This is a genomic window from Helcococcus kunzii ATCC 51366, assembly GCF_000245755.1.
Classification (GTDB): domain Bacteria; phylum Bacillota; class Clostridia; order Tissierellales; family Peptoniphilaceae; genus Helcococcus; species Helcococcus kunzii.
Genome location: NZ_JH601088.1, coordinates 709,713 through 767,383 on the forward strand (window position 1 = coordinate 709,713; position 57,671 = coordinate 767,383).

Annotated in this window: 41 protein-coding genes, 1 tRNA gene, 3 rRNA genes and 1 other RNA gene; 35 read left to right on the top strand and 11 right to left on the bottom strand. The window is 28.8% G+C overall.

The features are described from left to right. Window positions 1-716: 716 nt before the first annotated feature. Both HMPREF9709_RS03130 and HMPREF9709_RS03135 read right to left on the bottom strand, forming a co-directional pair. Window positions 717-1,700, bottom strand: a complete 984-nt coding sequence (locus HMPREF9709_RS03130) for a permease prefix domain 1-containing protein (protein ID WP_005397862.1) — start codon at window positions 1,698-1,700, stop codon at window positions 717-719. A gap of 9 nt (window positions 1,701-1,709) precedes the next feature. Next, window positions 1,710-2,036 (bottom strand): PadR family transcriptional regulator, encoded by a 327-nt coding sequence (locus HMPREF9709_RS03135; protein WP_005397863.1) that lies wholly within the window; start codon window positions 2,034-2,036, stop codon window positions 1,710-1,712. 196 nt (window positions 2,037-2,232) lie between these two features. Here HMPREF9709_RS03135 and pheS point away from each other — a divergent pair, with 196 nt between their 5' ends. The 15 genes from pheS (at window position 2,233) to HMPREF9709_RS03210 (ending at window position 23,444) form a co-directional block, all read left to right on the top strand. Further along, the gene (gene pheS / locus HMPREF9709_RS03140) at window positions 2,233-3,255 is read left to right on the top strand and encodes a phenylalanine--tRNA ligase subunit alpha (RefSeq protein WP_005397864.1); all 1,023 of its coding nucleotides are present in this window, start codon (window positions 2,233-2,235) and stop codon (window positions 3,253-3,255) included. 11 nt (window positions 3,256-3,266) lie between these two features. After that, window positions 3,267-5,648, top strand: a complete 2,382-nt coding sequence (pheT, locus tag HMPREF9709_RS03145) for a phenylalanine--tRNA ligase subunit beta (RefSeq protein WP_005397865.1) — start codon at window positions 3,267-3,269, stop codon at window positions 5,646-5,648. A gap of 2 nt (window positions 5,649-5,650) precedes the next feature. Next, window positions 5,651-6,187: a cell division protein ZapA gene (locus HMPREF9709_RS03150; RefSeq protein WP_005397866.1), complete on the top strand. Its 537-nt coding sequence runs from the start codon at window positions 5,651-5,653 to the stop codon at window positions 6,185-6,187. A 6-nt stretch (window positions 6,188-6,193) separates the two neighbouring features. Beyond that, a complete protein-coding gene (locus HMPREF9709_RS03155; RefSeq protein ID WP_005397868.1) occupies window positions 6,194-8,551 on the top strand; it encodes an endonuclease MutS2 in 2,358 nt (785 codons plus the stop codon). A 1-nt stretch (window position 8,552) separates the two neighbouring features. Next, on the top strand, window positions 8,553-10,244 hold the full coding sequence (gene argS, locus HMPREF9709_RS03160; RefSeq protein WP_005397870.1) for an arginine--tRNA ligase: 1,692 nt from the start codon (window positions 8,553-8,555) through the stop codon (window positions 10,242-10,244). Window positions 10,245-10,262: 18 nt separating this feature from the next. Then, the gene (locus HMPREF9709_RS03165) at window positions 10,263-10,973 is read left to right on the top strand and encodes a hypothetical protein (protein ID WP_005397872.1); all 711 of its coding nucleotides are present in this window, start codon (window positions 10,263-10,265) and stop codon (window positions 10,971-10,973) included. 6 nt (window positions 10,974-10,979) lie between these two features. Continuing rightward, the gene (locus HMPREF9709_RS03170; RefSeq protein WP_005397874.1) at window positions 10,980-12,089 is read left to right on the top strand and encodes a tetratricopeptide repeat protein; all 1,110 of its coding nucleotides are present in this window, start codon (window positions 10,980-10,982) and stop codon (window positions 12,087-12,089) included. Between the two features lie 8 nt (window positions 12,090-12,097). Beyond that, on the top strand, window positions 12,098-12,346 hold the full coding sequence (locus HMPREF9709_RS03175; RefSeq protein ID WP_005397876.1) for a hypothetical protein: 249 nt from the start codon (window positions 12,098-12,100) through the stop codon (window positions 12,344-12,346). A gap of 33 nt (window positions 12,347-12,379) precedes the next feature. Then, window positions 12,380-15,349 (top strand): TIR domain-containing protein, encoded by a 2,970-nt coding sequence (locus HMPREF9709_RS03180; protein ID WP_005397878.1) that lies wholly within the window; start codon window positions 12,380-12,382, stop codon window positions 15,347-15,349. Next, window positions 15,342-17,150 carry a hypothetical protein gene (locus HMPREF9709_RS03185; protein ID WP_005397880.1) on the top strand — a complete coding sequence of 603 codons (1,809 nt, stop codon included), beginning with the start codon at window positions 15,342-15,344 and terminating at the stop codon, window positions 17,148-17,150. The genes HMPREF9709_RS03180 and HMPREF9709_RS03185 overlap by 8 nt, the downstream gene beginning before the upstream one ends. Window positions 17,151-17,352: 202 nt before the next feature. Next, window positions 17,353-17,793: a MarR family winged helix-turn-helix transcriptional regulator gene (locus tag HMPREF9709_RS03190; protein WP_005397883.1), complete on the top strand. Its 441-nt coding sequence runs from the start codon at window positions 17,353-17,355 to the stop codon at window positions 17,791-17,793. Beyond that, the gene (locus HMPREF9709_RS03195) at window positions 17,783-19,504 is read left to right on the top strand and encodes an ABC transporter ATP-binding protein (RefSeq protein WP_005397885.1); all 1,722 of its coding nucleotides are present in this window, start codon (window positions 17,783-17,785) and stop codon (window positions 19,502-19,504) included. The genes HMPREF9709_RS03190 and HMPREF9709_RS03195 overlap by 11 nt, the downstream gene beginning before the upstream one ends. A gap of 8 nt (window positions 19,505-19,512) precedes the next feature. Continuing rightward, on the top strand, window positions 19,513-21,282 hold the full coding sequence (locus tag HMPREF9709_RS03200; protein ID WP_005397887.1) for an ABC transporter ATP-binding protein: 1,770 nt from the start codon (window positions 19,513-19,515) through the stop codon (window positions 21,280-21,282). Window positions 21,283-21,344: 62 nt separating this feature from the next. Continuing rightward, window positions 21,345-22,940 carry a cardiolipin synthase gene (gene cls, locus HMPREF9709_RS03205; protein ID WP_005397889.1) on the top strand — a complete coding sequence of 532 codons (1,596 nt, stop codon included), beginning with the start codon at window positions 21,345-21,347 and terminating at the stop codon, window positions 22,938-22,940. A gap of 36 nt (window positions 22,941-22,976) precedes the next feature. Then, window positions 22,977-23,444: an 8-oxo-dGTP diphosphatase gene (locus tag HMPREF9709_RS03210; RefSeq protein ID WP_005397891.1), complete on the top strand. Its 468-nt coding sequence runs from the start codon at window positions 22,977-22,979 to the stop codon at window positions 23,442-23,444. A gap of 54 nt (window positions 23,445-23,498) precedes the next feature. Here HMPREF9709_RS03210 and HMPREF9709_RS03215 read toward each other — a convergent pair whose 3' ends face one another. Genes HMPREF9709_RS03215 through HMPREF9709_RS03225 form a run of 3 tightly spaced genes read right to left on the bottom strand, consistent with a single transcriptional unit; the run spans window position 23,499 to window position 25,168 of the window. Further along, entirely contained in the window at window positions 23,499-23,762 is a 264-nt protein-coding gene (locus HMPREF9709_RS03215; protein WP_005397892.1) for a PTS sugar transporter subunit IIB, read from the bottom strand. 49 nt (window positions 23,763-23,811) lie between these two features. Further along, window positions 23,812-24,675, bottom strand: a complete 864-nt coding sequence (locus HMPREF9709_RS09780) for a barstar family protein (RefSeq protein ID WP_005397893.1) — start codon at window positions 24,673-24,675, stop codon at window positions 23,812-23,814. Then, window positions 24,668-25,168, bottom strand: coding sequence for a ribonuclease domain-containing protein (locus HMPREF9709_RS03225; RefSeq protein ID WP_005397894.1), 501 nt, complete (start codon window positions 25,166-25,168; stop codon window positions 24,668-24,670). The genes HMPREF9709_RS09780 and HMPREF9709_RS03225 overlap by 8 nt, the downstream gene beginning before the upstream one ends. Before the next feature lie 124 nt (window positions 25,169-25,292). Between HMPREF9709_RS03225 and ssrA the strand changes: the two genes are divergently transcribed. The 5 genes from ssrA (at window position 25,293) to HMPREF9709_RS03245 (ending at window position 30,063) form a co-directional block, all read left to right on the top strand. Further along, window positions 25,293-25,640, top strand: a transfer-messenger RNA (tmRNA) gene (gene ssrA / locus HMPREF9709_RS09785). A gap of 820 nt (window positions 25,641-26,460) precedes the next feature. After that, the gene (locus tag HMPREF9709_RS03230) at window positions 26,461-27,525 is read left to right on the top strand and encodes a DUF4317 family protein (protein ID WP_005397895.1); all 1,065 of its coding nucleotides are present in this window, start codon (window positions 26,461-26,463) and stop codon (window positions 27,523-27,525) included. A gap of 20 nt (window positions 27,526-27,545) precedes the next feature. Next, window positions 27,546-28,151, top strand: a complete 606-nt coding sequence (locus HMPREF9709_RS03235; protein ID WP_005397896.1) for a hypothetical protein — start codon at window positions 27,546-27,548, stop codon at window positions 28,149-28,151. 89 nt (window positions 28,152-28,240) lie between these two features. Continuing rightward, on the top strand, window positions 28,241-29,455 hold the full coding sequence (locus tag HMPREF9709_RS03240) for a glycosyltransferase family 2 protein (protein WP_005397897.1): 1,215 nt from the start codon (window positions 28,241-28,243) through the stop codon (window positions 29,453-29,455). A gap of 32 nt (window positions 29,456-29,487) precedes the next feature. Then, window positions 29,488-30,063 (top strand): 5-formyltetrahydrofolate cyclo-ligase, encoded by a 576-nt coding sequence (locus HMPREF9709_RS03245; protein ID WP_005397898.1) that lies wholly within the window; start codon window positions 29,488-29,490, stop codon window positions 30,061-30,063. A 72-nt stretch (window positions 30,064-30,135) separates the two neighbouring features. On the opposite strand, the gene HMPREF9709_RS03250 is transcribed toward HMPREF9709_RS03245, so the two are convergent. Further along, window positions 30,136-30,639 (bottom strand): QueT transporter family protein, encoded by a 504-nt coding sequence (locus HMPREF9709_RS03250; protein ID WP_005397899.1) that lies wholly within the window; start codon window positions 30,637-30,639, stop codon window positions 30,136-30,138. A gap of 224 nt (window positions 30,640-30,863) precedes the next feature. Between HMPREF9709_RS03250 and HMPREF9709_RS03255 the strand changes: the two genes are divergently transcribed. The 8 genes from HMPREF9709_RS03255 (at window position 30,864) to HMPREF9709_RS03290 (ending at window position 44,525) form a co-directional block, all read left to right on the top strand. After that, window positions 30,864-31,991 (top strand): DUF2207 family protein, encoded by a 1,128-nt coding sequence (locus HMPREF9709_RS03255; RefSeq protein WP_005397902.1) that lies wholly within the window; start codon window positions 30,864-30,866, stop codon window positions 31,989-31,991. Window positions 31,992-32,000: 9 nt separating this feature from the next. Next, on the top strand, window positions 32,001-32,945 hold the full coding sequence (locus HMPREF9709_RS03260; protein ID WP_005397903.1) for an ROK family glucokinase: 945 nt from the start codon (window positions 32,001-32,003) through the stop codon (window positions 32,943-32,945). An 8-nt stretch (window positions 32,946-32,953) separates the two neighbouring features. Beyond that, window positions 32,954-36,313, top strand: coding sequence for a PD-(D/E)XK nuclease family protein (locus HMPREF9709_RS03265; protein WP_005397905.1), 3,360 nt, complete (start codon window positions 32,954-32,956; stop codon window positions 36,311-36,313). Beyond that, the gene (locus HMPREF9709_RS03270) at window positions 36,306-39,827 is read left to right on the top strand and encodes a UvrD-helicase domain-containing protein (RefSeq protein ID WP_005397906.1); all 3,522 of its coding nucleotides are present in this window, start codon (window positions 36,306-36,308) and stop codon (window positions 39,825-39,827) included. The genes HMPREF9709_RS03265 and HMPREF9709_RS03270 overlap by 8 nt, the downstream gene beginning before the upstream one ends. A gap of 289 nt (window positions 39,828-40,116) precedes the next feature. Next, complete coding sequence (locus HMPREF9709_RS03275) at window positions 40,117-40,977, top strand: MurR/RpiR family transcriptional regulator (protein ID WP_005397908.1); 861 nt, start codon at window positions 40,117-40,119, stop codon at window positions 40,975-40,977. A 24-nt stretch (window positions 40,978-41,001) separates the two neighbouring features. Continuing rightward, on the top strand, window positions 41,002-41,769 hold the full coding sequence (gene chbG, locus HMPREF9709_RS03280) for a chitin disaccharide deacetylase (RefSeq protein WP_005397910.1): 768 nt from the start codon (window positions 41,002-41,004) through the stop codon (window positions 41,767-41,769). Between the two features lie 18 nt (window positions 41,770-41,787). Beyond that, on the top strand, window positions 41,788-43,194 hold the full coding sequence (locus HMPREF9709_RS03285) for a PTS transporter subunit EIIC (protein WP_005397912.1): 1,407 nt from the start codon (window positions 41,788-41,790) through the stop codon (window positions 43,192-43,194). A gap of 14 nt (window positions 43,195-43,208) precedes the next feature. Beyond that, window positions 43,209-44,525, top strand: a complete 1,317-nt coding sequence (locus HMPREF9709_RS03290; RefSeq protein WP_005397914.1) for a family 4 glycosyl hydrolase — start codon at window positions 43,209-43,211, stop codon at window positions 44,523-44,525. A gap of 617 nt (window positions 44,526-45,142) precedes the next feature. On the opposite strand, the gene HMPREF9709_RS03295 is transcribed toward HMPREF9709_RS03290, so the two are convergent. The 5 genes from HMPREF9709_RS03295 to HMPREF9709_RS10310 are packed head-to-tail and all read right to left on the bottom strand — an operon-like array spanning window position 45,143 to window position 48,893. Further along, window positions 45,143-45,895: an iron ABC transporter ATP-binding protein gene (locus HMPREF9709_RS03295; RefSeq protein WP_005397915.1), complete on the bottom strand. Its 753-nt coding sequence runs from the start codon at window positions 45,893-45,895 to the stop codon at window positions 45,143-45,145. After that, window positions 45,892-46,896 carry an iron chelate uptake ABC transporter family permease subunit gene (locus HMPREF9709_RS03300; protein ID WP_005397916.1) on the bottom strand — a complete coding sequence of 335 codons (1,005 nt, stop codon included), beginning with the start codon at window positions 46,894-46,896 and terminating at the stop codon, window positions 45,892-45,894. Before HMPREF9709_RS03300 ends, HMPREF9709_RS03295 begins: the two co-directional genes overlap by 4 nt. Then, window positions 46,886-47,872 (bottom strand): iron chelate uptake ABC transporter family permease subunit, encoded by a 987-nt coding sequence (locus tag HMPREF9709_RS03305; protein ID WP_157573228.1) that lies wholly within the window; start codon window positions 47,870-47,872, stop codon window positions 46,886-46,888. Before HMPREF9709_RS03305 ends, HMPREF9709_RS03300 begins: the two co-directional genes overlap by 11 nt. Before the next feature lie 15 nt (window positions 47,873-47,887). Continuing rightward, window positions 47,888-48,475, bottom strand: a complete 588-nt coding sequence (locus HMPREF9709_RS10305) for an ABC transporter substrate-binding protein (protein WP_005397918.1) — start codon at window positions 48,473-48,475, stop codon at window positions 47,888-47,890. Further along, window positions 48,456-48,893, bottom strand: coding sequence for an ABC transporter substrate-binding protein (locus tag HMPREF9709_RS10310; protein WP_005397919.1), 438 nt, complete (start codon window positions 48,891-48,893; stop codon window positions 48,456-48,458). The genes HMPREF9709_RS10305 and HMPREF9709_RS10310 overlap by 20 nt, the downstream gene beginning before the upstream one ends. 343 nt (window positions 48,894-49,236) lie before the next feature. Here HMPREF9709_RS10310 and HMPREF9709_RS03315 point away from each other — a divergent pair, with 343 nt between their 5' ends. From HMPREF9709_RS03315 to rrf, 7 genes are all read left to right on the top strand, one after another. Further along, window positions 49,237-50,034 carry a DnaJ domain-containing protein gene (locus HMPREF9709_RS03315; protein ID WP_005397061.1) on the top strand — a complete coding sequence of 266 codons (798 nt, stop codon included), beginning with the start codon at window positions 49,237-49,239 and terminating at the stop codon, window positions 50,032-50,034. Window positions 50,035-50,045: 11 nt separating this feature from the next. Continuing rightward, complete coding sequence (gene msrA / locus HMPREF9709_RS03320) at window positions 50,046-51,002, top strand: peptide-methionine (S)-S-oxide reductase MsrA (RefSeq protein WP_005397062.1); 957 nt, start codon at window positions 50,046-50,048, stop codon at window positions 51,000-51,002. 3 nt (window positions 51,003-51,005) lie between these two features. Then, complete coding sequence (locus HMPREF9709_RS03325) at window positions 51,006-52,151, top strand: hypothetical protein (RefSeq protein ID WP_005397063.1); 1,146 nt, start codon at window positions 51,006-51,008, stop codon at window positions 52,149-52,151. A 449-nt stretch (window positions 52,152-52,600) separates the two neighbouring features. After that, window positions 52,601-54,130, top strand: a 16S ribosomal RNA gene (locus tag HMPREF9709_RS03330). A gap of 133 nt (window positions 54,131-54,263) precedes the next feature. Next, a tRNA-Ala gene (locus tag HMPREF9709_RS03335) sits at window positions 54,264-54,339 on the top strand. 38 nt (window positions 54,340-54,377) lie between these two features. Next, a 23S ribosomal RNA gene (locus HMPREF9709_RS03340) occupies window positions 54,378-57,427 on the top strand. Between the two features lie 69 nt (window positions 57,428-57,496). After that, window positions 57,497-57,613 (top strand): 5S ribosomal RNA (gene rrf / locus HMPREF9709_RS03345). The 16S, 23S and 5S rRNA genes sit together here with 1 tRNA gene alongside, the layout of an rRNA operon. Window positions 57,614-57,671 lie beyond the last annotated feature (58 nt).

Below are 57,671 nucleotides of genomic sequence, written 5' to 3' on the forward strand. Positions count from 1 at the left end.
TTTAATCAGGAAAGATTTTTGCTTGTTTTTCCTGATTATTTAAGGATTCTCGATTTAATCAGGAAAGATTTTTGCTTGTTTTTCCTGATTATTTAGGGAATCTCGATTTAGTCAGGAAAGGTTTTTACTTGTTTTTCCTTGTTTTTCCTGATTATTCAGGGAATCTCAATTTAATCAGGAAAAGCGTTCAATATTTTTTCCTGTCTATTTCTAGTTTTTTTAGTTTAATCAGGAAAATCGCATTCGAGTTGTACCTGTTTATTTTGAGATTCCCATTTTAATCAGGAAAATCACCTGCTAGCTGTACCTGTTTATTTTAAGATTTTGAATTTAATCAGGAAATTTCCCTATAATTCCATTTTTACATGTGTATTTTGAAATATTTTATTTACACATGTAATGATAAAAATTTTCTACATGTGTATTCCCGTTTTTCCCATTTAGACATGTAATTAACGCCATTTTTCTACATGTGTATTTCTGATTTTCCATTTTACACATGTAAATCATAAATTTATTATTTTAACTCGATAAATTTTCTTGAACTATACTATTCCACTCAAATTTGAAAAAAAAGCAATCAAAACAACCAACTTGGCTGGTCGTTTTGATTTCTACTAACTCTAAGCGCCCAAAATGTACCCCCGAATTGCCACAAAATCTAGCTTTCCGCATATTATGACCAATAAACAACACCTACTTTAACTCCCAAAGTGCTATTTATCTTTTTTTACAAATACATTTATGGCTGTAGCTATGAATCCAAAGGCGATGCCTGCGATTGGCCACATTATCCAAGATCTTCCCCAATCATTGGTTAAGAAGCTGTATATTAGGTAGATGCTGGTTATTAGTGTCCAATACATGGCAGCTATTTTCCCGATTATATTGTTTGCTTTTTTATTTTCTGGAGAATAGTCTTCTAATTGTAATAGTTTTGAAGTTGCTGAATATCTCATTGTGTGTTTGACGATGAAATATACGCAAATTGAAATTGTAAGCCATAGTATTGTAACTGCTAGGGGGATATATTTTTCATCTTTGGTATTATCAACTAAGTTGCTTAATACAATTACAGGGATAATTGATAATATCATTGCAAATACTGATATACCAACTATTTTGTAAATGTTTATGCTGGAACGAAATTCTTTTGTGTAATGTTCTGCATCATAGGTAAGTTTGAAATTTGATTCTTTTTCTAAAAATTCATATTTGTTTAATTTTGAGCCTTTCATTATGAAAAGAAGAATGGCAATAGCTAGTAAAATAAAAAGTGTTGGTAATCCAATAATACTTGCGGTTTGTTCGGTGATCCCAAACATTTCTTCGTCAGCAAAACTATAAAGGATAAATACTGGGATTGCACATATGATAGAAAGAAATATTCCTAATGCAATATATGATGAAGAGTCTATAGTTGTTTGTAAATATTCTTTTACATAATCAGTATCAAACAGTTTTATTTCTTCCTTTTGTGATAGTTCTTTTTCTATTCCTAAAACTTCTGCAACTTCATTGATGTTTCCAAATTCTGAAATGACAATACCAACTGCTTCATTATCTGTTTTGCCTTCGGCTAGTAATTGTGTATATTTGTCATTCATCATCTCTAATAGTTCTTCTTTTGCAGAGTTTATTTTCTGTGATTTAGGTAAACCTAAAAACATATTGTCTAAATAAGATTTTATTGCATCCATATTTTTCTCCTAAATAATAAATTTTTCTATAATTTGCTTAGTTAAATCCCATTCTTTCGTTTTTTCTAAATAGTATTTTTTTCCATTATCTGTAATTCGATAATAAGTACGTCTACTTCTATCTTCTTTTTCACTTTTAAATGACTCTATATAATTGGATTTTTCAAGTCTTTTAAATGCAGAGTATAAAGTGGTTTCTTTCATTATTAATTTTTCTTGACTTATTTCGGTTATTGTTTTTGATATTTCATAACCATATGATGGAGTTTCGTATAGGATATACAAAATTATTAAGTCGGTATATCCACGTAGAATATCAGAACTTATTTCAGTCATATTTTCTCCTTTTCTACTACGACTGGTTTACTATATCTGTCGTAGTAACTTTATGATTAAATTATATATAAACTACTACGACAGGTCAAGTAGTTTAGATTAAAGATGAGTCAATTATTAAAAAACTGTAATAATCATAATTTTTACGTAAAATTAGCTATTTATGTTATAATAATAGGGACTATGGAGGATAATAATGAAAGAAAGATTAGAAGAAATAAAATTAAAATCATTAGAAGCAATTCAAAATGCAAAAGACGAAAACAAGCTTGAAGAACTTAGAGTGGAATTTTTGGGTAAAAAAGGAGAATTAACCCTTTTACTTAGAGAAATGGGGAAACTTTCTTCAGAAGAAAGACCTGTTATAGGAAAGCTTGCAAATGCAATTAGAAACAAGATACAAGAAGCCTTGGACAATAGGAGAGAAAGCTTTAAATGGTTAAAATTAAAAAAGAGATTATTAGAAGAAAGAATTGATGTAACTGCTACAAAAGATGAAATATCTATGGGACATAGACATCCATTAAATAAAACAATGGAAGAATTAGAAAATTTATTTAGATATATGGGATTTTCTGTAATTGATGGTCCAGAAATAGAAACTGTTACAAATAACTTCGATAAATTAAATTCACCAAAAGATCATCCTTCAAGAGATTTAAGTGATACATTTTATATTGATAAAGACACTTTATTAAGAACTCATACTTCTCCAGTACAAGTTAGAACAATGATGTCACAAAAACCACCAATTAGGATGGTTTCAGCGGGACGTACATTTAGGTTTGATGAGGTAGATGCTACACATTCACCAATGTTTCATCAAATAGAAGGTCTAGTTGTTGGGGAAAATGTTTCAATGGCAAATTTAATTGATACAATTAATATTTTTATTAAAGAATTATTTGGTGAGGAGTTTAAGACAAGATTTAGACCTCACTACTTCCCGTTCACAGAACCTTCAATGGAAGTAGACGTTTCATGCTTTAACTGTAAAGGTAAAGGATGTGAAGTTTGCAATCATACAGGTTGGTCTATGGAATTGCTAGGTTGTGGTATGGTTCATCCAAATGTATTAGAAAACTGTGGAATCGACAGTGAAAAATACACAGGATTTGCATTTGGAATGGGAGTTGACCGTATAACAATGGTTAAATATGGACTAAAAGATATTAGATTATTATATGACAATGACAAGAGATTTTTAGATCAATTTTAGGAGTTTGAACGATGTTAGTACCAATTAAATGGCTTAGAGAATATGTTGAAATAAAAGATAGTACAAGAGAAATTGCAAATAGAGTTACGGATTCAGGGTCACATGTTGAATCAATCGAAAAATATGAAGAAATGTCTGGATTAGTAATTGCAAAGATTTTAGATATTAGAAAACATGAAAATGCAGATAAGCTTTCATTAGTTGATTTGGACTATGGCGATGGAAAAGAAACCATTGTAACTGGTGCAAAAAATATGAGAGTAGGAGATAATGTTGTACTTGCTAAAGTAGGTGCAAAATTACCTGGTGGCATTGAAATTAAAAAAGCAACTTTACAAGGTGTAGTTTCACCAGGAATGCTTTGTGGTTATTCTGAATTAGGAGTATCAGAAAATTATGTAGATAAAAGATCTGCAGATGGATTGATAATTCTAGATGATGATGTAAAAGTTGGAGAAGATGCAGTAAAAGCATTAAATTTAGATTCAGAAATTATTGAATTTGAAATTACTCCAAATAGACCAGATTGTTTATCTATAATTGGAATGGCTAGAGAAGTTGCTGCAGTATTTGATGAAAAAATTAAAGAACCATCACTTGAAGTAAAAAATGCAGTATCAAATTATAAAGAATTCTTTAATGGAGTTGAGTTAAATACAGATAAATCTACAAGATTTATGACTGCAGTTGTCAAAGATGTAGAAATTAAGGAATCACCACTATATATCAAAAATTATCTTAGAGATGCAGGTATGAGACCAATTAATAATATTGTAGATATTGCTAATTTTATTATGCTTGAATATGGTCAACCATTACATACATATGATTTAGATACAATCTCTGGGAAAAAATTAATTGTAAGAGAAGGAAAAACAGGAGAAACTGTTAAAACTTTAGATAAAAATGAAAGAAAAATTGAAGCTGGAGATATATTAATTTGCGATGATGATAATAATCCTATTGGTATTGCAGGAGTTATGGGTGGATTTGATACTGAAGTTACTGAAAATACAAAAAACATTTTAATAGAATCTGCAACATTTAATAACGAATCAATCAGAAAAACATCTAAGAGATTGGGCTTGAGATCAGAAGCATCAGCAAGATTTGAAAAAGGTATACCTGCAAAATTAAACGAAATTGCATTAAAAAGATTTCTACATTTGATTGAAGAGACAAATTCTGGAATAGTTGTTGAAGGATTAAGTGATGATGGAGATTTCGAAGTTGAAGAAAAAAGTCTGAAATTGAGAAACTCAAAACTAAACTCTTTATTGGGGATTGATTTAGATATTGAGCAATCAAAGAAATATTTAGATTCCTTAGAATTATATACAGAAATAGAAGGAGATACATTAAATGTTAAAATCCCATTCTTCAGAAGTGATTTAAATATCGAAGAAGATTTAATTGAAGAGATTGGTAGATTATATGGTTTCCAAAATATAGCACCCAAATCTTTAGTAGGGGGATTAACACAGGGTATTAAATCAGAGATGAGACAATGCCAAGATGAAGCAAGAATTAATTTATTTGCTTTAGGATTTTCTGAAATTTTAACTTATTCATTTATTTCTAATAAAGTATTTGACAAGTTGAATTTAAATGAAAATGATAAATTAAGAGATACAGTTAAGATATTAAATCCATTAGGTGAAGATTTCTCTGTAATGAGAACTACACTTATCGGAAATATGTTAGAAATTATCAGAAGAAACTTAAATAATAAACAAAATGATTTAAGATTTTTTGAAGTTGGTAATTCATTTATAAAACGTGATGAAACTATAAAAGAAGAAAAGTTAATGACATTTTCTTTAGTGGGTGATTATGATTTTTACTATATTAAAAATATATTAATCAATATATTTACTAAATTTGGTATTGAAGATTACGAGTTTATAAGAGAAACAGAAAACCCTATTTTCCATGAAGGAAGATGTGCAAATGTCATGGTGGATGGCGAAAAAGTAGCTGTAATAGGTGAAATAAGTCCAATCGTTATGGACAATTTTGATATTGAAAAGAGAGTAAATCTTGTTGAAGCAAATCTTGATGTATTATTTAAATTTAAGAAAGATCAAATAAGATATAAAGAAATATCAAAATATCCAATTGTTGAAAGAGATATAGCTATTGTTGTAGATAAAGATATTCAATCTCAAGATATTATCAATGTTATTAAACAATATGGTGGAGAGTATTTAAAATATGTTAAATTATTCGATATCTATAAAGGTGAACAAATACCAGAAGACAAGGTATCTTTAGCATATAAAATTGGTTTCCAATCCAATGAAATGACATTAAAAGATCAAGTTGTGAAAGAAGCATTTGAAAATATAGTAGAAGGATTAAACAAAACATTCGATGTAAACTTAAGGAGCTGATTATGAATAGAAATAGATATGAATTTCAAATAAATGGCAATAATTATGTTCTTAAAACAGAAAGAAGTAAGGAAGAGACTGATAAAATTGTAAGATATGTCGATAGTGAAATAAAAAAAGCAAAAGATATTATTAATTATAGAAATCCAGCTATGCATGCAACACTTGCTTGCTTAAACATTGCGGATGATTTGTATGATTTAGAAATTAAACATAAATCACTATTAGAAGAATCAAAAATTCCATTACAAAATTATCAGCCATTAAAAGATGAATTTGATCAATATAAAGATAAACATAAAAATGTTGATCAAGATATGGAAAGATTAGAATCAAAGGTTAAGACACTTGAATCTCAGTTATCTAATATTACAAATGAAAGAGATAAATTTAAACTTGAATTAGATAGACAAATTTCTCTTTATGAAAAAGATAAGGTAGATAAGAAAAATTTAAGAGATAAATTGCTCGAACAAGAAAAACAATGTTTGAGATATCAAAAGCAGATTCAGGAGTTGATTAACCAAAATAGAAGGTAGCAATTTATGGAAAAAAACACATTCACAACATTGGAATGGGATAAAATTAAAGAAATATTGATGACTTATTGTGCATCTAGTTTAGGTGCGCAAAAAGTATCAAAAATAATTCCTTTAACTAATATTAATAAGATTGAAGCGTTGCAAATAAAAACTGCTGATGCAATTGAATTAATTAGAAAATATTCTTTTCCACCTTTATATGGTATTTTTGACTTAAAATCAATTATCACTAGATTGAAGAAACATGCTGTTTTGGAAAATATTGATTTTCTAAATATCGCTGATTCATTAAGAGTTTCGCAATCATTAAAAGATTATACGGCAGAGTATGAAGGTGAAGATAATAAGGTTGTTGAGCAAATTGATAAATTATATACCAATATAAGGATACAAAAAGAAATTGAACGCATCATTCTCGATGAAGAGACTATAGCCGATGATGCATCCAAAACCTTATTTAATATTAGAAAAAGTATAAGAGAAAAAACTGAAGAAGCGAGAAAAAAATTAAATTCTTTAGTAAAAGACGATACAACAAATCTACAAGATGGATTTATCACAATGAGAGATGGGAGATATGTAGTGCCAGTGAAGACTGGAGCGAAATCAAAGGTTCCAGGAATCACTCATGATGTATCTTCTTCTGGTCAAACTTTATATATTGAACCAATGGTAATTGTTGAAATTAACAATAAAATAAGAGATCTTGAAATTGAAGAATATGAAGAAATTCGAAAAATACTAAAAGATCTTTCTGAAATGATATTTAACTACCATGAAGAGATAGAAAACAATCAGTATTTACTTGTTGATCTTGATTTTACTTTTGCTAAGGCGAAATATGCACTTGAAAAAGGACACACTAAGCCAATTTTAAATGATGAAAAAATCATTGATATTAAAAATGCAAAGCATCCTCTATTAAAAGGTAAAATAGTACCGATTGATGTTAAAATTGGTGAAAATTACAACGCCTTAGTTATAACAGGACCTAATACTGGTGGTAAAACTGTCAGCTTAAAAACTGTAGGATTGGTTGTGTTTATGGCACAAGCTGGGCTATTTGTACCATGTGATGAGTTTTCTAAGGTGGCAGTGTTTAACGATGTGTTTGCTGATATTGGAGATAATCAAAGTATAGAGCAATCTCTATCAACTTTTTCAGCATCTATGACAAATATCGTAAATATATTAAATAAAGCAAATGATAAATCCTTAGTACTTTTTGACGAATTAGGGAATGGTACAGACCCTACAGAAGGTGCAGCATTAGCTATGGCAATTATTGATACATTAGTAAAAAGAGAGTCAATTTTACTATCAACAACGCATTATAGTGAATTAAAACTATATGCTATGTCAACAGAAGGTGTACAAAATGCCAATGTAGAGTTTGATATCGAGACTTTATCGCCAACATATAAATTAACAATTGGTAGACCGGGTAAATCAAATGCTTTCGAAATTTCAAGAAGATTAGGATTATTCGAGGATATTCTTTTTGATGCTAAACAATATATTTCAAAAGAAAATCGAGATTTTGAAGATATTATTGCTGAAATAGAGGACGATAAATCAAGATTAGATAATCAATTGAGTGAAGTTAATAAAGAAAAATTAAGATATCAAAAATTGATTGATGATTTTAACAATGATGTGGGTAAAAGAAGAGAAAAAGCTGAAAAAGATATCGAAAAGGCTAAAGAAGAAGCTAAGAAAATTCTTTATGATGCCAAAAATAAATCTAAGGAATTGTTAAGAATAGCTAAAAGTCAAAAGGGTAGGTCAGAAAGTAGAGATATTGATAGAGCGTATTCGGAAATTAATGAGAAATATAAAGAAGAAAATAAACGATACGAAACAAAACCAAAACAAACGAGAAAAAATAATAAAATTATTGATGTGAAACTTGGAGAAACCGTGAAGGTATTATCCATGGGTGGAGAATTAGGTGTTGTACAGACTTTACCAGATAATAAAGGAGAAGTTACTGTACAAATGGGTATACTTAAATTTACAGTAAATATCAGAGATTTAGAGAAGACTCAATCGGAAATTGAAAAAGAAAAATCAAAATCTTCATATAAACAAGTTATGAGAAATACTGCTATGAAACAGGCTAAACAAGAGTTAGATGTTAGAGGACTTAATGTAGAAGAAGCTATCATAGAAATAGAAAAATTCTTTGATGATTCAATTTTATTTGGACTTAAAAGAGTTGAGATAATACATGGAAAAGGTACGGGAGCACTACGTGCAGGCCTTACAGACTTTTTCAGAAAGTCAAAATATGTAGATGAGTTTAGACTTGGAAATGCAGATGAGGGAGGAGCAGGGGTTACTGTTGTAACTCTTAGATAATATGGATTATAAAAAAGAAATATCACAAATATTAAATAATTTAGATATAGGTATGTCAGTGGATGATATATATATGAGTATTGAAACACCACCAAACAAGGAAATGGGAGATTTCGCATTTCCATGTTTTAGATTAGCAAAACAATTTAGAAAATCACCAGCTCAAATTTCTGTTGAATTGGCGGAAGAAATCAATTCTGATTTATTTAGTGAGATAAAACCGGTTGGACCATATATTAATTTCTTTTTAGATAAAAATAAGTTTAATGAAATCTTATTAAAAAAAATTTTTGATAAAAAAGAAAAATTTGGTTCTTCTGATATTGGAAATGGGAAAAACACAATTATAGAATACAGTTCTACAAATATTGCAAAGCCATTTCATATTGGACATATAAGATCAACAGTTATTGGAGATTCATTAAAAAGAATATATAAGTTTTTAGGATACAATGTTATAGCGATAAACTATCTTGGAGATTATGGTACTCAATTTGGTGTGCTATTGGCAGCATATTCAAAATGGGGAGATAAAGAACAAATTGATAGAGACCCTATTAAAGAATTATTAAAACTTTATGTTAGATATAATACTGAAGCAAGAGAAAATCCTGAAATGATGGATGAAGCAAGAGCTTGGTTTAAAAAACTTGAAGATAAAGATGAATTTGCTATTGAAACATGGAAATGGTTTAAAGAAGTAAGCTTAAAAGAATTTGAAAGAGTATATAATCTTTTAGATATTGAGTTTGACTCATATAATGGTGAATATTATCATTCACAATTTGTAAATGATGTATTAAAAGAATTAGAGGATAAAAATCTTTTAGTAGATTCTGAAGGCGCTAGAGTAGTTGAAATCGAAGGAGATAATCCACCAGCAATAATCACAAAAAGCGATGGAACATCAACATATATTGTGAGGGATATTGCAACAGCAATTTACAGAAAGAAAAAATATGATTTCGATGAAAATATCTATGTTGTAGCAACTCAACAAAATTTACATTTTAAAAATTTAAAAGAAATCTTATCAAAAATGGGTTACGATTGGGCAGAGGATTGTCATCATGTTCAATTTGGTATGGTTAGCCTAAAAGATGGAGCTTTAGCGACACGTAAAGGAAATGTTGTTTTCTTAGAAGATGTGTTAAATAACGCGATTAAAAAAACAAGAGAAATTATAGAAAAAAGAAATCCAAATTTAGAGGATAAGGATAAAGTTGCTCGTGAAATAGGTATTGGAGCAGTTAAATTCCAAGAATTATTTAATACAAGAATAAAAGATTATGTATTTGACATGGATCAAACTTTAAACTTTGAAGGCGAGACTGGCCCTTATGTACAATATGCTCATGCTAGAGCTAACCAGATATTAGAAAAATTAGATCTTGAAATAACTGATGATATTGATTATTCATTATTGTCAACAGAACAAGAAGCTGAGCTTATCATGTCACTTTATAAAGTAAAAGATGTAATTTTATCTGCAAAAGAAAAATTAGAACCTTCAATTATCACAAGACATGTCACTGAAATAGCACAAAACTTTAATTCATTTTACAATAGTGTTCATATAATGAATTCAAAAGAAGAAGAAAAGAGAGCAAGAGCTTTATTAGTGTATGCGACTAAAGTTTGTATATCTAATCTTTTAGCATTATTAGGCATAGAAGCTCCAAATAAAATGTAATTAAGGAGAAATCGATTTATGAATATTTTAGACGACATTTTAAAAGTAAATAAAGAAGCGTTTACGGAAACTTTAAAAAAATTAAAATTTGTCCCTATATTAGCGATGATTTTATTTGTATTTAAGATAGCAGAATTTTATATTCTATTTGCATTAAGTGGATATAATCAAGCCTCATCTTTTATTTTAGGTTTTGTAAGAGCGGCGGTATCAATTGCATTTCTTTCTGCACTTATTAGCATTTTAGCTGATATTGTAATTTACAATAGATTGGATTTTAATAATTTTCTTAATAGATTTAGTGAATATTTTTCACCACTAATGAACACATATTTTATTATATTTCTAATTGAAATGGTAGTGAATATGTTATTTGGAGCACTTCCAAGAGTTATTTCATTGATTATTTCAATTGCTCTTTTAGTACTTCAAAGTCCACTATACGAAGAAGTATATTTAGGAAACACATATGGAATGGATGCAGTTTATTCTGCATTTGATTTCATAAAAGAAAATTTCCTACAATGGTTGCCAGTCTTAATAGCATATGTATTGATAGAATATGTATTTTCATTTTGGTCAATTATTATGGTATTTGATTTAAGATTAATAATACAATCTATACTGTATGGATTATTACTGGCGTTTGTCTACATTTATAAGGGACAATTATTTAAAATATTAAATGGATCTTCAATGAGAAAAAGAAGATTTCAAGGAAAGTTTTAGGTGAATATGAATATTATTGAAAAGTATTTTAGAGGAAAAACAGATAAGGTATCATTTATTGAACTAAAGGATAATGTTGATGCTTACCAAAAATATGGTATAAAAGAAGATGTTCCTCTACCAATAATTTTGGATGAAATGGTTAGTGGAATTTCTGAAAATGAATTTACAAACGAAATTAGAATTGAATACATTATTGATGGTATGTTATTTATGATTGCCATTGATCCAGAATTCACATATACAAATGACTATAAAGAAATTTTGAACAGATTAATAGACAATCCCTCCAATTACGCATTATCTAAAGGTATAAGATTTTTAGATATTGAATTGGAATGGGCAATTTTATTTACAAGAGCAGCATTCTTACTAAATGAAAAAAATGAATTGGCAGCATATAACTATGCTAGAATCCTTTGGAATATTGAAGTTCCAGAAGATGAAAAACATGTATATGTTGAAGAATCTGTACGAATTCTTGAAAGAATTTTAAATTATAATGATAAAAATCCATTAGCGAATTTTGAGTTAGGAAATATTTCTGTTGCAACAGGAAATTATATTAAGGCAAATTCTTATTATAATAGAGCGTTGTTAAATGCAGATATGGAAGAATTAAAAGAAGAGATTAGAAATGCAATTGTTAAGATATCTCCAGATGTTGCTGTTGAAAATGCAATTTATTCAATAAATAGAATGGATTACAATACTGCAATTACTAATCTTATGGATGCTAGAAAAAATTCTTCAAGATATGATATACCATACTATATTGCTATTTCATATATGAATATTGGTCAAATAGAATTAGCTGAACAATTTTTTGAAGAAGCTATTGAAAAAGGAGCAGATTTTGCAACATTGTATACAGATTATGTATACGTAAAATATTTGCTAAAGAAGGATTTTGAAGCGGTACAAATAGCCAATGAAGCTATAGAAAAGTACCCTTCTGAAATAAAATTAAGATATAATAGAGCGGTTATTTTAATTTCAATGAATCAAAATAAAAAAGCTATTGAAGATTTAGATTTCATATTGGAATATCAAGATTTATCTGATGAAATGTTTAATCAAATAATGAAAATAAAAGAATCGATTTATAATAAATAGGAGCAAATATGACAATTGCTGAATTGATTTTATTAAATAAAGAAAGATATACTAAAGTTTTTTTAATCGAAAATGATAAAAAAACTAATCAAGCCATTTTCAGGCAAATTAAAGAAAATAATATAACTGAAAATGAATTAGAACAGAAAGCTAAAGACTATTTTATGCTGGATAAGGAAGGCATAGATGAAATATTTGGAAATTCAGAAGAATTACAAATAACAGATGAAGATATGGTGTTATTAATTGGTATTTAACTTTATTATATAAACTTTTCTTGGAGATATGAAATGGCTGATATTGATGCTAAAGCTGAAAAAAATTATAAATATTTGGCTTTTATAAGTTATCGACACCTAAGTCCTGATGCTGAGATTGCTGAGGCTGTTCACGAGGAGTTAGAAAATTTTAAAGTGCCTCGAGAATTAGATCCCGATGGCAAATATAAAGAAATCAGAGTTTTCAGAGATAAATATGAGTTAGCAACTAATGATTTGTCGGAGAGTTTGGATAGTGCGCTATTAAATTCAAAATATTTAATTGTGATTTCTTCAAAAAGGACAAAATTATCTGAATGGTGTGTGAGAGAAGTTGAACTTTTCAAAAAACATCATAGTAGTAGAAATATTATACCTATTTTAGTTGAAGGTGAACCATACGAATCCTTCAGCGAACCATTAAAAAATTTATCTTCAATTGAAGTTGATGATAAAGGCAATGAAACAATCAAATCACTTGATTTATTAGCTGCTGATTTGAGGCCTGATGAAGTCAAAAAGACTAGTTTTATAGGGTATGAAGAATTAGAAAAAACTAATAAATCTGAATTTAATGCTCATATAAAAGCAGCTAAAAAAATACTTAAAAATAGTGAAATATATAGAATTATGGCAACTATTTTAGGTGTAAATTATGGAGATTTGAAACAAAGACATAAAGAACGTCAAATGAAGCTAAAGATCAGACTTGGTATATTAGCAGCTACCATACTTACTGTATTTGGTATTGCAATGACAAGTATGTTTATTAGAGCAGTAAATTCTGAGAGAAATGCTACATCTCAAATATCTATGATGACATTAAAATCCGCCGATCAATCAAATAAAGATGGTGATAGAGCATATGCGCTTTTGCTTTCGAAAGAAGCGATGAGTTATGTCAATCCTAAAATGAAAAATTATGAAGAGTTAAATGCTAATTATGAGAGGGTGTTAAATGATGCACTTTTGACAGATAAGTATAGTTCAATTTTATCGTTAAAAACTGGCACGACATCGCCATTTTTTGATATATCAACGGATGGTAAATTTATTGTTAGTACCAATCAAAAAAACAATGCGGTTATTTCTTTAACTTCAAATGGAAATCAGATTAAAGAGATAAGTTTTGAGAAACCTATAACAGCTATAAAAGTTAGAAATAACGATAATTCAATATTTATAGCAACTTCTGATTTGAAACTATTTAAAATTGATTCTAAAACATTTGATGTAAAAGATTTGGGTATAAAGACGCCATTTGGTATATATCAGATGGATTTTACAGACGATGGTGACTTTTTAATTGCTATCGATAAAGCGTTAAATATCGCTACTTATTCGACTAAAGATTTTAAGATGTTAAATCATAAAATTTTAGATAAGAATATTTTTAGAATATTTACATTAAAAAATAATAAAGAATATATTTTAAATACATCAGATGGACAAATTGATATATTTGATATAAAGACAGGGAAACTCTCTAAAACATTAAGAAAATCAAAGGATAAGATTTCATATATAGCAAATTCTATGTCTAAAGATGGTAAGAAATTTGCGTATGCAGATGATAGAAATATTTTCTTATATGATATTGAAAGTAATTTTGAAAAGGTTAAAAAAGTTGATATTGGATCCTATACTGGAAATATTCTCTTAAGTAATGACGGAAGAAATCTATATTACACTACCATGAATTTTATTGATGTTTTCGATTTAGATAATAATGAACACATTAATTTCATTCCTGTAGGTAATAGCGGAATTTCAAATTTAAGACTAAATAATGAAGGAGATACTCTAGCATTTAGTATAGATGATAAAAATAGCATTGGATTTATCGAAAAAGTTAATGAAAAATCAACAAATAAAAAGCCAATTGTATCCAATGGATCAAATTTTAATGATCATTTAATTTCCTTTGTGTTTTCAGCTGATGATAAATATCTAGTTGCAAACTCGCAAGATTCTACTTTGAAAGTGATAAGTACGGAAAATAATATTGCGAATGTTGAATTAGATGGGACAATAAAAGCTATTTCAGAAGATAGAAACACGGTAATGTTAATTGATAAAAATAATAATTTATCGTTATATGATTTTTCGAAAGAAAAATTAATTAAAGTTGGAACAATTTCAAAAGATTTAAATACTATATATAATGTGCATTCTATATCAAATGATCATGAATATTTTGCTTTTTCTGATATTAGATATAAAAATATTAAAGTTTTTGATAAAAACGGAAAGACAGTCTACACTACACAATCAGATCAAGATAAAGATACATTTAAGTTAACTGTAGATATCGAGATCTTTCAAGATAAAGATATGCTTGTTTCACTTAATGAATTGGGTGATTTGAAGATATTTAATCTAAAAACAGGAGAATTAATTAAACAATTAAAAGATAAAAATGAACAAGCTGAAAAGATAGTTTATTCTAAAGATAAAAGTTTAATAGGTATCAATTATTATAGCAAAAATGCAACAATATTTAACACAGAAACAGGAAAAGTTGTTGAAAATATTGATGGTGAAATATTTTCAATAATAGGAGAGGATGGAAAATTAACAACTGTCTATGGTCAAAAAAATACATTATTATTTGAATATAAAAATGGTGAAAAACAACTTTATGCTACAAATTATGACACGAAAGGCATAAGTACAAGACAATTTAATGATGATTTTGTTTCACTTGATGACAGATATTTACTGACAAGTGTAACAAATATGGCATTGGTAGTTACGGATATAAAAACAGGTAATAGAGTAAGAACTTTAGAAACAGAAGGAAACTTCAATCCTAAAGGAGTAATGAGTGGAGATTCTTCAAAAATTGCATATGAGCCATTTGAAGATAAAACATATATAGCTGATTTTTACAATATAAAAGAGTTAGAGAAAAAAGCAGATAAAATGTTAAATGGAAGAGAATTGACTGAAACTGAAAGGATTGAATTAGGCTTAAAATCTAGGGTGAATGAAAATGAGTAATAAGTTTCTCTATTATGTTAAAAAATTAAAGTTTCCATTTGCATTGGTTTCTTTTATTTTAAGTGTTGTGGGAAGTATACAAGTATATCATGGACAATTTGATAATTTATTAAAAGAATTTGTTGTTATCATCTATTCTGTTATTAAATTATTTACATTTTTCCCGACAGAAAGTGTCTTAAAAAACTCTCCATTGGCATATGAGCTTGCAACATGGATGGCACCAATAACAACGGTTTTAGGTTTGTTTACTGTTTTTAGGAATTTATATAGTGATTCCATAATGGCTATAAGACATCTAAATAAAGATAGACTGATTGTATTAGGTGCAAATAAGGAAAGTTTAATTTTTATAAAAAATACATTAAGTCAATATCCTAAAAAACGAATTGTATGTTTAGTGGATTTTGAAGAAGAAGTTGATAGCGATATATTGAAGCTATTGCAAGTTCAATTGGTAAGGATAGACTATTCAAATCCAGAGGCTGAAGTTAATAGACTGGTAGTTAAAGATGAAAAATTATATAAGGGTAAAAAGATAGTTTCATTTGAAAAGGAACCTAAAGTATATTATCATGTCCAAGTACTTTCAAAACTTCTTGAAGAGTATAAAGATATAGATGTTTATATCAGGACTGAGACTTATAGAGTCAAAGAAATAGTAGAAGAAAGTATGGATAAAATTAAAAATTTCAACATCAACTATTTCAATATTAATGATTTAATGACTAATAACTTTTTACAAGAGTTTAATATTAACAATACCAATGGGTTAAAAGCATCATGGAAGGGAAAGAAATTTGATACTTTAGAAGATATTGCAAACCAAGTATCAAGATCTAATATATTATTTATAGGATATTCAAATATTGTAAATCATGTATTAAGTAGTCTATCAAATATATCAGTAACAAATCCGTTAAAAAGCACAAAAGTGACAATAATTGATGAAGATGTCTATAAGAAATTTGATGAATTTATGGATTATAAAACAAGATTAAAAAGTGTATTAGACTATGAATTAATAGAGATTAGAAAAAAATCTAGGAAAATTGAAGATATTTTTCTAGAAAAATCAAAAGAAGAAGCTTTTAATGCTATATTTTTCTGTGATGAAGATGATTACACTAATTTAATCAATATGGATCGTATTGAGAAATATATTAGAAATTTATCAGTTGCTGTATATAGTGCTGAAAATTCTGATATTGATACCATATATGAAACAATGAAGTCAAAAATTGCAGGACTTAAAATTTTTGGTAATATCGAGAATATCATTAATCACGATGTAATCATTAATGAAACACAATTAGAAAAAGCAAAGAAATTTAATGCCTATTATAATCTAATCACTGCTGAAATGATGGGTTATGAAAAAAGTGATAAAAGTTTACAACAACAATGGAAAAGTTTATCAAATATAAAAAAAGAATCCAGTTGGAATCAATCCCTTCATCAAAATACAAAACGCTTATTGCTAAGTAAGTTTAGTGAACTCGATGAATTTAAGGATGAGAATATCCTTTCTTTATGGAAATCAAAACTTGAAAATCTTACAGTAGATGAACAAGTTGATGTTATAGAAAATGATATCTACATGAATTATATGACTTCACTTGAACATAAAAGATGGAACAATTTCTATTATATGCGTGATTTTGTATACGATGAAATAAAAGATGAATCAAATAAAAAACACGATTGTTTAATCGACAATTGGGATGATTTTATGTCTAGTAAACAAAGACCAAAGGCGATTTATGATTTTATATCAACATTGGCATTAGAAGAAGAATAATATAATTATATACAATATAAGATTAGACCCCATAAATTGGACTAAATATTAAATATATTAGTCTAATATTATGGGGTCATAATCATTTTAAATTATCATTCTTAAAGAAATAAAAGTTTAAATAAATAATTTGATATTATTTTGGGTATATTATAAAATAGTTGCACATACAACTGTTGCTCATGCAACTAAAGGAGATATTATGTTTAGAATTACAAAATATATTAATGCAATACATTGGTCTTCAATTGCAGGGAGATGCCAAACTTTTGAAGAATATGATATTTTAGGACATCAAGTTTCCTATTTAATTGCTATCTATAAATATCCTGGTTTAAGTCAGGAAAATTTAAGAGATGCGATGTTTGTAAATAAATCAACAGTAGCAAGAAATGTTAAAACATTAATAGATAAAGGTTATGCGAAATCAGAAGTAGATAGTGAAGATAAAAGAGTTAATAGAATTTATCCAACTCAAAAATTGATTGATTTTTTTCCGAAAATCGAAAAGCATTTGGATGAATGGAATAATGAAATTTTATCAGATTTAAGCTATGAGGAAAAAGTAACTTTTGAAAATCTATTAAAAAAAGTAGCTTTGAAAGCTGTAAATATAACAAAGGAGAAAAGAGATGCTCAATAAATATGTTTATCCCAAGAAGAAAAATATTATATTGACTTTGATTATTAAAATGCTTTCTACTTTATTTGGAGTTTTAATACCAACGATTTTAGCATATATAATTGATGATATTGTACCCAAAGGTGATAGAAATGGTGTAATAATTTTTGGATCTTTAATGATTATAGTTGCTCTTTTAGAATGGTTTTTAGGGATAAAATCCAATAGAATGGCAGCAAAAATTTCTTCTGATTCAATACAAGAAATAAGAAAAGATTTATTTGATAGATCAATAAGACTTTCTGCAAGACAAATTGATAAATTGGGGGTATCATCAATAGAATCAAGATTGACCTCTGATACATATACTGTACATAATTTTTTAGGTACAGCATTAAGAATGGGTTCAAGATCGATAATGCTATTTCTTGGAGGAGTCATATTTTGTGTAATATTAAGCCCTAGATTATCACTAATACTTTTATTTATTATTTTACCAATATTTACTATCATTAGAGTAATTTTCAATAAAACTCAACCATTATGGAGAAAATTACAAAAAAGATATGATGCAATGGTACAAGTTATTCGTGAAAGTATTAGAGGTATAAAAGTATCAAAAGCCTTAAATAGAATTGACGATGAAAAAGAAAAGTTTTTTAACTCATCTGATGCAGCCAGACAAACTTCTATAAAAGCAACAGATACTATGGCAATGACTTCACCTTTAGTTAATACAGTATTATACTGTGGACTTGCACTAGTAATACTATATGGTGGGAAATTAGTCGAAGTTAATCAGCTTAAAGTTGGTACAATCATTGCTTTTATGTCATATTTCATGCAAATAACACATTCACTATTTATGTTAAACTGGATGTTTAATATTTACAGTAGAGCAATGACTTCAATAAAGAGAATTGAAGAAATTATTTTTATGCCAATTGATGACAGTCAAATCGTAGAAAATCCTATAGAATTACCAGAATGTAATAATGGTGTACCTGAAATAGAATTTAAAAATGTCTCATTTGCATATGAGGATAATAACTACGCTTTACAAAATATAAGTTTTAAGATTTATCGAGGACAATCCCTTGGTATAATGGGAGCTACAGGTTCTGGAAAGAGTACCATTATTAGATTATTATTAAGACAATATGACGTAAATAGCGGAGAAATACTTGTAAGAGGTGTCAATATAAAAAATATTAAACATTCTCAATTAAATAATCTATTTGGGTCAGTATTTCAAAAAGACTTTTTATTTAAGGGAAGTATTAAAGCGAATATAGATTTTGGTAGAAATCTCAATAATATGCAACTAGAAGAAGCAATATTAAATGCTCAGGCTAGAGAGTTTATTGATGCTAAAGATGATAGATTAGATCATGCATTGGCTTCTAAGGGGGTAAATCTATCTGGAGGACAACAACAAAGAGTTTTACTTTCTAGAGCATTTGCTTCAAATCCAGAGATATTAATATTAGATGACTCTTCATCAGCTCTCGATTTTAAGACTGATTCAAAACTAAGACAAGCAATTGATGAAAACTTTTCAAAATCAACATCAATTATCGTGGCTCAGAGAATTTCGTCAGTTATCTCATGTGATGAAATTATGTTTTTAGAGAATGGGAAAATATTAGCAAAAGGAAATCATGAATACATGTTAGAAAACTGTGTTCCATATAAAGAAATCGCTGATATGCAAATTGGTGAATTAGAATAGGAGCGAATATGGAAAAGAAAAAGGAAAAAGTAAATAAAAAAGATTATCTAAAAATCACCAAAAAGTTATTGAAATATGTACTTAGAGAATGGAAACTATTTCTATTAACATTAGTTTTAGTTATATCCTCAAATATTCTTATCTTATGGGGACCAAGATTATCTGGTGCAGCGATTGATTCTATAGCTAATACACCAATTGATTTTGATAAAACTAAATTAAATATTTTCTTAATGTTATTAGCCTATTTAGGATCATCTTTACTTACTTATATTTCTACAAGAGTTATGATTCGTGTATCTGAAAATGTAATAGTAAAAATGAGACAGGATACTTTTGATAAAATTGTCGATTTACCAATTAAATATATTGATGAACATCAGACTGGTGATTTGGTTTCAAGAATTTCATATGACTTAGATGTTGTAAATCAAGTAATTAGTAATAATGTTGTCAGCATTATCGCATCAATAATAACAGTTGTCGGTTCTTTTTATATGATGTTGACAATATCACCTAATATGACAATAATATTTTTATTAATCATACCAATTACAACATTATTTACGGTTTATCGAGTAAAAAAAACAAGACCGCTTTTTGCAAAAAGATCAAAAAAATTAGGTGAGATGAATGGATATGTTGAAGAGATGTTAAATGGGCAAAAAACCATTCAAGCATATGAAAAAGAAAATTTCTTCTCATCAGAGTTTAGAAATATAAATGATGAAAGTATTGATGCTTATTATAAAGCAGATTATCAAGCATCCATTAACTTTCCTACAATGATGCTGATTACCAATTTATCTATAGGTATAGTTTCCATATTTGGATCATTAATGTATCTATCTGGAAATCTAACTTTAGGATTTTTATCTTCATTTGTTATGTACTCTAGACAATTTTCATTCCCAATTAATCAAATTGCAGGAGTGGTAGCAGAAGTTCAATCAGCGTATTCAGCGGCAAATAGAGTATTTACATTATTAGAGCAAGACAATGAAAAGCCTGATGCGGCTGATGCAATCGAACTTAAGGATATAAAAGGTAAAGTCGAATTTAAGAATGTTTCTTTTGGATATAATGATGATAAAATGGTCATAAAAGATTTTAATTATGTTGCTAAACCGGGTACACTTACAGCGATTGTAGGACATACAGGTGCAGGAAAGACTACATTAATAAATCTATTAATGAGATTTTATGATCCACAAGAAGGGGATATACTTATTGACGATATTTCATATAAAAAAATAAAGAGAAAAAGTCAAAGAGCTGGTTTCTCCATGGTTTTACAAGATACTTGGTTATTTAACGGTACGATAAAAGATAATATAACTTATGGACGACCAGATGCAAGTATGGAAGAAGTCAAACGCGCGGCTAGAGCGGCGCATATAGACCATTTCATTGAGCTTCAAGAAGATGGGTATAACACAATACTAGATGAAGAAGCGGCAAATCTTTCTCAAGGACAGAAACAATTATTAACTATTGCTAGAGCAATGTTATTAAATTCTTCAATGTTAATCTTGGATGAAGCGACATCAAATGTTGATAGTAGAACAGAAATACAAATTCAAGATGCTATGAATAAATTAATGGAAAACAAAACTTCTTTTGTTATTGCGCATAGATTATCGACAATAAAAAATGCCGATATGATATTGTTAATGAAAAACGGTGAAATAATTGAAAGAGGAACTCATGAAGAATTGTTAAATAATAAGGGGGAATATTATAATTTATACAATTCTCAATTTATAAAATCAGAATAAATACCTTAAATCTCCATAATTATATGTTAATATATACATATATATGTTATGGAGATTATTTTATGTCAAATAGAAGAAAGTTTAAAAAATATAAAGAAAAAAAAGCTAAAGTACCAATTTCAGAGAAATTTTCAAGGTTTAAGACAAAGAAACATTTGATTAAACCAATTATGTTAGTTACAATACTAATTCTTTTACAGATTGCATTTTTCATTTATCTCTCTACAAGATATTCTAGAAGTAGAGAATGGATGGATGTTTTTTGGTGGGCAGTTACCTTAGTAATGATAATATATTTTGTAAATTTAGATAAACCTATCGATTATCGTGTTTCATGGATTATCATGGTATCACTTGTGCCAATTTTTAGTATTCCTTTGTATATAATTTTAGAAATAATACCGGGTGCCAAGCAATTGCAACGAAGATTAAGTAGTATTAGACAATCTTCAAATCATTTATTAAATCAAGATATGCAATTGATTGATAAAATTGACTATGATGAAAGATTTAGCAAGGGTTTATGTAGATATTTATTTACTCATGCAAATTATCCAATATATGAAAATACAAATTATAAGTATTTTGGTATTGGAGAAGATTATTTTGAATCATTAAAAGAAGATTTGCGAAATGCTAAAAAATTCATCTTTATCGAATACTTCATAGTTCGACAAGGTAAAATGTTAGAAGAGATACTTGAAATTTTAGATGATAAAATAAATGAGGGAGTTGAAGTAAAATTCATGTATGATGGCATGAATGATTACTATTTACCTGATGGATTTAAGGATTTCTTAAAATCCTTAGGCATAGAAGTCAGAATATTTTCAACTATTTTACCAATTTTATCCTCATATCACAATAATCGTGACCATAGAAAAATTGTTGTAATTGACAATAAGGTTGCGTACACTGGTGGATTAAATCTTTCTGATGAATATATCAATCACATCAAAAGGTTTGGGCATTGGAAAGACAATGGAATAAGATTAGAAGGTGAGGCTGTAAGAAGCTTCACAGTTATGTTCTTAAATCTTTGGAGTTTAACATCAAGGGAATTAGCGCATTATGATAAATATGTGGAAAATGAGCATAAAGCCATTTCAGATGTTTATATTTTACCTTATGATGATGCACCAAATGATAAGGAAAATATTGGAGAAAATGTTTATATTGATATACTAAATCAAGCTAAAGATTATGTATATATCATGACGCCATATTTAATATTAAGTGAAAATCTAAGGAACGCTCTGCTATTTGCTGCAAAAAGAGGGGTAAATGTGCAAATCATGATGCCAGGGATACCGGATAAGAAAATTCCATTCCTAATTGGAAGATCATACTATGATAATTTAACGCAAAGTGGTGTTAAAATATATGAATATGTTCCTGGATTCTTACACTCAAAATGCATAGTTTCTGATGATAATAAATCAGTGGTCGGTACTGTAAACTTTGATTTTAGAAGTTTACACCTAAACTATGAAAATGGGGTATTGGTGTATGGTCAATCATTAGCAAATGATGTAAAAACAGACTTTGAACAAACAAGAAAAGCCTGCCGAGAAATGTCAAATAAAAAATATAGAGAATTCTCCTGGATTTATCGACTATTTTGTAGAGTGCTAAGATTGATAGCGCCATTAATGTAGTTAGGAAAAGATTAGATAGTATTGAGGTATTAAATAATGAAATATATTATGATGAATATGGTAAGGATACTTAATGGAAGCCAGGTTGTTGTTTTAGATAAAAAGAAAAAATGGGGATGGGAGGGTTTAACATTTCCTGGAGGAAAAGTTGAACCAAATGAGAGTTTTGTCGATGCTGCGATTAGAGAAGTGAAGGAAGAAACTAACTTAGATATTAATAAGTTAGTCTTAAATGGTGTAATACAATGGGTTGACTTAACTCGTGATGAAACTCAAGTTGGACTATTATACACTACAAAAAATGTAAATGGTAAACTTGTAGAAGAAAATAGAGAAGGAAAACTGTTTTGGTGTGATTATAACGAATTTATTGATATGGACGGAAAATCAGACTCAATGGCAGATATTTTAACTATTTTCAATGGTGAAAATACTGAAATTGTAAAATATTATGAAAATGATAAAGAAGTAAAAAAGACTATCTTAAGTAGAAATGAAGGTTAGATTAATATAGTTTTATAAAAAATGGGGACTGTTGCAAAACAGCCCCTTTAAATATTATTTATTTGCATTTTTGATTTTTAATTTTTCGAAAAATACATCTGCAATTTCATGTGTTCTATCACCTAATATGATTTGTACTTGTGAACCAAAAGGTACAACGCCTACAACTCCATATAGTTTTTTCATTGATTCTATATCAACTTTTTTATTATCTATAACATCAACTCTAACACGTGTTTTACAGTTAGACATTGATTCAATGTTTTCCATTCCACCTAAATTGTTTAATATCTCTAAAGATAAATCTGATGTAGACATAAATCCTCCTTTAATTTAAGTTTTGAATCATTATATCATAAGATGAGGTTTATATAGCATTCTTCTTGTGTTTTTTAGCTAAATTAACATAAATTTGTGCATTTTCTGTAATAGATGAAACTTCGTCATCTGTTAGTTTTCTCACAATTTTTGCTGGAATTCCGACAACAAGAACACCCTCAGGTATTTCCTTTCCTTTTGTAACTAAAGAATTTGCTCCAACAATAGAATTTTTTCCAATCACTGCATTGTCCAAAACTGTTGCACCCATGCCAATAATGACATTATCTTCAACCTTTGCGCCATGAACAATCGCAGTATGGCCAATTGTCACATTATCACCAATTTCTACCTTAGAATCTTCTGATTGATGTATAACAGCATTATCCTGTACATTTGAATTTTTACCAATAATTACTTCATTTTCATCTGCTCTAATCACAGCATTATACCAAACTGATGAATTTTCTCCTATAGTAATCTTACCTGATAGTCTTGATCCTTCTGCTAAATACACAGAATCATCAAAATTAGGGGTATCTTCATCTAAAGATTTCACTGTAAATGCATTTGAATCTTCTCTTTTCACTTCCTTTTTCTTAGTATTTTTTGACTCATAATTTAAATCATTCATATAGCATGTGCTAAAAATATAATCAACCTTAAATCCTTCTAAACTATTCAAATCATCAAATAATTTTAATACGGATTTGCCATAATCTCCAAGATTTTGCTCAATCCCTTGAGCGTTCATTATTAATATTGTCAAGTCATTTTTTTCGGATAATAGATCCCATAAAGCATCTAAATTTCTTCCATAATAACTTGGAAGACCGAATTCCTTTACCATAATATCATGAAATACTTCTTTATTTGTAAATTGCTTACCATCTAAAACAATGTTTTTATTCATATAACACCTCAAAATTTTTATAATGATCATTAGAATAATAAATTACTTTACCATTAGTTGTATAAACTAATCGCTCAGCCCCTCTATGACCACCATTATAGTTAACATCTGCTTCAAAATATTTTTCATTGGATGGCAAATTCCCTTCTCTATTGCCGAATCTATCACCACCAATTACGCCTTTATCTGTTACTTTCCACAAATTACCTTTTTGTGCATCCCAACCTAATTTCTTAGCTTCATTTTTTGTTAGATAATTTGAAGGTAATTTTCCAAATGTATGTAAATATAAAGCGACCTCATCTTTTGAATAATAGTGTCCATTCTCATCTATTTTCGTACTTGTTATTTCATCACTTTTCGAATCGTTTTTGTTTTTACTTGATTCGACTATAGTATCATAACTTTCTAATTTATTAGAACTCTTTGTACATGAAACAATTGAAAAAATAGATATTATCATTATCAATAATATTTTAATACTTTTTTTCATTTTCCTCTCCATCCATTTATTACTCTAATCTTATCATATATATCCATTTGTACAAATGTTAAACTTTCTCAAACAACCACGCTAATTGACAACTATAAAAGAATTTCATATAATAATAGTCCAAGGGGATACTCTGGTTTCGACGGGATAGTAGAACAAGGGTAAGCATGTGGAAGGGCATACTTCCTAAAAATAGCAAATTAAATATAAACGCAGAAGATAATAACTTCGCTTTAGCTGCCTAATCGCAGTCTAATGCTACTTAGTAGATCCCACATCTACTAACTAGTATCATAATTTCGTGGGAAACCTGCAATACAAAGCTTTGAGTATTGTACGGCTATATGAAGCTACCATATAATTTATATTGTTAGTTTTATTATTATATGGGAATAAAACAAACTAACTAAACATGTAGAAAGTCTTTCGGAAGCTATTTCGGACGTGGGTTCGACTCCCACTATCTCCACCATGAATGATGAAGAGTGTGTATTTTCCACACTCTTTTTTATATGGAATTATTTAATGCTACAAAAATGCTACAAGATTTTGTTTAATTGACTTTAGGCCTGGTAGATTCGATATATGTAAAAATGTTAGGGAAAATGTGATTTCTGATGCTGACAAATTTGATAAGAGTAAAAACTCTGAAGATAATAGACACGTATTGTGTAAATGTCAATAGAGATATGCTCCTAATATATCCCCGGGGGGTATAATTTAGACCACGTTTTTTAAAAATATGGTCCGTATATACCCGAGGGGGGTATAAGATGGACCATGATTTTTATGTATGCATTAAGAATTCATATTTAAAATGGTCTGGGAAATACCCGGGTAGGGTATATAAGGACCATAAACTAATGAGATTACTTTTAACCAGCAGTAAAATATGGTCCTAAATATACGGGGGTGGGGTATATACGTACCATAAAAAATAGGGCATGGTCCTAAATATACGGTAGGGGGGTATATAAGGACCATAAAATTATTAATAAAATATAATATAATTAATAATTTATACACAAAAGAAGAAATTGTCCTTTTTTTCCGCAAAGCTATTCAATTCCACCCCTAAATTCCACCTCACGCTATAACATACACATTTCTACATAAACCGACGAAATACAGTAAAAAACATAAATATCATAACTCCAAAAATTCCTCTTCAGAACGCTTAATTTTGAGAATGTCATTATATTCAATTTTAAATTCATTTCCATATATACTCAGAAATCTATTTTTTTGTTATAATGGTTATAGAAAAATTTATAAAATGGAGTTTAATTAAATTGAATAAAAAAGAATTACAAGAAATAAAAAGAACACTTAAGTACGACGATTCCTCAATACATACTATATATTCATGTTATGCGACGCTTGATGGAGAGAAAATTTTTACTTCACAAAAGTCATATCTTTCTCTAACCGAAGAGGAAAGAATTGAGTATACTAATATTTTTAAGAAGGTTTTATCTACAAAGATAGAGCGAAATTTTATTAATATTGATTTTGATGTGAATAATAAAGCTCGGGAGAAGTTATTTGCATTCACAAGAAATAATGAAAAAGAAGATATTGATAGGATGTTTACTGATATCATTTCAAATTATAAATCTGAGGAAAATTTTGCGGTGATTATTGGAAAAATGACTTATGATTTATTAAAGAAATCTTCAGATGGTGCGGAATTAGAGGATAGTGATGAGGTCTATAATTTTTATATTATTGCCATTTGTCCAGTTAAAAAGGAGAAGGGAAGTCTTTACTTTGATAATAATGCGCAAGATTTTGCTAGTAATTTAAGAGATTTTATTATTTTTCCTCCAGAAGTTGGATTGTTGTATCCTGGATTTAGTCAAAGGTCTGCAAGTATTTATGAATGTGGTTATTATATAAAAAATACAAAAATGGATCATGATGAGTTTCAAAAGGGATTTTTAAATCATGAAATTGAGTTGATTTATGATGACCAAAAAGAAGTATTTAATCAATTAATTGAAGAAGCTTTTAGTTCAGAACTTGGGATTAAAGAATTGGCAGAAATAAATGAGAAAACAAATTTCTTTAAATTGCAACAAGAAGAAAATGAGGAGGATACTACATTAAGAGGATCAGATATAAAATCTATTTTAGAATCATCTGGTGCGAAAACAACTGATTTAAATATTGATGAAGATATTCAATTAAAAGCAGAAAATTTGGCTGAGGATAAATATATTATTGAAACAGATGGTATAAAAATAATTGTTAAAAAAGACTTTATCTCAAGTATAAAAGAAAAAGAAGTAGATGGTATAAAAAGTTTAGTATTGCCAATGATTGATATGACAATGAATGACATACCAATTAAATAATCTTTTTTAAGGAGACGAGTATGAGATCAATAATAAAATATTTCCTTTTAATTTTATTAATTGTGACAGCAATTTTTATAGGAAAAGAATTACAGCCAATTATTATACAAAATTCTTCTAACTCTGAAAGTATGGTGAGATTTCTTAACTCAAAATATTTCCCAATACTTTTGAGTTTAGTAATTTTATATTTAATTTATGATTTACTATTGGAGATTAATTTTTCTTATGGTAGATTTGGTAATATTTTCAAAGCTTTAGTAATTATTTCTATAAATGTTTTGAGCGTATACATTCTAATAATTAATGAAGAAAGTCACATGATTTATGCTGGGGAATATACTCATGGTTTGCCAATGGTTGTTTGTCTTCCATTAATATTTTTATTTAGGGATTTAAGCAAATATGAGATTTCAAAGTTAAATATTGCTTTAACATTTGTATTTTCAATTCTTTTGTATACTCTTTACGCTTATTTATATGATGGTTTTGACTATATTGTATTATTTTACTTTTTAGGTATAGCATTTGCCTCAATTGTTGTATTTTATATTTACATGTTAGGTAAAACAATAATGTTCGGTAAAAAATTAATTAAATCAAGTAAGGATATTTTATCTAAATAGATAGTTATAAAAAACTGTATTCTTAACTATTTTGTAATATCTTTTAACAAACATTATGGTATAATCAAATCAATACAAAGGAGTATGAGATGATAATAAAAATTTTAACATGGATTGTTATATTATTGAGTATAATCATAATACCATTTTCTTTATATCAATTTTTTATCGGACTTCATTATTTTAAGAAAACTGAAAATTTACCTGAAACTGATAAAAGAAATAAATTTGCAATACTTGTTGCTGCTAGAAATGAAGCGACTGTAATTTCTCAGTTAATTGAGTCTTTGCAAAAATTAGAATATCCAAAAGACAAATATGAAATTATTGTTGCTCCCAACAATTGTACAGATAATACGGAAGAAGTTGCAAGAGAAGCTGGGGCGAGGATTTTTCATGTACAAAACCCTATTAGAAATAAAGGGGATGTTTTGCATCAATTATTTGAACATTTAATAGAAAATGAAGATCATGATGCTTATGTAATTTTTGATGCTGATAATATTGTAGATTCTAAATTTTTACTTGAAATGAATAAATTAATTGAGTCTGGATATAGTGCAGCACAAAGTTTTAGAGATTCTATTAATCCATATGAATCTGCTACATCTGGAGCATATACACTTTATCATTATATGATAAATAATTTTTACAATAAACCAAGAACTTATCTAAAGCTAAACAATATGATTATAGGTTGTGGATTTATGGCGACAAGATCTATTATTAAAAGTTTAGGCGGATGGAATACTAAAACTATTACAGAAGATTTAGAATTTACTGTAATGACAACATTAAGTGGTGAGAGGATAGGTTATTCTGAAAAAGCAATTTTTTATGATGAACAACCAAACTCTTTTGTAACTTCTTGGCACCAAAGAATTAGATGGCAAACTGGTGTAAAGCAAGGTTTTGAAGCAAGCTCTAAAGAAATATTAAATAATTTAGTAAAAGAAAAGAAATTAAAGTATTTTGACATATTTTCAATGTTAAGTGCTAATTTAGTTTCCAATATAAGCTTATTATCAATGATTGCAGGTAGTTTATTAATAGCGATGAAGACAACAACTGGATTAGGGTTGACGTTTTTAGGATTAAACATCGCTGGAGCTATAATTGGTCCAATATTATTTGCAATATTAATATTATGGTTAAGTAAAAGGAAAATATTGCCAATGTGGAAAGGTATATTATTTTTCGGTATATTTTTAGCATCATGGATACCAATTAATCTATATGTATTGTTTAATGAAAATCTTGAATGGAAAGAAATTAAACGTTCATCTAAAGTAAGAAATTTTTAATGTAAATTCTAAATATTAAGGAAAATTACATAATGAATCAATGTATTAAAGATTTTAAGAAAAGATTAAGAAAAAAATTTCTAAATGAAAGAAATGCTTTAGATATTAAAATAAGGGAAGATATCGATAAAAAGATAATAAAAAACATTTTAGAATATTATGAATATATTTCAGCAAAAAACATTTTTACATTTGTTGGTATAGGATCTGAGATAAACACTATTCCATTAATCGAAAAAGCTATAGAAGATAAAAAGGATGTATTTGTTCCTTTATGTATTGATAAATCATCAATGGAATCTCGAAAAATAAATTCTATTTCGGAGTTAGAAGAAAAACATTTTGGTTTATTGGAGCCTTCGATAAACAGTGAAAAAATAGAAATAAATAAAATTGATCTTTCAATAATACCTTGTTTAGCCGTTGATAAAGAAGGATATCGACTAGGTTATGGTGGTGGATATTATGATAGATATTTTGCTAATACAAATATTAACAATGCATTTATTGTTTGTAGAGGAGATTTTATTATTGATAGTGTACCTCATGAAAATTTTGATATTAAATTTAATAAGCTTGTGAGTGAGAATGGAATAGTTACCATTTAACATTCATATAAAAATAAAAGAGGCAATTGTAAAGTGAATATGTTCACTTTGCAATTGCCTCTATTTATTTAATTAATAATATAACTCTCTTGAAAAATCATAACCAATAACTTTTAAGAAAGATTCATTTTTAGATAAAATCTTAAATACTGGTACAGCGATTAATGTCATGATAACAAATTCGGATATCATTACACCGTATGTCATTTCTAAAAATGATCCAAAACCAGCTAAAAATGATAATTCATAACCAATAATAAATGCGAAAACTGTTGGCCAGATTGATGCGATTATAATATGTCTACTTTTTATAATAAACATCATTGCGATGAATGTATGTAAAGTACCAAACACTAAATCAAATACACCTAATGTTGACCAAAAGTTTGAAATGAATACACCTAATGTAATCCCGATTGCATTATATGGATTAAAAAATGCTAATAAATTTAAGATTTCTGAATATCTAAATTGTACTGGTCCGTAAGCAAATGCTGGTATGCTTAATGTCAATACCACATATACCGCAGCAATAATTGCTTGTTTACTCATTTCTTGTAATGTTAATTTTTTCATTTTTCCTCCTTGATTTTTATAGTGGGTGCCAAGTAAAACACTTTAACCCTAAAAAGAAATAATATTATATTGCTTTTTAAGATACTAGAATAGTATATTCTAAATAGCTTATAAAAACAAGTATTTATATAAATATATTTAAGATTTTTGATGAAAACATTTTTATTAACTGATATAATAATCTTGTTAGTAGGTGTTTTCTTTTGAGCAAAAATGAGGTTGAAATGAAAAAATATATTCTTACTGAACAAATAAAAAAATACAATTTATATCAGAAACTATGTAATTACTCGCCGATAATATTTACCATATTGTCAATACCATCTGTTATCTATGGATTATATACTCTTAAAAAATACAATAATCCTCAACTTAACACAGTATTTTTGGCTTTAGTTATCGTATCCATCATTACAATGTCAATAATTGCTATATTTATTGGTACAACATATCTTAAGTATAAGCGTTTAGACATTACTAAAAATGCCACTTTTGAATCAATTTCTGGATTAGAATATCACAGAGATAAATTAGATGGACTTAGTCCTGTTGAGATTTCTTATCTTACAGATTTGGAATTAGAAGAAGATAAGGATATTGCAGCTCAGATCCTTCAATATGAACTATGGGGAGTGATAGAGTTTGTAAATGGTAAGATAAATATCAAAAATATCAATGATTCGCGATTAAAAGAAAGAGACAAAATTCTGATAAAACTATTAGCAAATGATGCAACTGATTTATCACAATGGAAAAAACAATCCTATAATGACATGACTAATTCAAAATTTTTTTATGAATCAAAAGATGGAAAATCAAAGTTGCTTAAAATAACATACAGATTAGCATATATATCTTTAATATTTTTTATTATATTTTTTATACTATTTTTGATAACATCATTGAGAAACCTAGAAAACCTAGACAACTTTACATATATCTTTGATTATTTTATTAATATGGAAAATAATGATTTAAGTAATTTTATCATAACAAATAATGAAATGTATATTGTAATAGCGTTTATGTTATTAGCAGGTATAATCTTTGGTTCATTTATTGCTGGTATTGGTGTTGCAAGATTTGATTATGTAAATAATGTTAATAAAAGCAAATTAATTAGGACAAATGAAGGTAATAGAACAACTGAATACATATTTGGATTAAAAAACTTTATTAATGATTTTACTTTGTTGTCAGAAAGAGAGAAAAAAGAATTAGTTCTATGGGATGATTTCCTCATTTATGCAGTAGTGCTTGAAGAAAATAAAAAAATTATAGATGAAATTTTCTCATATAGAAATGAGAAAAAATATGAAAGTACATTGAATAAAATAAAAAAATATTTTTAAGGAGAAGCTATGAAGAAATATGTAATGGGAATAGACATTGGTGGAAGAAGTATGAAATTTGGTTTATTTACAACTGATGGTGAGCTTATAAATAAATCAAATATTACCACTTTTCCTGAAAACAATGGAGAAAAAATTATTCCTGATTTAATTGAACATATTAAAAAGATAATTGAAAAGTTTGAATTAACTGAAGAAAACTTTGAGGGTATTGGTATAGGTATACCTGGGCCGATATTAAATAAACAAATAGTTAAAACAGCTGTAAATTTAGGTTGGAGTGAACCTATAAATATTGCTGAAAAAGTGAAAGAAGCTGTTAATTTCAAAGTATTAGTAGAAAATGATGCAAATGTTGCTGCTCTTGGAGAAGTTTGGAAAGGAGCAGGTGAAGGGTATAAAAATTTAGTCATGGTGACACTTGGTACAGGTGTTGGTGGCGGAATTGTAATTGATGGTAAAATCGTTTCTGGATCAACTGGTTCAGCTGGCGAAATAGGTCATATGCCATTCTTACAAACCCCATTACATAGAACCTGTGGATGTGGTGGTCATAGATGTTTCGAACAAAAAGCGTCAGCTCCTGGTATTGAAAATATTGCAAATGATTATTTATTTGAACATGAAGGTGAATCTGAACTTAGAGACATTGATTCAATAAGTGCAAAAGATATTTTTGATGCAGCAAAAAATGATGATAAATATGCTTTAGAAATTGTTGATGAATATACAAATGATTTAGGAAGAGGTTTAGCAATTATATCAGCAATTGTAGATCCTGAAATTTATGTATTGGGTGGCGGTGTTTCAAACGCAGGTCAATTTTTACTTGAAAAAACACAAGAAGCATATAAAGAAGTTGCATTTTCAGTAACTAAAGATGTAAAATTCACCCTTGCAAAATTAGGTAATGATGCAGGTATATACGGAGCGGCTAAATTAATTTTAAGCTAGGAGAGAAAATGAAAGTTTTATTATCTAGATATATTCGAAAAAGTAAAAAATGTTTTTATAAAAAAATAAAAGAAATGCTAGATAATGATCAAATAGTATATATTGTTGTACCTGAGCAATTTACGCTTGGTACAGAAATAGAAGCATATAGTGAATTAGGCATAAAATCAACTCTTAATCTAAGGATTAAGAGTTTTAAAACAATTGTAAATGAAATATTACACTCAAATGGAGGCAGAGCTCTTAATTTTATTTCAGACTCTGCCAAATTTGTTATGCTTCAATCAATATTATTTGATATTAAAGAAGAATTAAGAGTATTTCAAAAAAATATTTACGATAAAGATTTTATTGAATTATTGATAAAATTTATTGATGAAATGGCTGATAATATGATTGGACTTGAACAGCTAAAGCTAATGATAGATCATGAAGACACTTCTAAGGAATTATCATCAAAATTAATTGATATCATAAAAATAATTGAAAAATATAATGAAATGAAGAAATTATCTGATTATTATATGATGGATAGAGCAGATCTTGCTGTTGAAAAAATCAAAAATATGGCTAATTATAAAGATGTTTCTTTTTTCTATTATAGATTTCATGATATGTCAAAAAGAGAATTGGAAATACTATCTAGAATAGACAAAATTTCTAATTTTTCATTGATTAATATAATAATGGATTCTGATTTATTTAAAAATAAAAATCTTAATATTGAAGATGAAGAGGTTTTTGATATTTCTTCAAAATTTATTAATTCCTTATATAATCCAGAGTTCAATAATGATATTGAAATACTTAATATTGATAATGACGAAAAACAGACATCTAATGAACTTTTCTTAAATGATTTATTTACTTACAATCTAAAAAAAGTAAAAAACAAGTTTGCTACGAAAAAAATTGATAATGTATTTATTACTAGAGCTAATAATACTGTTCAAGAAGTTGAAAATTTGGCAATTTCAATAAAAAAAGATATTATCAATAAAGACTATAAATACTGTGATATTGCAATACTTACAACAAATAGTTCAGAGTATTTTGAAAAGATTAATAAAATATTTCAGATTAATGATATCCCAATATTTTTAGATGAGAATAGAGATTTACTAGACAATGCAATGATTAAATTTTTAAAATCATCATTGTATTTGATTGATTCAAATTTCACAACAGCCTCTGTTGTACAATTTTTAAAATCTTCATTTTTTGTCGACTTAGAATATAAAATTAATTTATTTATTTCCTTTATTACAAGAAGAAAAATATTTGGAAGAATGTTTTTTGAGGATAAATATTTTACTATTCCTCAACTACAAAAAAATTATATTGAAGAAGATGAAGAAAATCTAACTTATATAAGAGAAATAAGAGATTTACTTATTGATATAGTTTCTTTTTATGGTAATATCGATGAATTTTTCGATACCGACAAAAAAGCGGATTATAAATATTTTACTATGAAAATCTTTAATTTTATATCAAATCCAATTTTATTAGACTCATATATGAATTATGAAAAGACTTTAGATGAAGAAAATTCTAATGAAAATCAATTAATATGGGATAGTTTTATAGAATTGCTAGAAAATATGTATAATCTAAACTCAAGAGAAGATATCAGTCTATCAAGATACATAGATATATTAATATCTGCGATTGATAATTTTAAAATTGGGATTATACCTCCGAGCCAAGATCAAGTAATTGTTGGTGATGTTAAAAGATCTAGATTTAATAATGTAAAGAAAATATATTTACTTGGTATGACAAGTCTATATTATCCTGTGCCAAATAATGATACTGATATATTTTTAGATGAAGAAAAATATGAGATGATAGAAAATGGAATTGAGATAAAAAGTGTAAAATCTAGTATAAAATCTAATGATTTATTATCTTTTTATGAGTTATTAAATACAGCTTCTGATGAGATTGTATTTAGCTATAGTTTAGTAAATGGATCAAACGAAGCAATGAATCCTGCTTTTATTTTAGAGTGGGTAAAAGCTATGATACCAGTTGAGAATAACAGGATTGAAGACTTAGACTATCATGACTATGTCTATTCTACATCACAAATAAATAAGTATTTGCCAAGTAAAATATTGGAGCTTAAAGAAAATAATCAAATCTCCACAAAAGAAAAGTCCTTTATATATGGATTAAGAAAATATATTGAAGATAATAATAAATTTAAGAATGTAAATTATGCGATAAATTTACAAAATACATTTAGAACTAGAAAAAATCTTCCAACTGATTTGGTTAATAAAATCTTTAATCTAAATAAATTTAGTGTGAGTCAATTAGAACAATATAGGGAAAATCCATATGATCATTTTATTAAATATGGTATAAAGCCAAGAGAATTTGATGAATTTAACATATCAAGTTTAGATACAGGTAATTTCATGCATGAGTTTTTGGCTGATAGTATAAATAAGTATTTCCACAATAATGAAGAAAATATTGATTTAGAAAACATTGCAGAAATATCAATTAATAAAACATTTGAAAATTTTAGAACAGAAGATAATAAAAACATATTTTATATAAATAAATTAAAGGAAAATGCAGAAAATTATTTTAATGTTATTACAAAACAACTTGATTTCAAAAAACTTTCAAATGTTTATCTGGAAGAAAGATATGGTAAATATGGGAAGTTTCCTGCAATAAATATTGCTTATAAAGATAAAGAAATTTCACTTGAAGGAAAAATTGATAGAGTGGACGAATATACAATAAATGGCGAAAAATACTATAGTGTTATTGACTATAAAACTGGAAACAAAACTTTTAATATTGCAAAGCTTTATTATGGTATTGATTTACAGCTATTGTTATATCTAGAAGCAGTTATTAATAGTAAGTCAAATAGTAAACCGATAGGTGCATTTTATCAACAAATGAATAGCAATTTACCTTCATCATTAGTAGATAAAGTTGATGAAAGAAATGAATTATTTGATGATTTTAAACTTGATGGTGTTATAAATAATAACAAATATGTGTTTAAGATTATAGATGAAAATACTGATGTTTCTAAAGTAAATAAATCAAAAGTCTTTTCTTTTAGTGGAAGAAAATATTCATTTACTGATAAAGATAATGTAATAAGCGAAAATGATTTTAAAAAAATATTTAAAATAAATAAGGATAATATACTAGAATCCATAATTAATATTTCAGATGGAGATATAAGCCTTAAAACCTATAAATTAGATCAATACACACCGTATAGTTATAGTAAATATAGGACAATTAGTAAAGATTTTGATTTAAAATATGTTTATCTCGATAAAATCAATTGGTATTACGTAAAAGAAAGATTGGAGGATGAAGATGAGTAAAGTTAAATATACTAAAGAACAGCAACAATCTATTAATTTACGTGATAAAAATATTATAGTATCTGCGCAAGCTGGTGCTGGTAAAACTCAAGTTCTTGTACAACGAATAATTTCATTATTAGATGAAGAAAAAATAGATATTGATAAATTTCTTATAGTTACGTTTACAAATAAAGCAGCAGCTGAGATGAAAGATAGGATAAAAAAGGGTCTTCATAATAAACTTGAGCTTGCTGAAAATGCAGAAAAATTGTTCTATCAAAGGCAATATAACAATACAACAAATGCTCAAATTTCAACAATGCATTCATTTTGTATCAATGTATTAAGAGATTATTTTTATAAATTAGGATTAAATCCTGCCTTTAAGATTTTAACAGGCTCAAGTTTAGATATCTTAAAATGGCAGACCATTAATGAAGTATTTACTGATTTGTATAAAGAAGAAAATCCTGAATTTTTTACTCTTTTAGATATGTATTCAAAAAAATATAGTGATGAGTACCTTAAACTCATTTTATTTGAATTATATCAATTTATACAATCACAAATACACCCATTCGAATGGTTAAAGCAATGTATAGATAAGTATAATTTGAAAGAATATTATAATGAAAAAAATCATTATGATAATTTCAAAGATGAAGTATTTAAATATTATAAAAATAACTTCGATAATCTATATCATTTATTTTCAGATATATCTATACAAATAGATAAAATACAGCAATATGCTGAATATAAGATATATCAAAAAACTTTGAGTGCTGATAGAGATGTATTAACAAAGATTTACAATTCTAGCAATTATGATGAATTTGTTTCGTTAACTGACACATTCAAATTTGATAGATTAGAAACTATTACAAAAAAAGTGAAAGAGACAAATAATATCGATGATGATTTTGTAAATGATATAAAATCTAGGATAAATGAATATAGAGATAAAATAAAAGATTTCATAAAATCATTTGATTTAGATATCGATAAAGAAATAATATATGAAGATGAATTAAAAAGAAGCCTAGAAGCAATGCATTTTGTATTGGAAAGATTTGATAAAAAATTTAAGTCTAATAAATTAAAAAATGGTAGCTTAGATTTTTCTGATGTGGAGCATTTAACAATAGATTTATTAGATGATGAGGAAATTGTCAGTGAGTTAAAAGATAGATTTAAATATATCTTTTTTGATGAATATCAAGATTCCAATCAAGTACAAAATTACATTGTAAATAAAATATCTAGAGGAAATAATCTATTTTTTGTTGGTGATATTAAACAGAGTATTTATAAATTTAGATTAGCAGATCCTATCATTTTCAAAAACAGATATGAAAATTATCTAAATGAAACCGAGATAAATCAAGCTATTGATTTAAAACATAATTTTAGATCCGAAAGGGTATTGCTTCATTTTAATAATTTTATTTTTAATACACTTATGACAGATAAACTAGGTGATGTAAAATATGATGATGAAGCACATAGACTTACACCTGGCCTTAGCGAAGAAAAGTATGATGATAAAAATGCAAGTGTTGATTTAATATATATTAGTAAAGAAAAAGAAGAATTAGATAATCTAGAAGTAGATATGGAAATAAAAGAGATTGACCCGGAAGCTGTATTTGTTGCTAAAAAAATAAAAGAACTTGTAAAACAAGGGGAAACATATAAAGATATGGCAGTTTTATCAAGAACTGCTGCAATCATTCCTGATATAGAACAATGTTTTAAAATTATGGATATACCATATTTTTCTGATTCAAGTAAGTTTTCTTTTGACGATATTGAGTTAAAATTGTTCATTGAAATATTAAAAGCTATCGATAATGACACTGATGATATAGTCTTATTGAGTGCGATCACTTCAACAATTTCAAATATTACAGATGAAGATTTGGCTGAGATAAGAAGTACGGATAAAGAGAATTCTTTTAATTATTGTTTTAGAAATTATCACAAAAGAGAAGATGCAAAACAAGAGATTATTGATAAGATTAATATTTACAATTCAAAGATGTCTACCTACAGAAAAAATGTAAAAGTAATGTCTTTAGAAAGTTTTGTTTGGTATGTGTTAATAGATTCTGGTCATATGGCATATGTATTATCCAAAAAAAACGGGGATAAAATTTTAGATAATATTAATTTATTTATACAAGAAATTTCTGAATTTGAAAATTCATCTTTTCAAACTTTATCATCTTTAATAAATTATGTTGATAAAATGAGTGAGAGAAAACTTGGAGATAGAGAAGCTGGAGCTGATTTATCTGAAGAAGATGATGTAGTTAGAGTAATGACCATACACAAATCAAAAGGACTACAGTTTAAAAATGTATTTATGGTTTCATTAAATAAGAGATTTAATATGATAGACCTTAAAGAAGAATTAATTTTGGATGATAAATACGGTTTGTCTTTAAAAAACTATGATGAAGATAAAAATGAAAAAGTAAAAAATTTCTTCTATCTTAGAATTGAAGATGTTAAAAGACATGAACTTTATTCTGAAGAAGTTAGAGTTTTATATGTTGGTTTGACAAGGGCAGAAAAAAAACTATTCCTTGTATCATCTGATAAAACAGATAATTTAGTATATGGTGAAAACTTAGAAGAGTTAAATTCATATCATAAATGGATATATTCAATAATTTCAAGGGATAAAATTAGTGAAAACTTTATAGATTCACCAAAAACAACTGATTATTTTAAGAACAAAGAATCAAATCTGAGTTTTACAAATATTAATGAGACGGATTTAATCGACTATTATTCAAGTTTTATAACAAGCGATAATATTGATGAAGATTATGAGGTGAAAGAAATTGATGAACAAATTTCAAAAGTTTTGAATTTTGAATATGACAAAACTAAGGTCGATATACCATATAAAAAGACTGTTACGGAAATTTCTGAAAAGGATAGAAATATCAGTCCTGATTTTATTGATTATGAGATCATGGTTGAAGATGAACCATATAGTGAGCCGACACTTTTGGAAAAGAAACCTAAATTCTTGGAAATAAATAAAAATAAGATGGATGCATTATCTTTAGGTAATTTGTATCACTATATTTTAGAAATCTTACCATTAGATTACTCAGAAATCTCTCAGGTTGAAAAATTTATTGCGAATTTGTATCGAGATAAATTCATTTCAAAAATAGAATATGAATCAATCAATTTAGAAATAATCTTCAAATATATTAAATCTGATTTATATAAAAGATTATCAAAAGCGGATAAGATTTTTAGAGAAAGATCATTTACAATGATTTATGAAGAAATGGGCAATGAATTTTTAGTCGATGGACAAATTGACTTATATTTTATTGAAAACAATGAAATAACTATTTTAGATTTCAAAACAAATCGTGTAATTGATGAAGATCTATATAAGACTCAACTAGAATTATATAGAATGGGCCTTGAAAGAGCAACAGGTCTTAAAGTAAAAGAAAAATTAATATATTGGGTAATGCATGGAGTAACCTCTTCAATATAGAAGAGTACACTATTTGATAATTATTAAAAATGTATTATTCAAAATAAACGAAAATAGCTTAAACAAATATTTCTTATTAAAATTATGTTTATTAAGATGAATATTTGCTTTAAGCTATTTTTTTTATTTAAGTAATTTATATAATAAATGATTTCGATACCAATATCTTTTCATCTATTTATCTTATATAAATAAATCAATATGATAATTAAATATTAGGTTTCAGAAAACGCTCGCATAAAAGAATAATCTTGGTATAATACAATTGAAAGAGTAAAAGGAGTAAAAAATGAATGTGGATGGATTACAACATATTGAAAGTCTTCAAACCTTAAGTAGATTATGTAATTTAATTAATGATAGTAACTATTACTCTTCTAATTATAGGATTGCAAAGTATCTGCTTGAAAATCTTTATAATATACAAAATACATCGATTTACGATATCGCTGAAGCGGCTTACACCTCTAGGAGTACGGTGAGAAGATTTTGTATATCTCTTGGCTATGATAATTTTTCAGACTTGAAGGAAATTTTCGAAAAAGATTATAGCGGAAAATTTATTGTAAATGACAAAAATATTATTAAATCAGATGATCAACTTGAATATTTAGAAGAGGTATATAAAAGAAGAATTGATGATATCTTTCAAGTGTTAAATAAGATATTTAATGTAGAAGTTTTACATGTTATTGAAGATATCGTAGAAATATTGAGAAAATCAAAAAATGTTGTACTTATGTCATCTGGACTTCAATTAGATAAATTAAAAGAGTTTCAGACTAGCATGGCTAGATTGGGGAAAGTAATTCATTTAATAAAATACAATAAAAATAATGACGAATTATTGTGTAATTTAACAGATGATGATTCTATATTTATTATATCCTGGTCTGGCAAAGTAAATCATTTAATAAAGGATGAATTGACTAATAAAAAAGCTACTAAATATTTAATAACACTTAATAATGAAATAAATGATGATATTTATAACAGGATATTTAAAATAGACGATAAATATTTTCAAGGTATAAAAGATGAGGAAATGTTTAAGGATGGCTTAAATTATCACACTTATATATGTTTACATTATGTATCGATATTTTTTGCAAAGTCCATTCAAGAATTATATATAAGAAAAGATAAGTAATTTACGCTAAAACAAAGGAGGAAAATGTTGAATAAATTAATTATTAATGCGGATGATTTTGGTTATACGGAGGCTACAAATTATGGAATTGTAGATGCACATAAAAATGGTGTTTTAACTTCTACGACTATAATGGCAAATATGCCAGGTTTTGATCATGCAGTAAAACTATCAAAATTATATCCTAATTTAGGTATCGGAGTTCACTTAGTTTTAACTTGTGGTAAGCCTTTGACGGATGTCGGCGAAGGATATCTTGATGCTAATGGAGAGTTCAAAAGAAGTCAATACTATTTTAGTAGAGATGACAATTCATCACTTGATGCTGAATGGTTAGATCCGGATAAAGTATATATCGAATGGAAAACACAAATAGAAAAAGTAATTAATTCTGGTGTAAAACCTACACATCTTGATAGTCATCATCATATGCATACTCATGAAGTGCTTCAACCAGTAGTTAGAAAATTGTCAGAAGAATATAACTTACCAGTTAGAAATTGTAATAAAGCTTTTTTTAATGATAAAGTTAAATATTTTGAAGAACGATTTGATAAATTCGCTTCACAAGAAAAAGTTGATTATAAACTGTTAGATAAAATGCTAAATGAAATAAAAGAAAAAGAAATTACTGAAATTATGTCACATCCTTCATATATTAGTAAATTTTTACTGGAAAATTCATCATTTAATATGGGAAGGATATATGAATTAGATGTTTTAACTAATGACAAATTTAGAGATATCATAGAAAAATATAATTTGGAACTAATAAATTATAGTGACATTTAGAGAATAGGGAGGGAATTAATGAAAAAATTTTTTCAAAAATTAGGAAAGTCGATGCTTGTATCGATTGTCGCAATGCCTATTGCGGGATTGTTATTGAGAATTTCTGCTGATGATTTGTTAAACATTCCTATTTTAGGAGCTGCAGGTAATGCGATTTTTGGTAATTTAGACCTATTATTTGGTATAGGTATTGTTATGGGATTTGTTAAGGAAAAAGATAAGGGGCTTCCTGTATTGACACTTGTTGCAGGGCTTTTGACATTTAAAGAAGGGTTAAAAATCATTAATGAAAGTGTAAATATGGGAGTTTTTGCAGGTATTACGATAGGGTTATTATCTGCATGGACTTATGACAAATTTAAGAATACAAAACTTCCAAATATTTTCGCGTTCTTTTCAGGAAATAAATTTCCAATCATAATGATTATGCTATTATCAACACTGGCTGCAGTAGTGTTTGGTAATATTTGGCCATATCTACAAGATATATTAAATAAATTTACTATAACTATTTCATCTTTAGGTGCAATTGGTGTAGCTATATATGCTTTTTTCAATAGATTGTTAATACCTACAGGTTTACATCATGTATTAAACACTTATATTTATTTTGAAATGGGAGAATTCACAAATAAAGCAGGGGAAGTTGTGAGAGGTGAAATACCTGCATTTATAGCTGGTGATCCAGGTGCTGGATTTTTCCTAAGCCAGTTCTTTGTAATCATGATGTTTGGTATACCTGCAATTGCTTATGCTATTTATAGAACGAGTAAAAAAGACCAAAAAGAATCAACAAAGGGTTTAATGTATAGTGGAGCATTGACCTCATTTATTTCAGGTATCACAGAACCTATTGAATTTAGTTTTATGTTTTCATCTCCATTTTTATATTTCTTACATGCTGTATTTACTGGATTAGTAGGTGCAATTTGTTATTTATTAAATATTAGAATTGGATTTTCATTTGGTTCAGGGATAATTGATTACATTTTAAATTTCCAATTAGCTGATGGTGCATGGAAAGTAATACCTTTGGGGATTGCTGTGTTTATTGTATACTATTTAGTCTTTTACAATTACATTATCAGAAAAGATGTTAAGTTAATAGGAAGAATGGATACTGAAAAACAAGATTTTTCTGAACAAGATATAGAATATGAAAGTAAAAATAAACTAAAAAATAAAGATTACTATTATGTCGCTAAAACAATGCTTAAAGCATTTGGAGGAAAAGATAATATTGAAGATGCTTATAATTGCATTACTAGATTAAGAGTAACTGTAAAGAATCCCGATATTGTAGATGAACAATTAATAAAAAATACGGGAGCCATTGGTATATATAAACCAACCGATGATCAATTCCAAGTTGTTATAGGTACTGAAGTTGCGAATGTAGCAAGTGAATTTGAGAAACTTTTATAATAAGGAGGAGAATTATGGAAAAACAAGTTATAACAATTGCTGGTGGAGGTAGTACTTTTACACCTGGTATAGTCGGAGCGTTATTTTATAGGGATGATTTTCCAGTAAAGGAAATAAGATTATATGATAATAATAAAGATAGAAATCAAAGATCTGGAGTGATAGTTGATTATATTATAAAACAAAATAATCTTGAAAATGAAATAAGTTTAGTTGTTACTGAAGATCCAGAAGTTGCATTTACAGGTGTTAATTTTATATTCTGTCAATTACGTGTGGGATTAATGAAAATGAGAGAAAAAGACGAAAAAATACCACTTAAATATGATTTAGTCGGACAAGAAACATGTGGTTTAGGTGGATTTTCATATGGATTAAGATCCATTGGTGGCATGTTAGAAATTGCAGAATATGTTACAAAATATTGTCCAGATGCATGGATACTAAACTATACCAATCCTGAAGCGATTATTGCGGAGGCTATTAATAGAAAATATCCAAAATTAAAAATAATAAATGCTTGTGATATGACCATTTCAATAATGGAAACAATTGCGGAAAATTACGATTTGGATATGAGTAATTGGGAAGCTGATTATTATGGATTAAATCATTTTGGATGGTTTACAAAAATCTATGATACTAAACAAGAAAAGGATATAATGCCAGAACTACTAGATTTGCTAGTTAATAAAGAATTAAAAGCGAAAGAAGGACAAGACCCTTCCTGGAATGAAGCATTTTCAATGATTAGTTATATAGTAAAGAAATTCCCAGGATATATACCAAATAATTATTTAGAATATTATTTATTCCCAGACAAATTTGTGGAAAGAGCTGATAAAAATTATACTCGTGCCAATGAGGTAATGGATGGAAGAGAAAAAATGATTCAAAAGCTGGCTGATAGTATAAAAAATGGTGATTTAGAAGATAATGAAATTGAAGTTGGAGTTCATGGTAAATACATTGTTGATATTGCAAGTTCTATATTAAATAATAGAGGAGATAGGTTTATACTAATAGTAAGAAATAATGGAATAATCTTAAACTTTAGATCCGATTCAATGATTGAAGTGCCTGTATATGTAAATAAAACAGGTCCAGAACCAGTAAATACTGATATTAAAATAAATGATTTTCACAAAGGTTTGATGGAAAAACAAAATGCTGCAGAACAATTATTAGTAGATGGATTTTTTGAAAATTCATCTAATAAAGTACTTGAAGCATTTACATTAAATGCAACTTGTCCATCTGCAGATTTAGCTCAAACAGTATTAGATGAATTTATTGTTGCAAATGGAGATTATTGGCCAAAATTAAAATAGGTTTAATATCTCGGGTTTGACACTTTGAAGATAATAAAACTCTGTAACGTGTTGCAAATAGTACGTTCCAGAGTTTTTAATTTTTTTAAAAATGTAGTATTTTTTATCATTTCTTTTATAGCAATGATTACGAAATTATAGAGCTGAGCTTTTGGGCTTCTGCGCTCTTTGTGGATTAAAGTCTCTGTAATATTTTTGCGCCCGTTGACACCGTTTTGGCACCAAATCCTAAATTTTTAATTTTAGTACCAATTTCTTAAGTCGATTTTGGCACCAAATCTTAAATTTTCAATTTTAGTACCAATTATTTTTGGAGATTTTGGTACCAAATCTTGAATTTTCAATTTTGGTACCAATTTTTTATTGAAATTTTTGGTACCAAATTAGAAAATATCGAATTTAGTACCATTTTGGAGAAAACTCCAGTAATGTCCGTATAAAGTAATGTCCGTATAATGGTGTAAAATGATAAAAATAAAAATGAGCGACGAAACAATCATATTAAACATTCCAAGACATAGAGAGGAACCTTTCTACTCAATGCTTTTTACAACTATCAAAGAGATGAAGCAGCCCTAATATCAACAATTGCTCCCTTTAATTTAACTAATTTAACGCTAATATATAGCCACTGGCCCTTTATTTGTATTCATTATCTCTATTTCTGTTTCAAATATTTCACTTAATATTTCACTTTTCATGATATTTTCTGTTTTATCATATGAATATATTTTTCCGTTTTTTAAAGCGCAAATATTATCAGAGTATCTTGCAGCAAAATTAATATCATGCATGACTAATATGATAGTTTTATTTAATTCATCACAGACTTCACGTAAATGTCGCATCATACTTACAGACCTTGAAATATCAAGATTATTCAATGGTTCATCTAGTAAAATGTAGTCAGTTTCTTGACATAATACCATCGCAATATAAGCTCTCTGTCTTTGACCGCCGGATAACTCATCAAGAAATCTATTTTCTAAAGGTTTAAGATCAAGAAATTTTATATACTTATCTATAATTTCTTGGTCTTCATTAGTTAAATGGCCTTTAGAATATGGAAATCTTCCAAAACCTATTAATTGTCTTACTGTCAATCTACTTATAAAATGATTTTCTTGCTTTAGAATGCTTAATATTTTTGCTATATCTTTACTGTCTGTATCATAAACATCATAATTTGCTACTTCAATGATTCCTTCATTCATTTCAAGTAAACGCCCAATCATAAGTAATAACGTTGATTTACCGGCTCCATTTGGTCCGATTAAGGAAGTGATACCAGATTTTTTTATCTCAATATTATAAGGTCCAAGAGTTACATCTTTAGAATAAATCTTTTTTACATCTTTAACTTTTATCATAATTTGCCCTTTCTAATTACTAAAAATAGAAATGATATTCCACCAATTAATTCAATTATTATAGTCACAACACCTTCAGCATAAAATACATGATTCATAATAAAATAAGAAAAAGCTAAAATACTGTAGCTTATAAATATTGACATGATAAACAAATATTTATGGTCATATGTATTAGCAAAATGATATGTAAATAAAGCTGAAAGAAATCCTAAGAACGTTATTGGTCCAATCAATGCCGTAGAAATAGATATAAGCATTGATATTAGAAATAATATAAATAATGAAGTTCTTTTGTAATTTAATCCTAAATTAATAGCTATATCTTTTCCTAAAGAAAAAACATTGAGTTTTTTAGAGTTAAAAAACAATAAACTTGCTGAGATTATCAAAAGTATGATTGCTATTGGTATTGATTCGGATTTAGAATTATTTACTGATGCAAATAATCTAGCTTGTAAAATATCATATTCATTTGGACTAAGTAATCTAGACATAAATGATGAAATTGATCTTAACCCAATGCCTAATATTATTCCAATCAATAATAAAAATTGTAAATCATAATCTTTTGAAAATAATAACCAAGAATAAATCAATAAAGAAAATAACATCATTAACATAAGTTGAGTAATAAATGCAAAATTACCATTAAAATTAATTAAAGTAGTTATACCGAAAAAATATATGGTAGCTGTTTGTATAACAGAATATAATGATTCAAAACCTAACAATGAAGGTGTAATGATACGATTATTTGTTAAACTTTGAAATGCAATTGTTGACAAACTGTGTGAAATAGAACCTATACATATGACAATTATAACCATTAGTCTTCTTCTAATAATTGGATAAAAAGAAGGGGAGTTTGCACTTATTGGATTATTGTAAAAGATTAATAATGCTGTGAAAATAATTGAGGTAATACAAAGCAATAATATTTTCTTCCAATATGACTTATACGTTTTATTATCTACAAAAGAATCACTACTATTTCTCATTTTTTAACCTCTTTTTAATAATCATAATTAGAAATACAAAAGCTCCCAATATTCCCATCACAAGTGAAACAGGTATCTCAAATGGAGAAATAACTGTTCTTGCAAGGATATCTGCAGCTAATAGTATTGACATTCCAACAAGGGTAACTAAAGGTAAATTAGTTTTTAAATTATCTCCGATAATTTTTGATAATATATTTGGCACTATTAATCCTAAAAAAGGTATATTGCCAATAACAGATGAAACTATACCGATATTTAAAGATATTAAAATGGTTGCTATAATAATAATTTTCTCATAATTTAATCCTAAACTCTTACTGATATCTTCTCCTAAACCTGCTAATGTTATTTTATCTGCGAATATAAATAAAATAGCTGTAAAAAACACTACTATCCATAAAATTTCATATCTGCCTGATTCAATATTAGAAAAAGAAGCAGAAAACCATACACTTATTGTTTGTCTTGCGTTAAACATTAAACTTATAAAAGTAGATATAGATGATATGACTGCACCAAGCATAATCCCCACAATCGGTACAACTAATGAGGATTTAATTTTGATTTTTTTAATTAACATAAAAAATATTATTGTACCGATAAATGAAAATATTATTGAAAAAAATGTTCTTTCAAATATTGTAGGTGAAGAGATGAAAATATAAGAAAACATCAAACCTAACCCAGCCCATTCTACCGTTCCTGTTGTAGTTGAATCTACCATCTTATTTCTTGTTAATATTTGCATTGTTAGTCCGCAAATTGAAATGGAAGCTCCAGTTAACATTACTGCAAGTGTTCTTGAAATACGTGAAATTCTAAAAATATACCATCCTTGATTAGAATTGTTTATGTCATATGCCCCTGTAAAAAGAGAAAAAATAGAAAGAAATATAACAAAAAATGAGCTAATAAGTAAATATTTAATTGTTTTGTTTTCTTTGATAGTTGTCGATAATCTCATATTTATCATCTTTCATCTGTATAGTTATTTTAAAAAGTCTTCTAATTGGTTAAATATATTTATAAAAGTTTTAATTGACTCGTTAATATAAGTGTCGTTTGGTGTGAAATAAACTTTATTGTTTTTTATTGCATTAGTATTTTTTAGTGTATTTGATCCTTTAATAATATCTTTTGCTGGAACACTTTCTTCTTTTGAAATTGCAGCATCTCTATCAAGGACTAATAACACATCTGGATTACTCTTTGCTATAGCCTCTACACTTATATCATCACCTTTATGATTTGATGATGCATTTTTAATTTCAAGTGCTGGTTTTAAGTTTAGAATATCAAAAATTGGTCCCCAAACACGTCCTGTATGTGGAGCAGAATATCCAATATTTTTAGCAGAAACAATAACTCCCATAAATGTTTTATCATTTGTATTAATTGCCTTAAGTTTTTCGATACTTTCGTTTAATTGATTTATTAATGCGTTAGCTTCTTTTTCTTTATTAAAAATTTTACCAAGAGTTTCAGTGTGACTTATTAACCCGTCAATCAAATTTTTTGAATCTTTTTCTTCTAAATTAATATTGATATCAATTAACTTAATTAATATTGATATCAATTAACTTAGCTTTTGGTAATAATTCCTTAATTGCATCATAGTGTTGTGCAAATCTTTGACCAATAATTACAATATCGGGTTGTACAGAAGCTAAAGTTTCGAATTTTGGTTCTTTATGATTTCCGATATTTGCAATGCTTTCATCATTTTTTAATGGATTATCAGCAGGAATGAGATTTTTAGGTGCTGCACTTATTTTAACTTTCCAATCTGCTATTATAGCAAAGGCTCTACTGTCAAGTACTGCAATAGATTTAGCATTTTTAGGAATTTTTTGCTCGCCTCTATTGTCTGTTATAGTGATTGTTTCAACTTTGTTTTTATCTTCTGCTTTTTGGGTATTTGTCTTATTACTACATCCTATGATTAATATTGATATTATTAGTAAAATACCTATTTTTTTTTTTTTTTTTTTCATATGTTTCCTTTCATAAATGAGATTTACTAGTATAAAATTTTGATAATATTGTCGACAAAATTGAGTATAAATAATTGAAAAAAATATGTCAATGAAATAGAAACTTAATTCATACTAATTTAGTCAAGATTAAAATGAAACGCTAAAAAACAATAGTTACATGAGATTTGATAATGTGACAATAACGTAACAAATATTTTTATTTTAAATTAGAAAATAATACTATATAATTATATTCATAATATATTTTATGAAAAATTATATATGTTAAAATTTATGATAAAATGAAATTATAAAGATATTAAAATTAAATTTGAAAAGAAAATAGATTTATGAGGTGAAGATGAAGAAATTATGGGGATATATCTCGTTAGGATTTGCAAAAATGGTAGATGCAATAATAAAGGGATTGGTTGTTACTTTTGAATTTATAACTAATCTAAGTGAACAAGCAAAGGCTCTTTTGTTACCAATATTTATGATGGTAATTGTGTCAATGTTTATTTTTCCTTTATTATTGTTATTCATATTTACAGGTCCAGGGATAATATTACTTCTTGTTTTACTATTACCTATAATAATTTCCATGTTAGGTAAAGGTAGTTTAAGAAAATTATATCAATGGCAATATGCAACAAACAAATTTTTATATGCATATGCTAATGACATGATAAATGATACAAATAATAGAAGACCATATTCTGTATACAAACAAGAATATATTGATGAATTAAATAGAAAATTTGAAGAACAAAGAAGAAGAGAAGAAGAAGCAAGAAGAAGACGACAACAAGCTGAAAATGAAAGATGGGAAAGAATCTTTGAAGAATATTTTAATTCTTTCGGAGGTGGTGCATATACTGGTGGAAGTTATGATGGAAGAAACACAGGAGGATATCAAAATCCTGGAGGATATAATCCATTTTCACAATTCAAATCCCAATACGAGCAAGCTTGTGATGTTTTAGGAGTTTCATATAATGCTGAATATTCAGAAATTAAGTCATCATATAGAAAATTAGCAAAAAAATATCATCCAGATTTAAGTAAAGAAAATAATGCGGAAGAAATGTTTAAAAAAGTAAATAATGCATTTGAATTCTTATCTGAAGAAAATGTAAGACGTTATAAAAATATGTAAAGAGGTATGAAATGACAAATAAAAATAATAATTTAAAAGAAATCTATCTAGCAGGAGGATGCTTCTGGGGGACACAAGCATATTTTGATCAAATAGATGGTGTAGTTGAAACTGAAGTAGGATATGCTAATGGAGTTATTGAAAATCCAACTTATGAACAAGTTTGTACAGGATCTACTGGATTTGCGGAAACAACTAAAATTATCTATGATGCAGATAAAATAAATTTATATCAAATTTTAGAACAATATTTTAGAACCATTGATCCAACTTCATTAAACAAACAAGGTGGAGACGTAGGTACACAATATAGAACAGGAATTTATACATTAAATAGTAAAGATAGACAATCAGTTAGAGAATTTTTTGAATTAGTTAAAAATAATTACAATAAAGAAATAGTAGTTGAAAATAAAATTTTAGAAAATTATTATCCAGCAGAAGAATATCATCAAAAATATCTGCAAAAAAATCCTGGTGGATATTGTCATGTAGATCTTTCTTTAGCGAAAGAAGATTCACAATTACAAAAATATACTAAACCAGATGAAGAAACATTAAAACAAAACTTAACTAAAACACAATTTGAAGTAACTCAAAATGCGGATACTGAAATGCCTTTTTCAAGTGAATATGATACGCACTATGAAAAAGGAATTTATGTTGATATCGTAACAAAACAACCTTTATTTGCGTCAACTGACAAATTTGACGCGGGATGTGGATGGCCATCTTTTAGTAAACCAATCGATAATTCATTAAATTACTTTGAAGATAATAAATTGAGCAGAAAAAGAATTGAAGTAAAAAGCAAATCTGGTGATACTCATTTAGGTCATGTATTTAATGATGGACCAAAAGAATTAGGTGGTTTAAGATATTGTATAAATGGAGCAAGCTTAGAATTTATTCCGTATGAAGAAATGGATGAAAGAGGATATTCAGAATATAAAAAACTTGTGGAGTAAAAAATGTCACAAAGAAGACGCATTAAAAATGTTGATAAAATAAATAAAATAAGAGAAAAAAGAAGAAAAGACAGGATAAAAAATAATAAGTCTTCTTTATATAATAGAAATTTAAACGTAAATAAAAGAAAAAGAGTTCGTAAAAAAAAGAATGTTCCATTAAGAATAACTTTTTTATTATTGGTAGTAATTTTATTATTTTTTGGAGTTTATAAATTAATATCTGTGTTATTTTTACAAAAAAGAGCTAATTATGGACAAATAAGGTCATATTATGCAACAAGTGAATATGATAAATCCTTTAAGGAATATAATAAAAATCTATACTATGATAATTTTAAAAAAGAAAATGGCGTATATGTAGCAAATAAATCTTCAAACCCAAATATAATTAATATTGTAAAAAACAATTATGAAGATATACTTTTTGAAGAATTAAACAAATATCTAAACGAAAAATCTATTAAGCAGAAAGATTTTTCTATATATTTAGAAAAAGATGGAAAAGAGTTACTTTCTATAAATGAAGATGTTAAATATGAAAATTATGATATTAAGGATTTTATTAATTTATTGTTAGTAAAGCATGGAATAGAAAATAATATCTTCAAAATCAATGATGAAGTAACTATTTATAAGAGTGATTTAGCACCAAGTAACATTTATAGTTCTAAAAATATAGGTGATAAAGTAAAAGTAGATAGGATATTAAACGATGCCTATTCAAAAGGCGATAGAATATCAAAAAATATTATTAATAGGATATTAGTAGAAAACAAGATAAATGAATCCAATACATTAAATATTGTATTGAAGAATAGTGATTTTAAAAAATATTCTGTTAAAGATATTGCTAAACTGATTAATGTGCAAGATAAAGGTAGTACAACCATAAATTCGGTATTTGATTCTCTCTTTAAAGAAGAAAATACTTTATTTTTAAGTTCAATATATAGTCCTTCGGGAAATAAAAACATACATCAAGATAAAAAGGAATATAAATATGACGCTGGTATTGTAAATACTTCAAATAAATATATTTTTTCTATATATTCAGAAAAGTTAACTACAGAACAAATTAATGATATAGGTGATCTACTTAATAGAAAGATAGAAGAAATAGAATCTATAAAGAAAATACATGAGTAAGCCAAAAGCTATTATGATTAACTACGTGTTAAAATAATAGCTTTTTTCTATATATAGAAATATTTAATTCGAAAAAATCTAAAAATTTTCTAAAAAATAAGATTTATTTTTAAATTTTTTATCAATAATCAGTGAAATTTGCGTTTAAAACACCCCATAAAAGCCTAAAAATAGCAAAAAGTAAAAAAAATCAAAAAAAATTTGACAAAGTATATATATCTTGCTAATATAATAGAGCACCACAAATTGAGTGAAGCGAAAAAATATTGAAAAAAATATTTTGAAAAAAAAATAAAAAAAAGCTTGACAAAATAAAATGATGGTGTTAATATAATAAAGTCGCATCGAGAGAGACTCTTGAGAGACTTAAAAAAATAAAGAACCTAAACAAGTAAATAACGTCAATAACTTTTGAGTAATAATTTCAAAAAATAAGCTAGATCAAACTTTAATTTGAGAGTTTGATCCTGGCTCAGGACGAACGCTGGCGGCGTGCTTAACACATGCAAGTTGAACGAGAATTTTTCAGTCGATTTCTTCGGAATGAAACCGAAAAAGGAAAGTAGCGAACGGGTGAGTAACACGTGAGAAACCTGCCTTTCACAAAGGGATAGCCTCGGGAAACCGGGATTAATACCTTATGATACATTAATATCGCATGATGTAAATGTTAAAGAATTTCGGTGAAAGATGGTCTCGCGTCTGATTAGCTAGTTGGTAAGGTAGTGGCTTACCAAGGCAACGATCAGTAGCCGGATTGAGAGGTTGAACGGCCACACTGGAACTGAGACACGGTCCAGACTCCTACGGGAGGCAGCAGTGGGGAATTTTGCACAATGGGGGAAACCCTGATGCAGCGACGCCGCGTGAACGATGAAGGTCTTCGGATTGTAAAGTTCTGTCCTTAGCGAAGATAATGACAGTAGCTAAGAAGCAAGCCCTGGCTAAATACGTGCCAGCAGCCGCGGTAATACGTATGGGGCAAGCGTTGTCCGGAATTATTGGGCGTAAAGGGTATGTAGGCGGTTAATTAAGTCTGAATTTAAAGGCTGTGGCTCAACCACGGTTCGGTTTAGAAACTGGTTAACTTGAGTAGATGAGGGGAAAGTGGAATTCCATGTGTAGCGGTGAAATGCGTAGATATATGGAGGAACACCAGTGGCGAAGGCGACTTTCTAGAATCTAACTGACGCTGAGATACGAAGGCGTGGGTAGCAAACAGGATTAGATACCCTGGTAGTCCACGCAGTAAACGATGAGTGCTAGTTGTTGGGAGTCAAATCTCAGTGACGCAGCTAACGCATTAAGCACTCCGCCTGGGGAGTACGTACGCAAGTATGAAACTCAAAGGAATTGACGGGGACCCGCACAAGCAGCGGAGCATGTGGTTTAATTCGAAGCAACGCGAAGAACCTTACCAAGGCTTGACATATACAGGAATATCCTAGAGATAGGATAGTCTTTTCGGAGACTTGTATACAGGTGGTGCATGGTTGTCGTCAGCTCGTGTCGTGAGATGTTGGGTTAAGTCCCGTAACGAGCGCAACCCCTATCTTTAGTTACTAGCGAGTAAAGTCGAGGACTCTAGAGAGACTGCCGGTGATAAACCGGAGGAAGGTGGGGATGACGTCAAATCATCATGCCCTATATGTCTTGGGCTACACACGTGCTACAATGGTCTGAACAAAGCGCAGCTACCTCGTGAGAGCAAGCGAATCGCATAAAACAGATCTCAGTTCGGATTGCAGGCTGCAACTCGCCTGCATGAAGTCGGAGTTGCTAGTAATCGTGGATCAGAACGCCACGGTGAATGCGTTCCCGGGTCTTGTACACACCGCCCGTCACACCATGGGAGTTGGCAATACCCGAAGTCGTCGAGCTAACCGTCAAGGAGGCAGACGCCGAAGGTAGGGTCAATAACTGGGGTGAAGTCGTAACAAGGTAGCCGTATCGGAAGGTGCGGCTGGATCACCTCCTTTCTAAGGAAAAGTTAAATGGAGAAATTAAGTATTCATTAACTATAAAAAAAGAGAAATTACGATTCAGAAAAGTGTTGACGTTATGTTTAGGAAAATTTAATATTTAGTCTGGTTATATACCAGATTTCTTTATGGGGGTATAGCTCAGCTGGGAGAGCGCCTGCCTTGCACGCAGGAGGCCAGGAGTTCGAATCTCCTTACCTCCACCATTTGAACCTTAAACAATTAAATAGTAATAAATATTTCTGGTCAAACAGAAAAGAGCACAAGGTGAATGCCTTGGCACATGGAGCCGATGAAGGACGTTAGCGAACGAAAACCACGAGTAGCTGCAACAAGCGTTGATACGTGGGTCTCCGAATGAGGAAACTCACATGATGAAGAGTCATGTACCATATAGTGAATACATAGCTATGTGGGGGAAAACCCGGAGAACTGAAACATCTAAGTACCCGGAGGAAGAGAAAGAAAACTCGATTTTCTAAGTAGCGGCGAGCGAAAGGGAAAGAGCCCAACTTAGCATTAGTTTTTCAAAACATAGTAGAATAAGCTGGAAAGCTTAACCATAGAAGGTAAAGGTCCTGTATACGAAAAGTTGACAAAAACAGCTAGAAAGAGTAGTGTCGAACACGAGAAATTCGGCGTGAATATGGGGGGACCACCCCCCAAGGCTAAATACTACCATGTGACCGATAGAGGATAGTACCGTGAGGGAAAGGTGAAAAGAACCCCGGAAGGGGAGTGAAATAGAATCTGAAACCTTGTGCTTACAATCAGTGGAAGCAGACAGGATCTGTGACCACGTACTTTTTGTAGAACGGGCCAGCGAGTTATGGTATTAGGCAAGGTTAAGTGATTAAGTCACGAAGCCGTAGGGAAACCGAGTGTGAATAGCGCGAAAGTCTGATGCTATAGACCCGAAACTGGGTGATCTACCCATGGGCAGGCTGAAGTTGAAGTAAAATTCAATGGAGGGCCGAACCGGGTACGGTTTAAAACGTATCGGATGACCTGTGGGTAGGGGTGAAAAGCCAATCGAACTCAGAGATAGCTGGTTCTCCTCGAAATAGCTTTAGGGCTAGCGTCGATAATAAGATTACTGGAGGTAGAGCACTGAATGGTTGAGGGGCATTTAATGTTACCAAAATCTATCAAACTCCGAATACCAGATAATTATAGTCGGCAGTCAGAACGTGAGGGATAAGCTTCACGCTCAAAAGGGAAACAGCCCAGACCGTCAGCTAAGGTCCCTAAATCATGTTAAGTGGTTAAGGATGTGATTCTACTTAGACAACTAGGATGTTGGCTTAGAAGCAGCCACACATTTAAAGAGTGCGTAATAGCTCACTAGTCAAGTGGAGTTGCGCCGAAGATAAACGGGGCTAAACATGATACCGAAGCTACGGAATTTAGAGACATGAAGTAAGTTATCTAAGATAACAGATTGTTGTTTAATCAGAAATATAAAATACAAAGAAATCAAATGAAATAGACGAAAAAAATTAATTACGTCAGACATCAAGATTATTCCCGTGTAACAAACACGAAATAAGAAAAAAGTATAACAATTTCAGAAGATTAAATAACAGAACTTAGAAAATTTACTTCTCGTCTCTAAATTGGTAGAGGAGCATTGTGTACACGTTGAAGCTGAATCGCAAGATAGGTGGAGAGTACACAAGAGAGAATGCTGGCATGAGTAGCGAGAAGGTGAGTGAGAATCTCACCCGTCGAAAACCTAAGGTTTCCTGGGCAAGGCTCGTCCTCCCAGGGTAAGTCGGGACCTAAGCCGAGGCTGAAAGGCGTAGGCGATGGATAACAGGTTGAAATTCCTGTACTGCTAGTAGTCGTTATTAGAGATGTGTTGACGCAGAAGGTTAGGTTTAGCGCGCGGTTGGAAAAGCGCGTCCAAGCACAAAGTTAGGCCTGGGAGGCAAATCCCCCGGGTAACGATGAAGTGTGATGGGGATCGAAAAATAAGTAGAGAAGGAACTGACACCAAGCTGCCGAGAAAAGACACTATCGAGACTAAAAGCACCCGTACCGCAAACCGACACAGGTAGGAAGGAAGAAAATTCTAAGACGCGCGGAAGAACCATTGTTAAGGAACTCGGCAAAATGACCCCGTAACTTCGGGAGAAGGGGTGCCTCAGAAATGAGGCCGCAGTGAATTGGCCCAAGCGACTGTTTACCAAAAACACAAGTATCTGCTAAATCGCAAGATGAAGTATAGGTGCTGACACCTGCCCGGTGCTGGAAGGTCAAGGGGAAGGCTTAGCGCAAGCGAAGGCTAGAACTTAAGCCCCAGTAAACGGCGGCCGTAACTATAACGGTCCTAAGGTAGCGAAATTCCTTGTCGGGTAAGTTCCGACCCGCACGAAAGGTGTAACGATTTGGGCACTGTCTCAACAATGGATCCGGTGAAATTGTATTAGTCGTGAAGATGCGACTTACCCACGCTAGGACGGAAAGACCCCGTGGAGCTTTACTGCAGATTGATATTGGATTTTGAGGCCTAATGTAGAGGATATGTGGGAGATGAAGAATTAGTGGCGCCAGTTGCTAAGGAGTCGCCGTTGGAATACCACACTTTAGGCTTTAAGGTTCTAACCATACACCCTGAATCGGGTGTTGGGACACTGTCAGTCGGGCAGTTTGACTGGGGCGGTCGCCTCCTAAAAAGTAACGGAGGCGTTCAAAGGTTCGCTCAGAATGGACGGAAACCATTTAAAGAGTGTAAAGGCAAAAGCGAGCTTAACTGCGACACCTACAAGTGGAGCAGATACGAAAGTAGGACTTAGTGATCCGGTGGTACCGAGTGGAAGGGCCATCGCTCAACGGATAAAAGCTACCCCGGGGATAACAGGCTTATCTCCCCCAAGAGTTCACATCGACGGGGAGGTTTGGCACCTCGATGTCGGCTCGTCTCATCCTGGGGCTGGAGTAGGTCCCAAGGGTTGGGCTGTTCGCCCATTAAAGAGGCACGCGAGCTGGGTTCAGAACGTCGCGAGACAGTTCGGTCCCTATCCAGCGTGGGCGTAAGAAATTTGAGAGGATCTGTCCTTAGTACGAGAGGACCGGGATGGACAGACCGCTGGTGTATCAGTTGTCATGCCAATGGCACGGCTGAGTAGCTAAGTCTGGAAGGGATAAGTGCTGAAGGCATCTAAGTACGAAGCCCACCTCAAGATAAGATTTCTAAAAGAGTCCTTATAGAAAATGAGGTTGATAGGTCAAAGGTGTAAGTACAGTAATGTATGTAGCTAATTGATACTAATAACTCGAAAGTTTGACCAGAAATATTTCTTTACTATTATGTGACATATAGCAATAGTTAAGTCACGAAAAATTGTTTAGAGTTTAATATGTGGTGACAATAGCGAAGGGGATACACCTGTATCCATCTCGAACACAGAAGTTAAGCCCTTCATCGCTGATGGTACTTGGCTGGTAACGGCTTGGGAGAGTAGGTAGTCGCCAAATAGTTTTGAAAGCATACTTATGTATGCTTTTTTTTTATAAAATTTTTATTTATATACGG

Excerpts from the sequence above, each read along its gene's own strand:
- HMPREF9709_RS03265 (WP_005397905.1), top strand. The coding sequence starts at position 32,954 with ATGAAAGTTTTATTATCTAGATATATTCGAAAAAGTAAAAAATGTTTT.
- HMPREF9709_RS03295 (WP_005397915.1), bottom strand. The coding sequence starts at position 45,895 with ATGATAAAAGTTAAAGATGTAAAAAAGATTTATTCTAAAGATGTAACT.
- HMPREF9709_RS03250 (WP_005397899.1), bottom strand. The coding sequence starts at position 30,639 with ATGAAAAAATTAACATTACAAGAAATGAGTAAACAAGCAATTATTGCT.
- HMPREF9709_RS03285 (WP_005397912.1), top strand. The coding sequence starts at position 41,788 with ATGAAAAAATTTTTTCAAAAATTAGGAAAGTCGATGCTTGTATCGATT.
- pheT (WP_005397865.1), top strand. The coding sequence starts at position 3,267 with ATGTTAGTACCAATTAAATGGCTTAGAGAATATGTTGAAATAAAAGAT.
- HMPREF9709_RS03240 (WP_005397897.1), top strand. The coding sequence starts at position 28,241 with ATGATAATAAAAATTTTAACATGGATTGTTATATTATTGAGTATAATC.
- HMPREF9709_RS03290 (WP_005397914.1), top strand. The coding sequence starts at position 43,209 with ATGGAAAAACAAGTTATAACAATTGCTGGTGGAGGTAGTACTTTTACA.
- HMPREF9709_RS03305 (WP_157573228.1), bottom strand. The coding sequence starts at position 47,872 with ATGATAAATATGAGATTATCGACAACTATCAAAGAAAACAAAACAATT.
- HMPREF9709_RS03300 (WP_005397916.1), bottom strand. The coding sequence starts at position 46,896 with ATGAGAAATAGTAGTGATTCTTTTGTAGATAATAAAACGTATAAGTCA.
- HMPREF9709_RS03270 (WP_005397906.1), top strand. The coding sequence starts at position 36,306 with ATGAGTAAAGTTAAATATACTAAAGAACAGCAACAATCTATTAATTTA.
- HMPREF9709_RS03210 (WP_005397891.1), top strand. The coding sequence starts at position 22,977 with ATGAAATATATTATGATGAATATGGTAAGGATACTTAATGGAAGCCAG.
- HMPREF9709_RS03235 (WP_005397896.1), top strand. The coding sequence starts at position 27,546 with ATGAGATCAATAATAAAATATTTCCTTTTAATTTTATTAATTGTGACA.
- HMPREF9709_RS03325 (WP_005397063.1), top strand. The coding sequence starts at position 51,006 with ATGTCACAAAGAAGACGCATTAAAAATGTTGATAAAATAAATAAAATA.
- HMPREF9709_RS03225 (WP_005397894.1), bottom strand. The coding sequence starts at position 25,168 with ATGAAAAAAAGTATTAAAATATTATTGATAATGATAATATCTATTTTT.
- cls (WP_005397889.1), top strand. The coding sequence starts at position 21,345 with ATGTCAAATAGAAGAAAGTTTAAAAAATATAAAGAAAAAAAAGCTAAA.
- msrA (WP_005397062.1), top strand. The coding sequence starts at position 50,046 with ATGACAAATAAAAATAATAATTTAAAAGAAATCTATCTAGCAGGAGGA.
- HMPREF9709_RS03165 (WP_005397872.1), top strand. The coding sequence starts at position 10,263 with ATGAATATTTTAGACGACATTTTAAAAGTAAATAAAGAAGCGTTTACG.
- HMPREF9709_RS03190 (WP_005397883.1), top strand. The coding sequence starts at position 17,353 with ATGTTTAGAATTACAAAATATATTAATGCAATACATTGGTCTTCAATT.
- argS (WP_005397870.1), top strand. The coding sequence starts at position 8,553 with ATGGATTATAAAAAAGAAATATCACAAATATTAAATAATTTAGATATA.
- HMPREF9709_RS03155 (WP_005397868.1), top strand. The coding sequence starts at position 6,194 with ATGGAAAAAAACACATTCACAACATTGGAATGGGATAAAATTAAAGAA.
- HMPREF9709_RS03195 (WP_005397885.1), top strand. The coding sequence starts at position 17,783 with ATGCTCAATAAATATGTTTATCCCAAGAAGAAAAATATTATATTGACT.
- HMPREF9709_RS03185 (WP_005397880.1), top strand. The coding sequence starts at position 15,342 with ATGAGTAATAAGTTTCTCTATTATGTTAAAAAATTAAAGTTTCCATTT.
- HMPREF9709_RS03130 (WP_005397862.1), bottom strand. The coding sequence starts at position 1,700 with ATGGATGCAATAAAATCTTATTTAGACAATATGTTTTTAGGTTTACCT.
- chbG (WP_005397910.1), top strand. The coding sequence starts at position 41,002 with ATGTTGAATAAATTAATTATTAATGCGGATGATTTTGGTTATACGGAG.
- HMPREF9709_RS03260 (WP_005397903.1), top strand. The coding sequence starts at position 32,001 with ATGAAGAAATATGTAATGGGAATAGACATTGGTGGAAGAAGTATGAAA.
- HMPREF9709_RS10310 (WP_005397919.1), bottom strand. The coding sequence starts at position 48,893 with ATGAAAAAAAAAAAAAAAAAAATAGGTATTTTACTAATAATATCAATA.
- HMPREF9709_RS03180 (WP_005397878.1), top strand. The coding sequence starts at position 12,380 with ATGGCTGATATTGATGCTAAAGCTGAAAAAAATTATAAATATTTGGCT.
- HMPREF9709_RS09780 (WP_005397893.1), bottom strand. The coding sequence starts at position 24,675 with ATGAATAAAAACATTGTTTTAGATGGTAAGCAATTTACAAATAAAGAA.
- HMPREF9709_RS03150 (WP_005397866.1), top strand. The coding sequence starts at position 5,651 with ATGAATAGAAATAGATATGAATTTCAAATAAATGGCAATAATTATGTT.
- HMPREF9709_RS03215 (WP_005397892.1), bottom strand. The coding sequence starts at position 23,762 with ATGTCTACATCAGATTTATCTTTAGAGATATTAAACAATTTAGGTGGA.
- HMPREF9709_RS03255 (WP_005397902.1), top strand. The coding sequence starts at position 30,864 with ATGAAAAAATATATTCTTACTGAACAAATAAAAAAATACAATTTATAT.
- HMPREF9709_RS03170 (WP_005397874.1), top strand. The coding sequence starts at position 10,980 with ATGAATATTATTGAAAAGTATTTTAGAGGAAAAACAGATAAGGTATCA.
- HMPREF9709_RS03245 (WP_005397898.1), top strand. The coding sequence starts at position 29,488 with ATGAATCAATGTATTAAAGATTTTAAGAAAAGATTAAGAAAAAAATTT.
- HMPREF9709_RS03200 (WP_005397887.1), top strand. The coding sequence starts at position 19,513 with ATGGAAAAGAAAAAGGAAAAAGTAAATAAAAAAGATTATCTAAAAATC.
- HMPREF9709_RS03175 (WP_005397876.1), top strand. The coding sequence starts at position 12,098 with ATGACAATTGCTGAATTGATTTTATTAAATAAAGAAAGATATACTAAA.
- HMPREF9709_RS03275 (WP_005397908.1), top strand. The coding sequence starts at position 40,117 with ATGAATGTGGATGGATTACAACATATTGAAAGTCTTCAAACCTTAAGT.
- HMPREF9709_RS03135 (WP_005397863.1), bottom strand. The coding sequence starts at position 2,036 with ATGACTGAAATAAGTTCTGATATTCTACGTGGATATACCGACTTAATA.
- pheS (WP_005397864.1), top strand. The coding sequence starts at position 2,233 with ATGAAAGAAAGATTAGAAGAAATAAAATTAAAATCATTAGAAGCAATT.
- HMPREF9709_RS03315 (WP_005397061.1), top strand. The coding sequence starts at position 49,237 with ATGAAGAAATTATGGGGATATATCTCGTTAGGATTTGCAAAAATGGTA.